Source organism: Pseudomonas sp. JAI115 (assembly GCF_014200835.1).
Lineage (GTDB): Bacteria > Pseudomonadota > Gammaproteobacteria > Pseudomonadales > Pseudomonadaceae > Aquipseudomonas > Aquipseudomonas putida_A.
Genome location: NZ_JACHCY010000003.1, coordinates 1 through 57,671 on the forward strand (window position 1 = coordinate 1; position 57,671 = coordinate 57,671).

41 protein-coding genes are annotated in these 57,671 nt (G+C 61.2%); 21 read left to right on the plus strand and 20 right to left on the minus strand.

All coding sequences use genetic code 11. From position 1 onward, the window contains the following. Positions 1-99: 99 nt before the first annotated feature. The 4 genes from pabB to HDC30_RS08255 all read right to left on the minus strand — a co-directional run bounded on the left by pabB (position 100) and on the right by HDC30_RS08255 (position 4,722). The gene (pabB, locus tag HDC30_RS08240) at positions 100-1,443 is read right to left on the minus strand and encodes an aminodeoxychorismate synthase component I (protein ID WP_183782158.1); all 1,344 of its coding nucleotides are present in this window, start codon (positions 1,441-1,443) and stop codon (positions 100-102) included. Between the two features lie 215 nt (positions 1,444-1,658). After that, positions 1,659-2,645: an alpha-L-glutamate ligase-like protein gene (locus HDC30_RS08245; RefSeq protein WP_183782161.1), complete on the minus strand. Its 987-nt coding sequence runs from the start codon at positions 2,643-2,645 to the stop codon at positions 1,659-1,661. Then, positions 2,645-4,180: an inactive transglutaminase family protein gene (locus tag HDC30_RS08250; RefSeq protein WP_007960894.1), complete on the minus strand. Its 1,536-nt coding sequence runs from the start codon at positions 4,178-4,180 to the stop codon at positions 2,645-2,647. Before HDC30_RS08250 ends, HDC30_RS08245 begins: the two co-directional genes overlap by 1 nt. A 5-nt stretch (positions 4,181-4,185) precedes the next feature. Continuing rightward, on the minus strand, positions 4,186-4,722 hold the full coding sequence (locus HDC30_RS08255; protein WP_025110318.1) for an ATP-dependent zinc protease: 537 nt from the start codon (positions 4,720-4,722) through the stop codon (positions 4,186-4,188). A gap of 404 nt (positions 4,723-5,126) precedes the next feature. Between HDC30_RS08255 and HDC30_RS08260 the strand changes: the two genes are divergently transcribed. The 6 genes from HDC30_RS08260 (at position 5,127) to prpD (ending at position 13,845) form a co-directional block, all read left to right on the plus strand. After that, on the plus strand, positions 5,127-5,849 hold the full coding sequence (locus HDC30_RS08260; protein WP_183782891.1) for a GntR family transcriptional regulator: 723 nt from the start codon (positions 5,127-5,129) through the stop codon (positions 5,847-5,849). Continuing rightward, positions 5,846-6,739, plus strand: coding sequence for a methylisocitrate lyase (prpB, locus tag HDC30_RS08265; protein WP_007960897.1), 894 nt, complete (start codon positions 5,846-5,848; stop codon positions 6,737-6,739). Before HDC30_RS08260 ends, prpB begins: the two co-directional genes overlap by 4 nt. Before the next feature lie 137 nt (positions 6,740-6,876). Beyond that, positions 6,877-8,004: a 2-methylcitrate synthase gene (prpC, locus tag HDC30_RS08270; protein WP_183782164.1), complete on the plus strand. Its 1,128-nt coding sequence runs from the start codon at positions 6,877-6,879 to the stop codon at positions 8,002-8,004. Between the two features lie 199 nt (positions 8,005-8,203). After that, a complete protein-coding gene (acnD, locus tag HDC30_RS08275) occupies positions 8,204-10,798 on the plus strand; it encodes a Fe/S-dependent 2-methylisocitrate dehydratase AcnD (RefSeq protein WP_183782168.1) in 2,595 nt (864 codons plus the stop codon). Between the two features lie 54 nt (positions 10,799-10,852). After that, the gene (prpF, locus tag HDC30_RS08280) at positions 10,853-12,055 is read left to right on the plus strand and encodes a 2-methylaconitate cis-trans isomerase PrpF (RefSeq protein WP_183782171.1); all 1,203 of its coding nucleotides are present in this window, start codon (positions 10,853-10,855) and stop codon (positions 12,053-12,055) included. A gap of 305 nt (positions 12,056-12,360) precedes the next feature. After that, positions 12,361-13,845, plus strand: a complete 1,485-nt coding sequence (gene prpD / locus HDC30_RS08285) for a 2-methylcitrate dehydratase (RefSeq protein ID WP_183782174.1) — start codon at positions 12,361-12,363, stop codon at positions 13,843-13,845. 204 nt (positions 13,846-14,049) lie between these two features. On the opposite strand, the gene HDC30_RS08290 is transcribed toward prpD, so the two are convergent. After that, entirely contained in the window at positions 14,050-14,868 is an 819-nt protein-coding gene (locus tag HDC30_RS08290) for a pyruvate, water dikinase regulatory protein (RefSeq protein ID WP_007960912.1), read from the minus strand. A gap of 174 nt (positions 14,869-15,042) precedes the next feature. On the opposite strand from HDC30_RS08290, the gene ppsA reads away from it, so the two are divergent. The 8 genes from ppsA (at position 15,043) to HDC30_RS08330 (ending at position 23,304) form a co-directional block, all read left to right on the plus strand. After that, positions 15,043-17,418, plus strand: coding sequence for a phosphoenolpyruvate synthase (gene ppsA, locus HDC30_RS08295; RefSeq protein WP_096797095.1), 2,376 nt, complete (start codon positions 15,043-15,045; stop codon positions 17,416-17,418). 187 nt (positions 17,419-17,605) lie between these two features. After that, positions 17,606-18,595 carry an alpha/beta fold hydrolase gene (locus tag HDC30_RS08300; protein ID WP_027613293.1) on the plus strand — a complete coding sequence of 330 codons (990 nt, stop codon included), beginning with the start codon at positions 17,606-17,608 and terminating at the stop codon, positions 18,593-18,595. 225 nt (positions 18,596-18,820) lie between these two features. Further along, positions 18,821-19,312 carry a ribonuclease E activity regulator RraA gene (rraA, locus tag HDC30_RS08305; RefSeq protein WP_183782177.1) on the plus strand — a complete coding sequence of 164 codons (492 nt, stop codon included), beginning with the start codon at positions 18,821-18,823 and terminating at the stop codon, positions 19,310-19,312. 22 nt (positions 19,313-19,334) lie between these two features. After that, on the plus strand, positions 19,335-20,330 hold the full coding sequence (locus HDC30_RS08310) for a zinc transporter ZntB (protein WP_183782180.1): 996 nt from the start codon (positions 19,335-19,337) through the stop codon (positions 20,328-20,330). A gap of 63 nt (positions 20,331-20,393) precedes the next feature. Next, positions 20,394-20,642, plus strand: a complete 249-nt coding sequence (locus HDC30_RS08315; RefSeq protein ID WP_003223293.1) for a hypothetical protein — start codon at positions 20,394-20,396, stop codon at positions 20,640-20,642. 2 nt (positions 20,643-20,644) lie between these two features. Then, on the plus strand, positions 20,645-21,469 hold the full coding sequence (locus tag HDC30_RS08320) for a mechanosensitive ion channel family protein (RefSeq protein WP_007916401.1): 825 nt from the start codon (positions 20,645-20,647) through the stop codon (positions 21,467-21,469). An 87-nt stretch (positions 21,470-21,556) separates the two neighbouring features. Then, on the plus strand, positions 21,557-22,147 hold the full coding sequence (gene sigX / locus HDC30_RS08325; protein ID WP_011333251.1) for an RNA polymerase sigma factor SigX: 591 nt from the start codon (positions 21,557-21,559) through the stop codon (positions 22,145-22,147). Between the two features lie 107 nt (positions 22,148-22,254). Beyond that, complete coding sequence (locus tag HDC30_RS08330; RefSeq protein WP_027613290.1) at positions 22,255-23,304, plus strand: OmpA family protein; 1,050 nt, start codon at positions 22,255-22,257, stop codon at positions 23,302-23,304. A 62-nt stretch (positions 23,305-23,366) separates the two neighbouring features. Here HDC30_RS08330 and cobA read toward each other — a convergent pair whose 3' ends face one another. The 8 genes from cobA to HDC30_RS08370 all read right to left on the minus strand — a co-directional run bounded on the left by cobA (position 23,367) and on the right by HDC30_RS08370 (position 35,063). After that, positions 23,367-24,131: a uroporphyrinogen-III C-methyltransferase gene (cobA, locus tag HDC30_RS08335; protein ID WP_096797092.1), complete on the minus strand. Its 765-nt coding sequence runs from the start codon at positions 24,129-24,131 to the stop codon at positions 23,367-23,369. Between the two features lie 13 nt (positions 24,132-24,144). Continuing rightward, on the minus strand, positions 24,145-26,856 hold the full coding sequence (locus HDC30_RS08340) for a nitrate reductase (RefSeq protein WP_183782183.1): 2,712 nt from the start codon (positions 26,854-26,856) through the stop codon (positions 24,145-24,147). Then, complete coding sequence (nirD, locus tag HDC30_RS08345) at positions 26,856-27,173, minus strand: nitrite reductase small subunit NirD (protein WP_027613287.1); 318 nt, start codon at positions 27,171-27,173, stop codon at positions 26,856-26,858. The genes HDC30_RS08340 and nirD overlap by 1 nt, the downstream gene beginning before the upstream one ends. After that, positions 27,170-29,623: a nitrite reductase large subunit NirB gene (gene nirB / locus HDC30_RS08350; protein ID WP_183782186.1), complete on the minus strand. Its 2,454-nt coding sequence runs from the start codon at positions 29,621-29,623 to the stop codon at positions 27,170-27,172. The genes nirD and nirB overlap by 4 nt, the downstream gene beginning before the upstream one ends. Before the next feature lie 420 nt (positions 29,624-30,043). Further along, positions 30,044-31,714 carry a bifunctional protein-serine/threonine kinase/phosphatase gene (locus tag HDC30_RS08355; protein WP_183782190.1) on the minus strand — a complete coding sequence of 557 codons (1,671 nt, stop codon included), beginning with the start codon at positions 31,712-31,714 and terminating at the stop codon, positions 30,044-30,046. A gap of 7 nt (positions 31,715-31,721) precedes the next feature. Continuing rightward, the gene (locus HDC30_RS08360; RefSeq protein WP_183782193.1) at positions 31,722-32,933 is read right to left on the minus strand and encodes a NarK/NasA family nitrate transporter; all 1,212 of its coding nucleotides are present in this window, start codon (positions 32,931-32,933) and stop codon (positions 31,722-31,724) included. A 327-nt stretch (positions 32,934-33,260) separates the two neighbouring features. Continuing rightward, positions 33,261-33,836, minus strand: coding sequence for an ANTAR domain-containing response regulator (locus tag HDC30_RS08365; protein WP_183782196.1), 576 nt, complete (start codon positions 33,834-33,836; stop codon positions 33,261-33,263). A 15-nt stretch (positions 33,837-33,851) separates the two neighbouring features. Continuing rightward, complete coding sequence (locus HDC30_RS08370; protein ID WP_183782199.1) at positions 33,852-35,063, minus strand: CmpA/NrtA family ABC transporter substrate-binding protein; 1,212 nt, start codon at positions 35,061-35,063, stop codon at positions 33,852-33,854. A gap of 222 nt (positions 35,064-35,285) precedes the next feature. On the opposite strand from HDC30_RS08370, the gene HDC30_RS08375 reads away from it, so the two are divergent. After that, on the plus strand, positions 35,286-36,305 hold the full coding sequence (locus tag HDC30_RS08375; protein WP_115990328.1) for a quinone-dependent dihydroorotate dehydrogenase: 1,020 nt from the start codon (positions 35,286-35,288) through the stop codon (positions 36,303-36,305). Between the two features lie 287 nt (positions 36,306-36,592). Here HDC30_RS08375 and rmf read toward each other — a convergent pair whose 3' ends face one another. Beyond that, positions 36,593-36,808, minus strand: a complete 216-nt coding sequence (gene rmf, locus HDC30_RS08380; protein WP_003223300.1) for a ribosome modulation factor — start codon at positions 36,806-36,808, stop codon at positions 36,593-36,595. 532 nt (positions 36,809-37,340) lie between these two features. Here rmf and rlmKL point away from each other — a divergent pair. Together rlmKL and HDC30_RS08390 are read left to right on the plus strand one after the other, a co-directional pair. Next, positions 37,341-39,611: a bifunctional 23S rRNA (guanine(2069)-N(7))-methyltransferase RlmK/23S rRNA (guanine(2445)-N(2))-methyltransferase RlmL gene (gene rlmKL / locus HDC30_RS08385; protein ID WP_027613280.1), complete on the plus strand. Its 2,271-nt coding sequence runs from the start codon at positions 37,341-37,343 to the stop codon at positions 39,609-39,611. A gap of 148 nt (positions 39,612-39,759) precedes the next feature. Beyond that, positions 39,760-42,147: a diguanylate cyclase gene (locus HDC30_RS08390; protein ID WP_183782218.1), complete on the plus strand. Its 2,388-nt coding sequence runs from the start codon at positions 39,760-39,762 to the stop codon at positions 42,145-42,147. A 125-nt stretch (positions 42,148-42,272) separates the two neighbouring features. Here HDC30_RS08390 and dacB read toward each other — a convergent pair whose 3' ends face one another. Then, entirely contained in the window at positions 42,273-43,733 is a 1,461-nt protein-coding gene (gene dacB, locus HDC30_RS08395) for a D-alanyl-D-alanine carboxypeptidase/D-alanyl-D-alanine-endopeptidase (protein WP_183782220.1), read from the minus strand. Positions 43,734-43,968: 235 nt separating this feature from the next. On the opposite strand from dacB, the gene HDC30_RS08400 reads away from it, so the two are divergent. Next, positions 43,969-44,313, plus strand: coding sequence for a YggL family protein (locus HDC30_RS08400; RefSeq protein ID WP_003223308.1), 345 nt, complete (start codon positions 43,969-43,971; stop codon positions 44,311-44,313). A 121-nt stretch (positions 44,314-44,434) separates the two neighbouring features. Here HDC30_RS08400 and HDC30_RS08405 read toward each other — a convergent pair whose 3' ends face one another. Next, complete coding sequence (locus tag HDC30_RS08405) at positions 44,435-45,625, minus strand: benzoate/H(+) symporter BenE family transporter (RefSeq protein WP_183782223.1); 1,191 nt, start codon at positions 45,623-45,625, stop codon at positions 44,435-44,437. 410 nt (positions 45,626-46,035) lie between these two features. Between HDC30_RS08405 and HDC30_RS08410 the strand changes: the two genes are divergently transcribed. Continuing rightward, on the plus strand, positions 46,036-46,800 hold the full coding sequence (locus HDC30_RS08410) for a GntR family transcriptional regulator (protein WP_007961054.1): 765 nt from the start codon (positions 46,036-46,038) through the stop codon (positions 46,798-46,800). Positions 46,801-46,947: 147 nt separating this feature from the next. Here HDC30_RS08410 and guaD read toward each other — a convergent pair whose 3' ends face one another. From guaD to xdhA, 4 genes are all read right to left on the minus strand, one after another. Next, positions 46,948-48,252 carry a guanine deaminase gene (guaD, locus tag HDC30_RS08415; RefSeq protein ID WP_183782226.1) on the minus strand — a complete coding sequence of 435 codons (1,305 nt, stop codon included), beginning with the start codon at positions 48,250-48,252 and terminating at the stop codon, positions 46,948-46,950. Positions 48,253-48,265: 13 nt separating this feature from the next. Further along, a complete protein-coding gene (gene xdhC / locus HDC30_RS08420; RefSeq protein WP_183782229.1) occupies positions 48,266-49,123 on the minus strand; it encodes a xanthine dehydrogenase accessory protein XdhC in 858 nt (285 codons plus the stop codon). A 118-nt stretch (positions 49,124-49,241) separates the two neighbouring features. Then, positions 49,242-51,641 (minus strand): xanthine dehydrogenase molybdopterin binding subunit, encoded by a 2,400-nt coding sequence (xdhB, locus tag HDC30_RS08425; protein WP_097087625.1) that lies wholly within the window; start codon positions 51,639-51,641, stop codon positions 49,242-49,244. Continuing rightward, positions 51,634-53,088 (minus strand): xanthine dehydrogenase small subunit, encoded by a 1,455-nt coding sequence (gene xdhA, locus HDC30_RS08430; RefSeq protein WP_183782232.1) that lies wholly within the window; start codon positions 53,086-53,088, stop codon positions 51,634-51,636. Before xdhA ends, xdhB begins: the two co-directional genes overlap by 8 nt. A 267-nt stretch (positions 53,089-53,355) precedes the next feature. Between xdhA and HDC30_RS08435 the strand changes: the two genes are divergently transcribed. Both HDC30_RS08435 and smc read left to right on the plus strand, forming a co-directional pair. Then, on the plus strand, positions 53,356-54,015 hold the full coding sequence (locus HDC30_RS08435; RefSeq protein WP_007961062.1) for a GntR family transcriptional regulator: 660 nt from the start codon (positions 53,356-53,358) through the stop codon (positions 54,013-54,015). A 2-nt stretch (positions 54,016-54,017) separates the two neighbouring features. Continuing rightward, positions 54,018-57,506 (plus strand): chromosome segregation protein SMC, encoded by a 3,489-nt coding sequence (smc, locus tag HDC30_RS08440; RefSeq protein WP_115990321.1) that lies wholly within the window; start codon positions 54,018-54,020, stop codon positions 57,504-57,506. Positions 57,507-57,671: the final 165 nt, after the last annotated feature.

Here is a 57,671-nt window from a genome sequence, read left to right on the forward strand (position 1 = left end):
AGTCTCCCACGGTCTGTACTGGTCAGAGTCAGAATCGAGTCTGTAGTCCCGCCCACCCCTTCAAGTCTAAACATACAAGCGAGCCTGCTCGCGAAGCTTTTAAAGGTTTTGCAGGGTTTCGAGGAGGATTCTGACCTTGGTAATCGACTCCTGATACTCCGCCTGCCAGTCCGAATCGGCCACGATCCCGCCGCCACCCCAGCAACACACCTGCCCATCCTTGACCAACAGACTGCGAATCGCGATGGAGCTGTCCATCTCGCCGCGTACGTCCAGGTACAGCAACGAACCGCAATACAAACCGCGCCGGGTCGGTTCCAGTTCGTCGATGATCTGCATCGCGCGAATCTTCGGCGCGCCGGTGATCGAGCCGCCGGGGAAACTGCCGGCAATCAGATCCAGCGCATCGCGATCCTCGGCCAGTTCACCGGTCACGCTGCTGACCAGGTGATGCACGTTGGGATAGCTTTCCAGGCTGAACAGCTCTGGCACTCGCACTGAACCAATCCGGCAGGTGCGGCCGAGGTCGTTGCGCAGCAGGTCGACGATCATCAGGTTTTCTGCGCGATCCTTGGGGCTGGCCAGCAGTTCGGCGGCGTTGGCGGCGTCTTCGGCAGGCGTCAGGCCGCGAGGGCGGGTGCCTTTGATCGGGCGGGTTTCCACCTGGCGCTGGCTGACTTTGACGAAGCGCTCCGGCGACAGGCTCAACACCGCATCGCCGTCGGGCAGGCTCTGAAACCCGGAAAACGGTGTCGGGCAGGCCTCGCGTAATGCGCAATAGGCCAGCCACGGGTCGCCCTGACACGGCGCACGGAAACGCTGGGCGAAGTTGACCTGATAGCAGTCGCCGGCCTGGATGTATTGATGAATGCGTTCCAGCGCCTGGCGATAGTCATCGGCCGACAGATCGGCGGTCATCGGCGTGTCGAGCTTGAACGGGGTCAGCGGCGCCGAGGTCGGTTGGCTGAATAGCGTGATCAGCCGTTGCCGCTCGCTGTCGGCCAGCGACGGGTGAAACACCAATTGACTGGTGGCGGTCTGGTGATCACTGATCAGCGCCCAGTCGTACAGACCGAACCGCGCGTCGGGCAATTGCGGATCGTCCTTGGCCTGGCTCGGCAGATTCTCGAGATGTCGGCCGAAGTCGTAGCTCAGATAGCCGATCAGGCCGCCAGCGAAGGGCAGGTCATATTCGCCAGGCAGCTGCGCTTCGCCCAGGCGGGTCAGGTTATTGCGCAGGCGTTGCAGGAAAACGCTGCCGCTTTCGTCGGGCAACACCGCCAGTTGTTCCAGCGGCCAGGCGCTGAGCAGGTCATAACGGCCACGGTCAGCACTCGGCCGACCGCTGTCGAGCAGCACGGCGCCGGGCGCATGGCGGATGGCCGCGAAGTAATCGGCGGGGTTGGCGCGGTAGGGCAGCGGGTGTACGGAACAGGTCAACATGGGCGGGGCAGATCAGCCATCGAGGCGGGGTGGGGATTGTAGTCCTCTGCGGGAATTGCTCCTAGAGGGGATGTCGGGGATGAGCAGATTGGGGGCAGGGTTGAGTCTTGTAGTGGCGGTAAGTCCGCTATCGCGAGCAGGCTCACTCCTACAATTTGGAATGCGTTCCCCTGTAGGAGTGAGCCTGCTCGCGATAGCCGCGCCTCAGTGCTGGATCAGCCCTCGACCGCCGGAATATGCCCAAACATCTCCTGAGTAAACGCCACCCGTTCTTCAACTGACTCCGTCACCCCACGCGCCTTCAGGTCTTCCAGATGCGCCTCGACCGCATGCGTACGCTGGGTCAGCCCGCAATCGTTGGCAATCTGGATATTCAGACCTGGCCGCGCATTCAGCTCGAGAATCAGCGGACCTTTTTCCTGATCCAGCACCATGTCCACACCGATGTAGCCCAGGCCACACAGCTCATAGCAACCAGCGGCGAGTTTCATGAACCCGTCCCAGTAGGGCAGTTGCACGCCGTCCACCGCGTTGGTGGTGTCGGGGTGTTTGTTGATGATGTTGTTCAGCCAGGTGCCGCGCAGGGTCAGGCCGGTGGCGAGGTCGACGCCGACGCCGATGGCGCCCTGGTGCAGGTTGGCCTTGCCGCCGGACTGACGGGTCGGCAGGCGCAGCATGGCCATCACCGGATAGCCCATCAGCACGATGATGCGGATGTCCGGCACGCCTTCGTAGCTGATGCTCTTGAAGATCTGGTCCGGGGTCACCCGGTATTCGATCAGTGCGCGGTCGCGGTGACCGCCCAGCGAATACAGGCCGGTGAGGATGCTTGAGATGTGGTGTTCGAGTTCTTCATGGGCAAGGATCTTGCCCGAGACCGTGCGATAGCGGCCCTCGAAGCGGTCGGCGATGACGATGATGCCGTCACCGCCAGCGCCCTGGGCCGGCTTGATCACAAAGTCGTTGCGCCCGCCGATGATCTCGTCGAGCTTGTCGATTTCCTTCTCCGTGGAGATCACGCCGTACAGTTCCGACACATGAATGCCGGCCTCGATCGCGCGCTCCTTAGTGATGATCTTGTCATCGACGATCGGGTACAGGCTGCGCTTGTTGTACTTGAGCACGTAGTCGGCGTTACGCCGATTGATGCCCATGATGCCCCGTGCCTCCAGGGCCTTCCAGGTCTTCCAGAAACCGAACATCAGGCGTCAGCCTTCTTCAGGAAAGCCTTGAAGCGCACCAGTTCGGTCAGGCGATAACCGCGATAGCGACCCATCGCCAGCATGAAGCCGACCAGAATCAGCAGGATCGCCGGGAAGGTGAACACGAAGTACACCAGCTCGGGCACGGTCATGATCAGGTGTGCCAGCGAGGCGGCGAACAGGGTGCCGATCGCCACTTTCATGGCATGGCTGGCGCCGCGTTCTTCCCAGGTGATCGACAGGCGTTCGATGGTCATGGTCAGAATCACCATCGGGAACAGCGCCACCGACAAACCGCGCTCCAGGCCGAGTTTATGGCTGAACAGACTGATGGCGGCAATCAGCACCACCACGAAGGTCAACACCACCGACAGGCGCGGCAGCATCTGCAGCTTCAAATGTTCCAGATACGAACGTAACGACAGGCCCAGCGCGGTGATCACGGTAAACAGCAGGATGCCGAAGCCCAGTTGCGTTTCGCGGAAGGCCAGGGCGATCAGCACCGGGGTAAAGGTGCCGAGGGTCTGCAGGCCGATCAGGTTGCGCAGGATCAGGATCACCAGCACGCCGATCGGGATCATCACCATGATCATGAACGTCTGCTGGGTCTGCAGCGGCAGGCCGTACAGCGAGTATTCGAGGAAGTTGGCGTCGGTGTTTTCGTCGGTCAGCTTGGCCAGACGAATCGCGTTCATCTCGCTGTTGTTCAGGCTGAAGGTCACGTTGGCTTTCTTCGCGCCCTCGATGGTGATCAGGTTTTCATCACCGGTCCACCACAGCAGGCGGTCGGTCGGCAGGCCTTGTTCGCCGGTTTCCGGGTTGAAGTACAGCCAGTCGTTGCCGTTGAAACTGCGCAGCCACAGTTCCGGGGTTTGCGGCTGATCGGCGACGAGGCGGATGGTGTGGACTTTTTCTACCGGCACGTGAGCGATCGACAGCAGCAGTTCGACGATCTTCGCCTTGTGCGGCGTCGACGGGTCGCCGGCCAGCAGCAGTTTGACGTTGTCATCGTTGGCGTTGTTGACGCGTTTGATGGCTTCGCCGATGAAGGTTTCGACGTCGGCCGAGTGCTGGCGGATCGGCGCGAGCAAGGCTTCGGCGGCGATTTTTTCCGGGCCTTCGATGGCGATGCTGTCGCGGAAGGTCGGGCCTTTGATCTTGGATTTTTCCGCGGTGTAGCGCTTGGTCAGCACCAGACGGTAATAAAGGGTCTGGTTGCCCTTGGCCCGGCGCGCCGACCAGGTGACCTTGCGGTTGCCGTCGACGCGGTTGACTGCCACGCCGTAGTTATTGGAGATAAAGCTTTCGTTGAGGCTGACGTAATCGCGGCTCAGGGGCGGCACGAACATCTGGACCTTCACCGGATCCTTGGTGCTGGCGACGAACTCGACTTTGGCGTCGATGTTCCACAGGTCGTCGGTGGCATCTTCGGTCACCGGGATGCCGAGCACGAAAATCTGATAGGCCGTAACCGAAACGCCCAGGAGCACCAGAATGGTGATCAGGATTTTCAGGTGGAAGGTTAGAGAACGCATGGAAATTACTCGGCGGTATGAGCGGCGATGGTGCAGGCAGGTTTGCCGGCAGCGTATTTAAGACTGGGGTCGACCAGCGCGTCGAAGCGTTTCAAGGCTTCGGAGCCGATCAAAAGCGGGTATTGGAACGCACTTCGGTCGGTCAGGTTCACTTCGATGCTGCGCAACGCCGTGCCCATGCAGATATCCAGCTCGATCACCGGGCGCGCGGTGTACTTTTTACCTTCTTCCGGGTCGTAGTCGCCGGCGCGGCGCTTGATCTTGCTGACCCGGGCCAGCGGCCGCTCGATCGGGTGCGAATGCGCCGCGTCGATCGCCAGGTAGAAACGCACCCAGGACTCGCCGTTGCGTTTGAAGCGTTTGATGTCGCGGGCACTCAGTGAGGCGGTCTTGGCGCCAGTGTCGAGTTTGGCCGCGACTTGCAGATTGATGCCGTCAAGCGATGCGTATTCGTTGAGGCCGTACACGGTTTTTTCCCCCGCCGCGGCGAGGCCGGGCAGGCAAAACAGCGCAAAAAATGTGGGGAAGGGCTTGAGTCTCATAAATCCTGGTGCGCAGCGTTCCGTTTTCGGTTCAGGTTCCTGGCAATACTGCGCAAGCTCCTTCGTGTGCCTATCAGCTTTTTATGACAAGCCGTACAAATGGCCAGCAAATGCGGGCGGCATTCTAGCACGGTGGTTTTATGGCGCCAGCGCTCGCGCCGGTCTATACCCCTTGGGTAATCCTGTGGGAGCGAGCCTGCTCGCGAAGGCGGTGCTTCATCCAGGCAGATGCTGGCTGACACTACGCTTTCGCGAGCAGGCTCGCTCCCACAGGGATTAAGTGATCAGCGGGAGATTGCCTAGGGCTATTAGACGATTGTCGACAATATCCATTTATCCTTTGACTGATGCCGGCTAATTGGCTAGTTTTTGCCGCATTGGATTTTAAGGTGTCGACAATCATGCTGGATCAACTCGATCCCCCGGTCATCAGCGGCGACGATTCCGAGACGCTCTCGGAAAACGTCTTCCGGCGCATCCAGGCGGCCATCGTCAAAGGCGAGATCGCCCCAGGCAGCAAGATCTCCGAACCCGAGCTGGCGCGCACCTACGGCATCAGTCGCGGGCCGCTGCGCGAGGCCATCCATCGGCTCGAAGGCCAGCGTCTGCTGGTGCGCGTACCGCATGTCGGCGCGCGGGTGGTGTCGCTCAGCCACGCCGAATTGCTCGAACTCTACGAAATCCGCGAATCCCTTGAAGGCATGGCCTGTCGGCTGGCGGCCGAACGCATGAGCGTCGAAGAAATCGACGAACTGCGCCGGGTGCTGGAAACCCACGAGCGCGACGCGGCGTTCCAGGCCGGGGTCGGCTATTACCAGCAGGAAGGCGATTTCGACTTTCACTACCGGATCATCCAGGGCAGCGGCAACCGCACGCTGACCCAGATGCTCTGCGGCGAGCTCTATCAACTGGTGCGCATGTACCGCATCCAGTTTTCCACCACGCCCAACCGCCCGCGTCAGGCCTTCGCCGAACACCACCGGATTCTCGATGCCATCGCCGACCGTGACGGCGAGCTCGCGGAATTGTTGATGCGCCGCCACATCGGCGCCTCGAAACGCAACATCGCCCGTCATTACCAGGACGGCGCCGACAGTAAGACAGCCACTGAACGAGGTGAGTCATGAGTTCCAAGCAGAACACTCCAGGCCAGCGTTTCCGCGATGCGGTCGCCAGCGAGCACCCATTGCAGGTGGTCGGCGCGATCAACGCCAACCACGCGCTGCTGGCCAAGCGCGCCGGTTTCAAAGCGATCTACCTGTCCGGTGGCGGGGTGGCCGCAGGCTCGCTCGGCGTGCCGGACCTGGGTATCACCGGCCTGGATGACGTGCTCACCGACGTGCGGCGCATCACCGACGTCTGCGACCTGCCGCTGCTGGTGGACGTCGACACCGGTTTCGGTTCGTCGGCGTTCAACGTGGCGCGCACCGTGAAGTCGATGATCAAGTTCGGCGCCGCGGCGATTCACATCGAAGACCAGGTCGGCGCCAAGCGTTGCGGCCACCGTCCGAACAAGGAAATCGTCAGCCAGCAGGAAATGGTCGACCGCATCAAAGCCGCCGTCGATGCCCGTACCGACGACAGCTTCGTGATCATGGCGCGTACTGACGCGCTGGCGGTGGAAGGTCTGGAGTCGGCACTGGATCGCGCCGCGGCGTGCATCGAGGCCGGCGCCGACATGATTTTCCCGGAAGCCATCACCGAGCTGGAGATGTACAAGCTGTTCGCCAACCGCGTGAAGGCGCCGATCCTCGCCAACATCACCGAGTTCGGCTCGACGCCGCTGTACACCACCGAGCAACTGGCCGGCGCCGACGTGTCGCTGGTGCTGTACCCGCTTTCGGCGTTCCGCGCGATGAACAAGGCAGCGGAAAACGTCTACACCGCGATCCGCCGCGACGGCACCCAGCAGAATGTCATCGACACCATGCAGACGCGCATGGAGCTTTACGATCGCATCGATTACCACACGTTCGAGCAGAAGCTTGATGCGTTGTTTGCACAAAAGAAAGGCTGAACAAGATCCCCTGTGGGAGCGAGCCTGCTCGCGAAAGCGGTGAGTCAGGCAATAAAAAAGTGACTGACACGACGCTTTCGCGAGCAAGCCCGCTCCCACACGTTTCCCCTACAAATTCAAGAAGATTGGAGACAGCAATGGCCGAAGCAAAAGTACTCAGTGGCGCCGGGCTCCGTGGCCAGGTTGCCGGGCAAACCGCACTGTCCACCGTGGGCCAGGCCGGTGCCGGGCTGACCTATCGCGGCTACGACGTGCGTGAACTGGCAGCAGACGCGCAGTTCGAAGAAGTGGCTTACCTGCTGCTGTACGGCGAACTGCCGACCCGCGCACAACTCGATGCCTACCAGCAAAAGCTGAGCAAGCTGCGCGACCTGCCGCAAGCACTGAAAGAAGTGCTCGAACGCATCCCCGCCGACGCCCATCCGATGGACGTGATGCGCACCGGTTGCTCGTTCCTCGGCAACCTGGAGCCGGAGAAAGACTTCTCCGAACAACGCGACAAGACCGACCGTCTGCTCGCCGCGTTCCCGGCGATCATGTGCTACTGGTATCGCTTCAGCCACGACGGCAAACGCATCAACTGCGTCAGCGACGAGCCGACTATCGGCGGCCACTTCCTGCACTTGTTGCACGACAAGAAGCCGAGCGAACTGCACGTCAAAGTGATGAACGTGTCGCTGATCCTTTACGCCGAGCACGAATTCAACGCCTCGACGTTTACCGCTCGCGTTTGCGCATCGACCCTGTCCGACCTGTATTCCTGCGTCACGGCGGCTATCGGTTCGCTGCGTGGCCCGCTGCATGGCGGCGCCAACGAGGCGGCAATGGAAATGATCGAGCGCTTCTCGTCGCCGGAAGAGGCGATCAAAGGCACCCTCGGCATGCTCGAGCGCAAGGACAAGATCATGGGCTTCGGCCACGCGATCTATAAGGACAGCGATCCGCGTAACGAGGTGATCAAGGGCTGGTCGAAAAAACTCGCCGACGAAGTCGGTGACAAGGTGCTGTTCCCGGTCTCCGAAGCCATCGACAAGACCATGTGGGAGCAGAAAAAACTGTTCCCCAACGCCGACTTCTACCATGCCTCGGCGTACCACTTCATGGGCATCCCGACCAAGCTGTTCACGCCGATCTTCGTCTGCTCGCGCCTGACCGGCTGGGCCGCGCACGTGTTCGAACAGCGCGCCAACAACCGCATCATCCGTCCAAGCGCCGAGTACGTCGGCGTCGAACAGCGCAAGTTCGTGCCAATCGAACGTCGCTGAATGGTGGGCTGACCCGGAACCAGAGAACACCGCTAGACCCTGTGGGAGCGAGCCTGCTCGCGAAGACGGACTGACATTCACCATGGATGTCGACTGATCTACCGCTTTCGCGAGCAGGCTCGCTCCCACAGTGGATGGCGTGTAACTCAGGTTTGTGTCAGCCACCCTTTGAAACTACCGTGACCCGAGTCCTGACCCGATGAACACAGAATTCCGCAAAAACCTGCCCGGCAGTTCCCTGGATTATTTCGACGTCCGCGCGGCGGTCGAAGCGATTCAGCCCGGCAGCTACGACACCTTGCCGTACACCTCCCGCGTGCTGGCGGAAAACCTCGTGCGTCGCTGCGACCCGGCCACGCTCACCGATTCGCTGAAACAACTGATCGAACGCAAACGCGACCTCGACTTCCCGTGGTTCCCGGCGCGTGTGGTGTGCCACGATATTCTCGGCCAGACCGCACTGGTCGACCTCGCCGGCCTGCGTGACGCGATCGCCCTGCAGGGTGGTGACCCGGCGCAGGTCAACCCGGTGGTGCCGACGCAACTGATCGTTGACCACTCGCTGGCGGTAGAAGCGGGCGGTTTCGACAAGCAGGCGTTCGAGAAGAACCGCGCCATCGAAGACCGGCGCAACGAAGACCGTTTCCACTTCATCAACTGGACCAAAAAGGCCTTCAAGAACGTCGACGTGATCCCGCCGGGCAACGGCATCATGCACCAGATCAACCTGGAGAAAATGTCCCCGGTGATTCAGGTGCGCGACGGCGTGGCGTTCCCCGACACCTGCGTCGGCACCGACAGCCACACCCCGCACGTCGATGCGCTGGGCGTGATCGCCATCGGCGTCGGTGGCCTCGAAGCCGAGAGCGTGATGCTCGGCCGCGCCTCGTGGATGCGCCTGCCGGAGAGCGTCGGCGTCGAACTGACCGGCAAGCTGCAACCCGGCATCACCGCCACCGACATGGTGCTGGCGCTGACCGAATACCTGCGCAAACAGAAAGTCGTCGGCGCCTGGCTGGAGTTCTTCGGCGAAGGCGCGTCCGCGCTGACCCTCGGCGACCGCGCGACCATCTCCAACATGGCCCCGGAATACGGTGCCACCGCAGCGATGTTTTACATCGACCAGCAGACCATCGACTACCTGAAACTCACTGGCCGCGAAGACCAGCAAGTGCAGCTCGTCGAGCAGTACGCCAGGCTCAACGGCCTGTGGGCAGACAGCCTGAAAGGCGCGCAATACGAGCGTGGCCTGACCTTCGATCTGTCGTCGGTGGTGCGCAACATGGCCGGCCCGAGCAATCCGCACGCCCGTGTGGCGGTAGCGGATCTGGCGGCCAAAGGCATCTCCGGGCAGTGGGATGACGTGCCGGGGCAAATGCCCGACGGCGCGGTGATCATCGCTGCCATCACCAGCTGCACCAACACCAGCAACCCGCGCAACGTGATCGCCGCCGGTCTGCTGGCGCGCAACGCCAACAAGCTCGGCCTGACCCGCAAGCCGTGGGTCAAATCCTCGCTGGCACCGGGGTCGAAAACCGTGGCGCTGTATCTCGATGAGGCGGGGCTGACCACGGAGCTGGAGCAACTCGGTTTCGGCGTCGTCGCGTTTGCCTGCACCACTTGCAACGGCATGTCCGGCGCACTCGATCCGGTGATTCAACAAGAGATCATTGACCGCGATCTGTATGCGACGGCCGTGCTCTCCGGCAACCGCAACTTCGACGGCCGCATTCACCCGTACGCCAAACAGGCGTTCCTCGCGTCGCCGCCGCTGGTGGTCGCGTACGCCATCGCCGGAACCATCCGTTTCGACATCGAGAAAGATGTGCTGGGCGTGGTCGACGGCAAGGAAATCCGCCTGAAAGACATCTGGCCGAGCGACGAAGAAATCGACGCCGTGGTGAAGTCGTCGGTCAAGCCGGAGCAGTTCCGTCAGGTCTACATTCCGATGTTCGCCGTCCACGAAGACACCGGCCCGAAAGTCACGCCCCTGTACGACTGGCGCGAGATGAGTACCTACATCCGCCGTCCGCCGTATTGGGAAGGCGCGCTGGCCGGCGCGCGGCCGCTGAAGGGCATGCGCCCGCTGGCAGTGCTGCCGGACAACATCACCACCGATCACCTGTCGCCCTCCAACGCGATCATGCTCGACAGCGCCGCCGGCGAATACCTGGCGAAAATGGGCCTGCCGGAAGAGGACTTCAACTCGTACGCCACGCACCGTGGCGACCACTTGACCGCGCAGCGTGCAACCTTCGCCAACCCGAAACTGTTCAACGAAATGGTTCAGGAAAACGGCAAGGTCAAACAGGGCTCGCTGGCGCGGGTCGAGCCGGAAGGCCAGGTGATGCGCATGTGGGAAGCCATCGAAACCTACATGGAGCGCAAGCAGCCGCTGATCATCATCGCCGGTGCCGACTACGGTCAGGGTTCGTCCCGCGACTGGGCGGCGAAGGGCGTGCGACTGGCAGGCGTGGAAGCGATCGTCGCCGAAGGTTTCGAGCGCATTCACCGCACCAACCTGGTGGGCATGGGCGTGTTGCCGCTGGAGTTCAAACCGGGCACCGACCGCCACACCTTGGCCATCGACGGCAGCGAAACCTACGACGTGATCGGCGCCCGCACCCCGCGCGCCGACCTGACGCTGGTGATCCATCGCAAGTCCGGCGAACGTGTTGAGGTGCCGGTGACCTGCCGTCTGGATACCGCTGAAGAAGTGTCGATCTACGAGGCCGGCGGCGTGTTGCAGCGCTTCGCCCAGGACTTCCTCGAAGAGTCGGCGGTTGCCGTTTAAATCACGTAGTGCGAGCGCGGGTCGGTTGACCCGCGTTTGCGGATAAGGAGCACCATGGCTCACGCAGCTCATTTCGCACCGCAGATCAAAATCCCCGCCACCTACATGCGCGGCGGCACCAGCAAAGGCGTGTTCTTCAGCCTCGAGGATCTGCCCGAAGCCGCGCAGGTTCCCGGCCCCGCCCGCGATGCCTTGCTGCTGCGGGTGATCGGCAGCCCCGACCCGTACGACAAGCAGATCGACGGCATGGGTGGTGCTACGTCGAGCACCAGCAAAACCGTGATCCTGTCGAAAAGCATCAAGGCTGATCACGACGTCGATTACCTGTTCGGTCAGGTCTCCATCGACAAGCCGTTCGTGGACTGGAGCGGCAACTGTGGCAACCTCTCGGCAGCGGTCGGTTCGTTCGCCATCAGCAACGGTCTGGTGGAGGCCAGCCGCATTCCGCACAACGGTGTGGCGGTGGTGCGCGTGTGGCAGGCCAACATCGGCAAGACCATCATCGCCCACGTGCCGATCACCAACGGCGAAGTGCAGGAAACCGGTGATTTCGAGCTCGACGGCGTGACCTTTCCGGCCGCCGAAGTGCAGGTCGAATTCATGGACCCGGCGGCGGAAGAAGAGGGCGGCGGCGGTTCGATGTTCCCCACCGGTAACCTGATCGACGAGCTGGAAGTGCCGGGTGTCGGCACGTTCCAGGCGACCATGATCAACGCCGGGATCCCGACGATTTTCGTCAACGCCGCAGACATCGGCTACACCGGCACCGAACTGCAAAGCGCGATCAACAGCGACCCGCAAGCCTTGCAGATGTTCGAAACCATCCGCGCCTACGGTGCGTTGCGCATGGGCCTGATTTCCAGTCTGGATGAAGCGGCCAAGCGACAGCACACGCCGAAAGTCGCGTTTGTCGCCAAGCCTGCGGATTACGTGGCGTCCAGCGGCAAGGCGATTGCCGCCGCTGATGTGGATTTGCTGGTGCGTGCGTTGTCGATGGGCAAGTTGCACCACGCGATGATGGGTACGGCGGCGGTGGCAATCGGCACGGCGGCGGCGATTTCCGGGACTTTGGTGAATCTCGCTGCGGGCGGTGTCGAACGCAACGCGGTGCGCTTCGGCCATCCGTCCGGGACGCTGCGCGTAGGCGCCGAGGCCAGTCTGGAAAACGGTGAGTGGGTAGTGAAAAAGGCCATCATGAGCCGCAGTGCCCGCGTCCTCATGGAAGGTTTCGTCCGTATCCCTGGCGACTCTTTCTGATCCAGTATCGATGCCCTCACCCCAGCCCTCTCCCGGAGGGAGAGGGAGCAGACCGAGTTGTAATTGGATGTCCTGCGACCTTAAGCATCTTGGCGATTAAGGATTCACGGAAGAGCTTTCAGGTCGACGTAAGTGTTGAATATCACCCGGTCGGTTCCCTCTCCCTCCGGGAGAGGGTTAGGGTGAGGGAAACAATCCACTGACGAAACATCACAAAGCAGACACCACGATCTGCTCTAAACAATAAACCAACCAGCCCCTGAGGAAGACCATCCCACTCATCATTCCCCACCAGGAGAACCGCAATGAGCGCCAACGTCGACCAGAACAACCGTCCCGACTACGACCGTGTCCTGCAGGACATCGCCGATTACGTCCTCACCTTCAACGTCGAATCTGCCGAAGCCCTCGACACCGCCCGCAACTGCCTGATGGATACCCTCGGCTGTGGCCTGCTGGCGTTGCGTTTTCCCGAATGCACCAAGCACCTTGGCCCCATCGTCGAGGGCACCGTGGTGCCGTTCGGGGCGCGGGTGCCGGGCACTTCCTATCGCCTCGACCCGGTGAAAGCCGCGTGGGACATCGGCTGCATCGTGCGTTGGCTCGACTACAACGACACCTGGCTCGCCGCCGAGTGGGGGCATCCGTCGGACAACCTCGGCGGAATTCTCGCGGTGGCCGATCACCTGTCGCAAAAACGCGTTGCCAATGGTGAGAAGCCGCTGACGATTCGCGATGTACTTGAAGCGATGATCATGGCCCACGAGATCCAAGGCGTTATCGCTCTGGAAAACTCGTTCAACCGCGTCGGCCTCGACCACGTTCTACTGGTGAAAGTCGCTTCTACCGCCGTCACCGCCAAACTGATGGGGGCCAATCGCGAACAACTGCTGTCGGCGTTGTCCCATGCCTTCGCCGATGGTCAGGCGCTGCGCACCTATCGCCATGCGCCGAACGCCGGCTCGCGTAAATCCTGGGCGGCGGGGGATGCCACCAGTCGCGGTGTGCGTCTGGCCGACATCGCCCTGCGTGGCGAGATGGGCATTCCCGGAGTGTTGACGGCCAGGCAGTGGGGCTTCTACGACGTATCGTTCAGCCATACCAATAACGATCTGGCGCTCAAGCCAGAAGGCAAACGTGCATTCAGTTTCTCGCGGCCCTACGGCAGTTACGTCATGGAAAACGTGCTGTTCAAGATCAGCTTCCCCGCCGAATTCCATGCGCAAACGGCCTGCGAAGCAGCGGTGACCTTGCATCCGTTGGTGCGCAACCGCTTGCATGAAATCGACCGCATCGTCATCACCACCCATGAGTCGGCGATTCGCATCATTTCCAAGGTCGGACCGCTGGCCAATGCGGCGGATCGCGACCACTGCATTCAGTACATGACCGCCGTGCCGCTGGCGTTCGGCAATCTGCTGGCCGAGCAATACGAGGACGATTTCCACGCTGCGCATCCGATCATCGATGTGTTGCGCGAGAAGATGGTCATCGTCGAAGACCCGCGTTTCACCCGCGAATACCTGGAGGCCGACAAGCGTTCGATTGCCAACGCGGTGCAGGTGTTTTTCAAGGACGGATCGAGCACCGAGAACGTGGTGGTCGAATACCCGATCGGCCACCGTCGCCGCCGCGCCGATGGCATTCCGTTGCTGGAGGACAAGTTTAAGGCCAATCTGCTGACACGATTCACCGGGCAGCGCAGCGGCGAGATCTTCGCGTTGTGCAAGGATCAGGCGCAGCTGGAGGCCACCCCCGTGAATCGTTTTATCGACCTGTTTGTCATCTGACAAAGCGAGCATTGAAGACCCATTGCGGGCGTGAGCCTGCTCACGCTAGCGGTGTGTCAGGCAACATCAATGCTGGATGTGCCGCCGCCTTCGCGGGCAAGCCCGCTCCCACAAGGTTTTGTGCCTGGCACAACATGCATCAACACTCTGAAACCCTGTGGGAGCGAGCTTGCTCGCGAAGGCGCCAAAGCAGACGCCGCCAATCTATTTGAAACGCCGCTCCACACCTTTCTCCACCAGAATCTTCGCCGAAATCTCTTCCACCGAAAAATGCGTGGAGTTGATGTGCGGGATGTTCTCGCGGCGGAACAGGTTTTCCACTTCGCGCACTTCGAATTCGCACTGGGCGTAGCTCGAATAGCGGCTGTTGGGCTTGCGCTCGTTGCGGATCGCGGTGAGGCGGTCGGGGTCGATGGTCAGGCCGAACAGCTTGTGCTGATGGGCGCGCAGGGCGGTCGGCAGGGTCAGACGCTCCATGTCGTCTTCGGTCAGCGGATAGTTGGCCGCGCGGATACCGAATTGCATTGCCATGTACAGACACGTCGGCGTCTTACCACAACGCGACACGCCCACTAGTATCAGGTCGGCCTTGTCGTAATAGTGGGTGCGCGCGCCGTCGTCGTTGTCGAGGGCGAAGTTCACCGCCTCGATGCGCTCCATGTAATTGGAGTTATGCCCGATCGAGTGCGATTTGCCGACGGTGTAGGAAGAATGCTCGGTCAGTTCCTGTTCGAGCGGGGCGAGGAAGGTCGAGAAAATGTCGATCATGAAACCATTGGACGTTGCGAGAATCTCACGGATGTCCTGATTGACGATGGTGTCGAAGATGATCGGACGGAAGCCGTCGGTTTCGGCGGCTTTGTTGATTTGTTGTACCATGGCCCGCGCTTTGTCCGCGTTGTCGATATACGGCCGCGTGAGCTTGGTGAAGGTAATGTTTTCGAACTGCGCCAGAAGGCTTTGACCCAGGGTTTCGGCGGTAATGCCGGTGCCATCGGAGATAAAGAAAGCAGATCGTTTCATTTGCACCTTGGGCCTTAAGCTAAAGAGTATTTCTGGATATGATAGGCGCGATTTGCCGGCCGCCATTGGCCCGCATTCTCACTTATTTTCCAGGTCCAGGCCATACAGCCGGCCAACGCTCCCCCGAGCCGCCGGTTTCTGAGCTTTTCCAACACAGTTAGTGGAGAGATCACCTTGGTAGAGTACGTAGTTTCCCTCGATAAGCTCGGCAAACACGATGTTGAGCATGTGGGGGGCAAGAACGCATCCCTGGGCGAGATGATCAGCAACCTGGCGGGTGCCGGTGTGTCGGTCCCCGGCGGCTTTGCCACCACCGCGCAGGCCTATCGCGACTTTCTCGAGCTGAGCGGCCTCAACGATCAGATCCACAAGGCTCTCGACGCCCTGGACGTCGATGACGTCAATGCACTGGCCAAGACCGGTGCGCAGATCCGTCAATGGATCATGGACGCCGAATTCCCTGAAAAACTCAATACCGAGATCCGCACCGCGTTCGCCGCGCTGTCGGCCGGCAACCCTGACGTGGCCGTGGCCGTGCGTTCTTCCGCCACCGCCGAAGACTTGCCGGATGCTTCGTTCGCCGGCCAGCAGGAAACCTTCCTGAACATCCGTGGTGTGGAAAACGTTATCCGCGCCGCCAAAGAGGTGTTCGCTTCGCTGTTCAACGACCGTGCGATTTCCTACCGCGTGCACCAGGGCTTCGACCACAAACTGGTCGCCCTGTCGGCTGGCGTGCAGCGCATGGTGCGTTCGGAAACCGGTACCGCCGGCGTGATGTTCACCCTCGATACCGAATCCGGTTTCCGTGACGTGGTGTTCATCACCGGCGCCTACGGTCTGGGCGAAACCGTTGTTCAAGGCGCGGTGAACCCGGATGAGTTCTATGTGCACAAAGGCACCCTGGAAGCCGGTCGCCCGGCGATCCTGCGCCGCAACCTCGGCAGCAAAGCGATCAAGATGATCTACGGCGACGAGGCCAAGGCCGGTCGTTCGGTGAAGACCGTCGATGTCGACAAGGCCGAACGCGCGCGTTTCTGCCTGACCGACGCCGAAGTCAGCGAGCTGGCCAAGCAGGCGATGATCATCGAGAAGCACTACGGCTGCCCGATGGACATCGAGTGGGCCAAGGACGGTGACGACGGCAAGCTGTACATCGTGCAGGCCCGCCCGGAAACCGTGAAAAGCCGCACCCAGGCCAACGTCATGGAACGTTACCTGTTGAAAGAAACCGGCACCGTGCTGGTGGAAGGTCGTGCCATTGGCCAGCGCATCGGCGCCGGTAAAGTGCGGATCATCAAGGACGTCTCGGAAATGGACAAAGTCCAGGCCGGCGACGTGCTGGTCTCCGACATGACCGACCCGGACTGGGAGCCGGTGATGAAACGCGCCAGCGCCATCGTCACCAACCGTGGCGGCCGTACCTGCCACGCGGCGATCATCGCCCGTGAACTGGGGATTCCAGCGGTCGTGGGCTGCGGCAACGCCACCCAACTGCTGAAGGATGGTCAGGGTGTGACCGTGTCCTGCGCCGAAGGCGACACCGGTTACATCTTCGAAGGCGAGCTGGGCTTCGACGTCAAGAAGAACTCCGTCGACGCCATGCCGGAGTTGCCGTTCAAGATCATGATGAACGTCGGCAACCCGGACCGCGCCTTCGATTTCGCGCAGTTGCCGAACGCCGGTGTGGGCCTGGCCCGTCTGGAATTCATCATCAACCGCATGATCGGCGTCCACCCGAAAGCGCTGTTGAACTACGACGGCCTGCCGCAGGAAATCAAGGACAGCGTCGACAAGCGCATCGCCGGTTACAACGATCCGGTCGGTTTCTACGTCGAAAAACTGGTGGAGGGCATCAGCACCCTCGCTGCTGCGTTCTGGCCGAAGAAGGTCATCGTGCGTCTGTCGGACTTCAAGTCCAACGAATACGCCAACCTGATCGGCGGGAAGCTGTACGAGCCGGAAGAAGAAAACCCGATGCTCGGCTTCCGTGGTGCTTCGCGTTACATCAGCGAATCGTTCCGTGACTGCTTCGAACTCGAATGCCGCGCGCTGAAACGCGTGCGCAACGAGATGGGCCTGACCAACGTCGAAATCATGGTGCCGTTCGTCCGTACCCTCGGCGAAGCCAGTCAGGTAGTCGATCTGCTCGCCGAAAACGGCCTGGCCCGTGGCGACAACGGCCTGCGCGTGATCATGATGTGCGAACTGCCATCCAACGCGATCCTGGCTGAAGAATTCCTCGAGTTCTTTGACGGTTTCTCCATCGGTTCCAACGACCTGACCCAGTTGACCCTGGGCCTGGACCGTGACTCCGGGATCATCGCGCACCTGTTCGACGAGCGTAATCCGGCGGTCAAGAAGCTGTTGGCCAACGCGATTGCCGCGTGCAACAAGGCCGGCAAATACATCGGTATCTGCGGTCAGGGCCCTTCGGACCACCCGGATCTGGCCAAGTGGCTGATGGAGCAGGGCATCGAAAGCGTGTCGCTGAACCCGGATTCCGTACTGGAAACCTGGTTCTTCCTCGCCGAAGGTCAGGCCCAGGCTTGATCCATATGTGAACGGCCATCCTCCCCTGTGGGAGCGGGCTTGCTCGCGAAGACGGAATAAGATCCGCCTAAAATTTTGGCTGATACACCGCTTTCGCGAGCAAGCCCGCTCCCACAAAGGTTGGGGGCTTTGAGATTGAAGTAGGGCGGGCTCCTGTAGATGCCGCCCTTTTTTGTGCAAGAGCATTATGCAAAGCAGCAGCAACCTGTTTCCTGTCGCCCTGATCAGCGCCGAACGACGCGGTGATCTGAGCGAAGACGTGTATCGACTCAAACCCGGCAACAGTCCCGACTGGTCCGTGGAAATCGCCGTTACCCGTTTGGGCATGGCCGACGATACGACACCGCGCGGCGTGCCGGTGATTTTGTTGCACGGCAGTTTTTCCAATCGGCGCTTCTGGTTTTCCCCCAAGGGCCTCGGGTTGGGTGCGTACCTGACGCGCCTGGGCTTCGACGTGTGGATCCCGGAGATGCGCGGTCACGGCCTGTCGCAGCGCAACGAGGACTACCGGCGCAACCGCGTGGCTGACTACGCCCGTTACGATCTGCCGGCGATTGCCGCGTTCGTCCGCGAGCAGAGCGGGCAGGTGCCGCACTGGATCGGCCATTCGCTGGGCGGCATCACGCTGGCGGCGGCGCTGGGTGGCGAATACCTCGGCGAGCCGGCCGTGGCCTCGGCGGCGTTTTTCGGCACGCAGGTCAGCCGCACGTACTGGCCGCTGAAAATTCCACCGGTGGAGTGGAGCGGGCGCTTCATTCTCAAGCGTTTCGCGCAATTGTCCGGCTCGCGCCTCAAGCGCGGCCCGGAAGACGAGCCGATCGGTCTTGCGCTGGAAAGCATGCGCTGGTACGGCTTGTTCGGGCGTTTTGGCGACAAGGACAAGGACTGGTGGGCCGGCCTGGCCGAGGTTCAGGTGCCGGTGCTGGCAGTGACCGCGGCGGGCGATCATCAGGATCCGGCATGGGCCTGTCGCAAACTGTTCGAGCAGATCGGCTCCGAGCACAAACAGTTCGTCAATCTGGGGCGCGAGCAGGGTTTCAGCGACAACTTCGGGCATGTCGAGATGCTGGTGAGCAAGGCGGCGCAGGCCGAGGTCTGGCCGCTGGTGGCGCGCTGGCTTAATGATCAGCAGACGCCGTTGCTCGGCGACAAGCCGGATCTTGCCGCTGCGGTCTGAGTCCGGGGCTCTGAAAGGGCATTTCGTTCAGGTCGGCTTGCGGCTAAGATATGACGCATTGTGCGGTTCTGGTCATATTTGGTGGCTGTTTAGCTATTACGTTTCAGCGTTTGTTCAGGTTCGTTCAGCGACCATTGCATGAACTAAGGTAAACAGCGACCGCCGGGACTCGTTTCAAAAGAGTGCGACATCCTTGATCGTCTTCCTTTTTACAGGAGTTTTTCGATGAACCATTACCTCACGCCTGACCTGTGCGACGCCTATCCGGAGCTGGTGCAGGTGCTGGAACCGATGTTCAGCAATTTCGGCGGCCGTGATTCCTTCGGCGGCGAAATCGTGACCATCAAATGTTTCGAAGACAACTCGCTGGTCAGAGAGCAAGCCGAACTCAAGGGTAACGGCAAGGTGCTGGTGGTCGATGGCGGCGGTTCGCTGCGTCGCGCGCTGCTGGGCGACATGATCGCCGAGAAAGCCGCGAAAAACGGCTGGGAAGGGATGGTCATCTATGGTTGTATCCGTGACGTCGACGTTATTGCCCAGACCGATCTCGGCGTTCAGGCGTTGGCCAGCCATCCGATGAAAACCGAAAAGCGCGGTATCGGCGATCTCAACGTACCGGTGACTTTCGCCGGCGTGACGTTCCATCCGGGCCACTACATCTATGCGGACAACAACGGCGTGATCGTTTCGCCAAGTCCGCTGCAGATGCCTGAATAAGTTTTTCGACAAAGGGATGCGGATGTTCGAGGAAGAAAACGCGCAGTGGGGGCTGGTGCATGCCCTGGTGCTGGACGGTAAAGGCGGCGCGCGCGCGATTGCCCGGACTGACCTCGACGATCTGCAGCTGCAGGCCCATGAGAGTCTGTGGCTGCATTGGGATCGCAGCCATCCGCAAACCCAGACCTGGCTGCGCAAATCCAGCGGCCTGAATGAATTTGCCTGCGACCTGCTGCTGGAAGAGAACACCCGGCCACGCCTGTTGCCGTTGCCGGATGCCGAACTTCTGCTGTTTCTGCGCGGGGTCAACCTCAACCCCGGCGCCGAGCCGGAAGACATGGTCTCGGTGCGGATTTTCGCGTCGGCGCAACGGGTCATCTCGCTGCGTTTGCGTCCGCTGCGTGCCACCGACGAGCTGCTGGCGCTGCTAAGCGAAGGCAAAGGCCCGAAAACCTCATCTGAACTGATCCTGTATCTGGCGCAATTCCTCACCAACAAGGTGCAGGATCTGGTCACCTGCCTGTCGGAACTGGTCGATGAAGAGGAAGAAAAACTGGATGCCGACGAACGGTATACCCCCGAGCATGGCTCGATTTTGCACATCCGCCGCCGGGCGGCCGGACTGAAGCGTTTTCTGGCACCGCAGCGGGATATTTTCGGACAACTGACCCGGATAAAACTGCCGTGGTTTGTCGACGATGACGCTGACTACTGGAACGAATTGAACAACAGCCTGACGCGCTATCTCGAAGAGCTGGAATTGACCCGAGAGCGCATGGGGCTTGTGCTGGAGGCCGAAGACCGGCGTTTGAACGTGCGCATGAATCGCACGATGTACCGCTTCGGCATCATCACCTGCATCTTTTTGCCGATGAGTTTTCTCACCGGCCTGTTGGGCATAAACGTGGGCGGTATTCCGTTCTCGAGCAGCCCTTATGGTTTCCTGATTGCCTGTCTGACGGTGCTGGCGATGGCCTTCGGTCAATGGTGGTTATTCCGCCGTTTGCGCTGGGTGTGAAGATGCAACATGTGACCCGACCAAATTTGCCCGCGTCTTTCACAGACATCACGAGAGGTGCGTATGCACGATCCGTTTGAACAGTCTTTGCGCGATATGCTCAACGCCTCGCCGTCCAGCCGTGACGACGACGCATGCCTGGGTCGCGTACTCAAAACCGCCAACCGCCAGGTGGGCGCCGGTGATCTGTTCAGCCTGCTGGGCCGCTGGCTGCCCGCGCTGATGATCGCCCTGAATAACGGATCGGCCCACGTCTCGCCGGTTTCCCGTCTTCGTAAAACTACTGCACGCACTGCTGATAAGGCTGATTGAATATGGAACTTGATCTCTGGACTCAGAGCCTCGTCACTGCAATGACTGCGTTGTGGACCAAAGTCGCCAACTTCATCCCGAACCTGTTCGGCGCACTGGTGGTGCTGCTGTTGGGTTTCGTCGTGGCCAAGCTGCTCGATACCTTGCTGTCCAAATTGCTCGCCAAACTGGGCCTTGATCGCCTGATGGGCGGCACCGGTCTGACCAAGTTGATGTCGCGGGCCGGCCTGCAAGTGCCGATCTCAACCTTGATCGGGAAGATTGTTTACTGGTTCGTTCTGCTGATTTTCCTGGTTTCTGCAGCAGAGTCCCTTGGACTTGAGCGAGTTTCAGCTACGCTGGACATGCTGGCGTTGTATTTGCCGAAAGTTTTCGGCGCCGCGCTGGTGTTGCTGGTCGGTGTTTTGCTCGCGCAATTGGCCAACGGCCTGGTGCGCGGAGCGGCAGAAGGCGTAGGGCTGGACTACGCTTCGGGTTTGGGCCGAATCGCCCAGGGGCTGGTGATCATCATCAGTATCTCGGTCGCGATCAGTCAGCTCGAGGTCAAGACTGACCTGCTGAACCATGTGATTGTCATCGTATTGATTACCGTTGGTCTGGCCGTTGCGCTGGCCATGGGTTTGGGAAGCCGGGAAATTGCCGGTCAGATTCTTGCGGGAATCTATGTGCGTGAGTTGTATCAGGTTGGGCAACAAGTGCGTGTTGGCGAGGTCGAAGGCCAGATCGAAGAGATCGGCACGGTTAAAACCACATTGCTGACCGATGAGGGTGAGCTAGTCTCACTCTCCAATCGGATCCTGCTGGAACAGCATGTGAGTAGCCGCTAACCCGGCAAACCCTGCTAATGTATGCCGCCGCAAAATGCCCTGAGAGGGGTGCGGCGGACATTGACCTGACTGTCGGCACGACTTGTTTTGAATAAAGCCCAAACGCTATCCACGCGCTATGACCCCCGTGAGCTCTCTGATGAGGAGTTGGTCGCGCGCTCGCATACCGAGCTGTTTCACGTGACGCGCGCCTATGAAGAGCTGATGCGGCGTTACCAGCGAACATTATTTAACGTTTGTGCGAGATATCTTGGGAACGATCGCGACGCAGACGATGTCTGTCAGGAAGTGATGCTTAAGGTGTTGTACGGCCTGAAGAACTTCGAGGGGAAATCGAAGTTCAAAACCTGGCTCTACAGCATCACGTATAACGAATGCATCACGCAGTATCGGAAGGAACGGCGAAAGCGTCGCTTGATGGACGCCTTGAGTCTGGACCCGCTGGAAGAAGCGTCGGAAGAAAAGGCGCCGAAACCCGAGGAGAAGGGCGGACTCGATCGCTGGCTGGTGTATGTGAACCCGATTGACCGTGAAATTCTGGTGCTACGATTTGTCGCAGAGCTGGAGTTTCAGGAGATCGCAGACATCATGCACATGGGTTTGAGTGCGACAAAAATGCGGTACAAACGTGCTCTAGACAAATTGCGTGAGAAATTTGCAGGCATTGCTGAAACTTAGTTCAGCGCAAATATCTCTTACGTGTAGGCAAGTTCTGATAGACTTGCCGCCGAGTTGTCCCCCGGTTTGCGGGACTGCTTCACAATCACCAGATGGGGATTTAACGGATGAAACTGAAAAACACCTTGGGCTTGGCCATTGGTTCTCTTATTGCCGCTACTTCGTTCGGCGCACTGGCACAAGGCCAAGGCGCAGTTGAAGGCGAGATCAACTACAAGAAGCAGTACAACGACAGCATTGATCATGTCGAAGACGGCTTCAACCCAGGCGCCAAAATCGGTTACTTCCTGACCGACGACGTCTCGATCAACTTCGGCTGGGATCGTAACAACCACACCCGTTCGAACGACGGTACCGGTAGCCAGAAACTGCGCGGTGACAACTTCGGTCTGACCGCTCAGTACCACTTCAACAACGCTGGCGACGCTCTGCGTCCTTACGTTGAAGGTGGTGTTAAGCACGGCAACCTGACCAACGTAGCTGCTGACGGCCACACCGGTCGCGACCAGTCGACTTTCCTGACTGCTGGCGCTGGCGTTAAGTACTACTTCGCTGAAAACTTCTTCGCCCGTGCTGGCGTAGAAGCTGACTACAAACTGGACAACGGCCGTTGGGACTACGCTCCATCGGTTGGTCTGGGTGTGAACTTCGGTGGCGGCGGCAAGCCAGCTGCTGCTCCAGTTCCAGCTCCGGCTGAAGTCTGCTCCGACAGCGACAACGATGGCGTTTGCGACAACGTTGACAAGTGCCCGGACACCCCAGCCAACGTAACTGTTGACGCTGATGGCTGCCCAGCAGTTGCTGAAGTTGTTCGTGTAGAGCTGGACGTGAAGTTCGACTTCGACAAGTCGGTCGTCAAGCCAAACAGCTACGCTGACATCAAGAACCTGGCTGACTTCATGAAGCAGTACCCAGCCACTCACACCACTGTTGAAGGTCACACTGACTCCGTCGGTCCTGACGCTTACAACCAGAAACTGTCCGAGCGTCGTGCAAACGCCGTTAAGCAGGTTCTGACCCAGCAGTACGGTGTTGAGTCGTCCCGCGTTCAGTCGATCGGCTACGGCGAATCCCGCCCAGTTGCTGACAACAAAACTGAAGCTGGCCGTGCTGTTAACCGTCGCGTAGAAGCGCAGGTTGAAGCTCAAGCTAAGTAATTAGCTGCCGCTACGAGAAAAGCCCGGCTCAGGCCGGGCTTTTCTTTGCCTGCGATTTGGCTTTACAGGGCGTACACAGTTCCCATGGGGGAGCTGCCGGAGACTGCGATCCTTTGCTCTGCAATGGCAGCCACTGCGCCGATGACGAGTATGGCCGGGCTCTTGAGCTCAAACCGGCAGGCGTCGTCACTCATGCTCATCAGATCAGTGCGGCACTCACGCTGTTCTGGCAGAGAGGCATTCTCGATCATCGCCACCGGCGTATCTGCCGCCATCCCGCCGGCCAATAGCTGATCGCGAATCTCGCCAAGCTTGGCCACCCCCATGTAAATCACCAGTGTCGTCCCACCTCGCGCCAACGCCTGCCAGTTCAATTGACTGTCGTCCTGGGTGTGCGCGGTCACCAGCGTCACCCCGCGCGCCACACCGCGCAACGTCAGCGGAATATCGCATTGCGTCGCGCCGGCGAGTCCGGCGGTAATACCGTTGACCAACTCGACCTCAATCCCACGTTCGCGTAACCACTGCGCCTCTTCGCCGCCACGACCGAAAATGCACGGGTCACCGCCCTTGAGCCGCACCACGCAGTTGCCTTGGCGCGCATAACGCAACATCAGCCGATGGATGAACGCCTGCGGTGTCGAGCGACAGCCGCCGCGTTTGCCCACGGCAATGATTCGCGCGGTGGGGCAATGCTCCAGCACCGCGGCATTGACCAGATCGTCAATCAACACCACCTGCGCTTCACGCAATGCGCGCACCGCTTTGAGCGTCAGCAGTTCGGGATCACCGGGACCTGCACCCACCAGCCAGACTTTTGCATTCATGGTGTTTTCCTTATCAGCTGGATACCGGCTGCAGATCGGCCGCCAGCAATCGTTTGATTTCCGGGACGCACGAACCGCATTGCGTGCCGCATCCCAGTTGTTGTTTGAGGCCTTGCAGATCGAGACCCTGGCGAATCCCGGCACACACCGCGCGGTGGCTGACGTTTTGGCAGTTGCATAGGGTTTTTCCCGGATTGGCCTGCAAACTGGCACTGCCCGGCGGCGCACTCATCGGCGCCAGCAGCCAGCGTCGCAGTTGTTCATCGGCGCGGCCCTCCAGCCATAGCCCCTGCAGCCAATGCTGGGCCAGGGTTTCGCCGGCCAGGCGGATCGCGGTGATGCGGCCGTTTTCGATGCGTACCCGTTTGCCGATGGCGCGACGCGCGTCGTCGTAGGCCAGTACCGGCCCGTCGAGCAGCGCCAGACACTGATCGATATCGCGCAGCAGTTGCGGCTCCGGCGCCGTGACGCTGGCAGCGCGTATCAGCAGCGCGGGCCGTTCACGTCCGGCAAGGCTGAGGCTGACGTAGGAAAACGCCTCACACAGGGGTCGTAGTGTCTCGAAATGCCGTTGAACATCGCCCTCGATGAGTGCGAAGAGCTGCCATGGCAGATTCACCGGTTCCAGACGCACGCCGCTGTGCTTGAGTTCGGGCTGCTTCGACAGCGAGTCGAAGGCCGTTAGGGTCAGGCTGTTTACTCCGCCCTTGAGAAAGCGCTCGCCCCAGTGCATCGGCAAAAAAGCCTGACCCGGACGCACGCCGTCGTCGCTGCCGACAGCCACAATCACCGCACCGCGTCGACTCTTCAGATTGACCAGATCTCCCGGCTGCAAACGATGACGGCGCATTTCGTCCGGATGCAGGCTCAACAGCGCTTCGCTGACATGCCCGAACAATTGCGCTGCGGTGCCGGTGCGGCTCATGCCGTGCCATTGATCGCGCAGACGCCCGGTGATCAGGGTCAGCGGAAACCGTGCATCGCGTTGTTCTTTGGCCGCACGATAAGGATCGGCAACAAACTGCGCACGACCGTTGGCCGTGGGAAAAATCCCGTCGCCATACAAACGCGCGGTGCCTTGTCGGGCGCCGGTGGGGAAGGGCCACTGCTGCGGTCCCAGTTCATCGATCAATTGATGGCTGATGCCCGACAGGTCCAGATCGCGTCCACGGGTCAGTTGCTTGTATTCGTCGAACAACTGCGCCGGATGCTCGAAAGCAAACAGGCTTGGTTGTTGCGGACGCAGACGTTGCTCCAGCCGTTGTGCGAAATCCACGGTGATCGCCCAGTCCGGCCGCGCTTCACCGGGTGGGAGAATGGCCTGGCGCACGTGGGAAATGCGCCGTTCGGAGTTGGTCACCGAGCCTTCCTTTTCGCCCCAGCTGGCAGCGGGTAACAACAGGTCGGCGAAGGCGGCGGTTTCGGTGGTGCGGAAGGCTTCTTGCAACACCACGAACGGGCAGGCCTGCAGCGCCTCGCGAACCGCGTTTTGATCGGGCATGGACTGTGCGGGGTTGGTGCAGGCAATCCACAGCGCCTTGATCTGGCCGCTGCGCATCCGCTCGAACAGCTCGATGGCGCTCAGTCCAATGTTTTCAGGCAGTTGATCGACGCCCCAATAGGCTGCCACTTCGGCGCGGTGTTCGGGGTTGGCTGCCTCCCGGTGACCGGGCAGCAAATTGGACAGGCTGCCGGTTTCCCGCCCGCCCATGGCATTTGGCTGACCGGTCAGCGAGAAAGGTCCTGCGCCTGGCCGGCCGATCTGCCCGGTGGCCAGGTGCAGATTGATCAGCGCGCTGTTTTTCGCGCTGCCAGCGGTGGACTGATTCAGGCCCATGCACCAAAGCGACAGGAAACTTGGCGCCGTGCCCACCCATTCCGCGCACTGCTGCAATTGCTCGACACTGATCCCGCACAGTTGCGCGACCATTTGCGGGGTGTAATCGCGCACCCGATTTTTCAGTTCAGGCAAACCGTCGGTGTGCGCCTTGATGAAGTCGCGGTCGATCCAGTCTTCCCACAGCAGCAGATGCAAAATCCCATGGAACAGAGCGACATCGGTGCCGGGCAAAATCGCCAGATGCAGGTCCGCCAACTCACAGGTGTCGGTGCGTCGGGGATCGATGACGATGACCTTCATCTGCGGTCGGCGCGATTTTGCCTCTTCAAGGCGTCGGAAAAGAACCGGGTGGGCGTAGGCCATGTTACTGCCGGCGATCATCACGCAATCGCTGAGCTCCAGATCTTCATAGCTGCACGGCGGCGCATCGGCGCCGAGGCTGCGCTTGTAACCGACCACCGCTGACGACATGCACAGCCGGGAATTGCTGTCGATGTTGTTGGTCCCGACCAGCGCTCGCGCCAATTTGTTGAAGGCGTAATAGTCCTCGGTCAGCAACTGTCCGGAGATGTAAAACGCCACGCTGTCCGGGCCGTGTTCGGCGATGGTCTCGGCAAAGACCTGGGTCGCGTGATCCAGCGCCGTATTCCAGTCGCAGCGACTGCGCGCCAGGCCTTTGCCCAGACGCAGCTCCGGGTACAGCGCCCGGGCGGCCAGATCGCCGGTCAGGTGCAGGGTCGAGCCTTTGCTGCACAATTTGCCGAAGTTGGCCGGGTGCGCCGGATCGCCGCTGACGCCGAGAATGCGCTCGCCGTCATGCTCGATCAGCACGCCGCAGCCGACGCCGCAATAACAGCAGGTCGAGGCGGTCGTCTGGCGGTTCATCAGACCGCATCCCGCAGTGCCAGCTGCACGCGGCCGTTTTCGACCCGCGCCGGATGATGGTGCGCGCAGCCGATGTCCGGCGCCTGGGCTTCACCGGTTTGCAGGTCGATCTGCCAGTTGTGCAGCGGGCACGCCACACGTTTGCCGTAGATCAAACCCTGTGACAACGGCCCGCCCTTGTGCGGGCAGCGATCGTCTAGGGCGAAAACTTCGTCGTCGCTTGTACGAAAAATCGCGATGTCGCCTTTCGGCCCGGCAATGATCCGCGAACCGAGGGCATTGATCTCTTCCAGGGCACAGATATCGAGCCAATTCATGCCGGCACCTCCAGGTTTTTCACGGGGATCACCTCGAATTCTTTCTTGAGTTGCGGCTGCGCCAGACGCTCTTTCCACGGGTCCTGTTCGAACGACAGGGAGAATTGCAGGCGCTCATTCAGGGCCTTGCGCCGCTCCGGATCTTCAAGCACGGCCTGCTTGATGTGCTCCATGCCGACCCGTTGCAGGTAGTGCACGGTGCGTTCGAGGTAAAAGGCTTCTTCGCGATACAGCTGCAGGAACGCGCCGTTGTATTCACGAACTTCCTCGGCGGTTTTCAGCTTGACGAAGAACTCGGCGACTTCGGTCTTGATCCCGCCGTTGCCGCCGATGTACATCTCCCAGCCGGAGTCGACACCGATGATTCCTACGTCCTTGATCCCCGCTTCCGAGCAGTTGCGTGGGCATCCGGAGACAGCGAGTTTCACTTTGTGCGGCGACCACATGTTGAAAAGGTCGTGCTCAAGCTCAATGCCCAACTGCGTCGAGTTCTGCGTGCCGAAGCGGCAGAACTCGCTGCCGACGCAGGTTTTCACGGTGCGAATGGATTTGCCGTAGGCGTGGCCGGACGGCATGTCGAGGTCTTTCCAGACGCCCGGCAAGTCCTGCTTCTTGATCCCCAGCAGGTCGATGCGCTGACCGCCGGTGACCTTGACCATCGGTACGTTGTACTTGTCAGCCACGTCGGCAATCCGGCGCAATTCCGAGGGGTTGGTCACGCCGCCCCACATCCGTGGCACCACCGAATAGGTGCCGTCCTTCTGTATGTTGGCGTGGGCGCGTTCGTTGATCAGGCGCGATTGCGGATCGTCCCTGGCTTCGCCGGGCCAGGTGGAAATCAGGTAGTAGTTCAGTGCCGGCCGGCAGGTGGCACAGCCGTTCGGGGTGCGCCAGTTGAGGTAGCTCATGGTGCCGGCGATGGTCAGCAGATGCTGTTCGCGGATCGCCTGGCGGATCTGCCCGTGGTTGAGGTCGCTGCAACCGCAGATGGCTTTTTCGCTTTTCGGTTTGACGTCCGCCGCGCCGCCGACGGTGTTGATCAGGATCTGCTCGACCAGCCCGGCGCAGGAGCCGCAGGAACTGGCAGCCTTGGTGTGCTTCTTCACGTCATCGACGCTGAACAGGCCGTGTTCCTGAATCGCCTTGACGATGGTGCCTTTGCACACGCCGTTGCAGCCGCAGACTTCGGCAGTGTCAGCCATGCTCATGGCTTTGTCCTGGCCCTGATGTCCTACGTCGCCAAGTGCGTTTTCTCCGAACATGAGGTGATCGCGGATCTCGCCGATGGCGTGATTCTCACGAATCTGCCGGAAATACCAACCGCCATCTGCCGTATCGCCGTACAGACAGGCGCCGACCAGCACGTCATCCTTGATCACCAGTTTTTTGTACACGCCGCCGATCGGGTCGGAGAGGGTGATGGTTTCGGTGCCTTCGCCGCCCATGAAATCACCGGCGGAAAACAGGTCGATGCCGGTGACTTTCAATTTGGTCGAGGTCACCGAGCCCTGATAGCGGGCGAAACCCAGTTGTGCGAGGTGATTGGCGCAGACCTTGGCCTGTTCGAACAGCGGCGCCACCAGGCCATAAGCGATGCCGCGATGGCTGGCGCACTCGCCGATGGCATAGATGCGCGGATCGTAGGTTTGCAGGGTGTCGTTGACCAGAATCCCGCGATTGCAGGGGATGCCGGCGCGTTCCGCCAGTTCGGTATTGGGGCGGATGCCGGCGGCCATCACCACCAGATCGGCGGGGATGATCTCGCCGTTCTTGAATTGCACCGAGCCGACCCGGCCGTTGCCTGCGTCGTGCAGGGCCTGCGTCTGTTCGCACAGGCGAAAATGCAGGCCACGGGCTTCGAGCGCCGTTTGCAGCAGTTGGCCGCTGGTCTTGTCCAGTTGTCGCTCCAGCAGCCATTCGCCGATGTGCACCACGGTGACGTGCATGCCGCGCAGCATCAGGCCGTTGGCGGCTTCGAGGCCGAGCAGGCCGCCGCCGATGACCACCGCGTGCTTGTGGGTTTTGGCGGTGTCGATCATCGTTTGGGTGTCGGCGATGTCGCGGTAGCCGATCACACCCTGCAAGTCATTGCCCGGAATCGGCAGGATGAACGGCGTCGAGCCGGTGGCGATCAGCAGGCGATCATATTCAGCCTCGGTGCCGTCCTCGGCGATCACCCGGCGTTTGACTCGGTCGATCTGCACCACCTTGCGGTTGAGCAGCAACTTGATGTGGTTTTCCAGGTACCAGTCGAGGTCGTTGAGCACGATCTCTTCGAAGGTCTGTTCACCGGCCAGCACCGGCGACAGCAGGATGCGGTTGTAGTTGGTGTGCGGTTCGGCACCGAAGACCGTGATGTCGTACAGCTCGTTGCTCAACTTGAGCAGTTCTTCCAGGGTGCGAACCCCGGCCATGCCATTGCCGATCATCACCAGTTTGAGTTTTTTCATCAGGTTCTCCGGGGAGCGGTGGCTGGCCTCTTGTGGGCAGTCAGGCCGTGCTCGACAAATGTTGCGCAAACAAAAAAAGGCGTCCCGCTAGTTGCCTAGCGAGGACGCCTTTGTCCTGGTCCCGTTCTCTCGGGAAGCGCAGCCTTCGTCGTTGAAGGTTGGGCTTTATGTATGGTGAAACGGGTAATGCAGTGGTTGTGCCAAGTGGGAGAATGGCGTGTTTATTAGGCGGAAGCGGTTATAGACGGGGATTTTTTGCACCGAATCGACGCGGGTTGCTCGTTCGCGGGGCATTCAGGCAGACAGAATTGTTGTGATTGAGCTGGCCTCTTCGCGAGCAGGCTCGCTCCCACAGTGGAACCGAGTCGTTCACAAATCCCCTGTGGGAGCGGGCTTGCTCGCGAAGGGCGCGACGCGGTATCAACGATGAAACAACACCACCAGCAGCACCAGATTCCCCAGCAAAGCCAGCAATGCTACCGTCCGCCAGACCGTCAACGGCTCACGCTCCAGCAAAGGCCTGGGTCGCACACTCAAACTGCGCCGCTCGCCTTTTTCCAGCACCAGCAACCATTCCTCAGCCGTTTCAAAGCGCTGTTGCGGATCCGCCGCCACGCCACGCTCCAGGCTCTGCGCAATCCATTCCGGCATGTCCGGGCGGTAGCGACCAGCACTCACCGGCAGGCCAAATCGCGGCCGCTGGAACGCTTCGACCTCGCCATAGGGAAAATGCCCGGTCAGCAGGAAAAACAGGGTCACGCCCACCGCGTACAGATCCTGTTGCGCACTCGGTGGCTCGCCGCGAAAGGCTTCCGGGGCGATATAGCTGGGCGTTCCCGGCAGCGTTGACGGGGTGTCTTCGGACAGACCGGGGCAGTACGCCAGACCAAAATCCAGCAGGCGCAACTCGCCATCGTCACCCAGATGCAGGTTTTCCGGCTTGATGTCGCGGTGCAGAATCTGCCGCCGATGCAGCAGACCCACCGCCCGCAGCAAACGCTCGGCAATGTCCTGCCACTGCGCCAGCGGCAATGCAGGGTGGTGTTGAAACAGCTGCGCCAACGTCATCCCGGAATATTCGCGCATCACGTAGTACAAATGCTGACGCTGAGTGCCGGCATGGACTTCAGGAAAATGCCGACTGGCGACACGCTTGAGGAACCATTCTTCCGACAGCAAGGCTTGCCCGGCATGAGGATCATCGGCCAGCCGTGGCGGCAGGGTTTTCAACAACCAGCCCCGACCTTGGCCATCCAGCACTCGATACAACAGCGATTGCTGGCTCTGAGCGACAACGCCCTGCACCTGCCAGCCTTCGAACATCTGCCCGGTTTTCAGCGCTGGCGGCAGCGGCCATTGCTGTAAGTGAATCAGTGCATCGCCGATGTTCGCTTCGCCGAGCGCGTCGACCCGCACCAGCAGCGCACTGGCATTGTCCTGGCTGCCGGCCAGATGCGCGGCATTGACCAGCGTGTGTGCGGCGCTGTCGAGATCCGGTTGATCGCGCAGAATCGCGGCAATCGCGGTATCGCCCAGAGTCGACCACACGCCATCGCTGAGCAGCACGAAACATTCGCCCTCGCGTAATTCACCGTCGAGAAAATCCAGCACCAAATGCTGATCCAGCCCCAGCGCGCGTTTGAGCACGTGCTGCATGCCTGGCTGCTCCCAGACATGATCCTGCGAGATCCGCTGCAAAGCGTCGGCCTGCCAGCGATAGACCCGGCAATCGCCGACGTGGGCCAGGGTGAAACGCCGACCGCGCAGGACCAGCGCGCTGACCGTGGTCAGCAACGGTTGCCCGCCGCCATTGGCCTGTAACCAGCGATTTTGCGCGAGCAGCAGGCGATCCAGCGCCTGCGCCACGCTCCAGGTTTGCGGTGTGGCGTAGTAATCCAGCGCCAGTGCCTGCAGGGTCGAGCGGGCGGCCAAGCCGCCGTCGACGCATTGGCTGACACCGTCGGCGATGGCGACCAGATAGCCTTTGCTGGCGGCCAGCGCCGGGGCGGGCGTCACCAGACGCAGGGCGTCCTGATTTTCCGCGCGCGGGCCGGTGGCGCTGGCCTGGGCGAAGCTCAGTTGCAGGGGCATCGACGCCTCAGACTCGCGCAGCGGTCACTGCGGCCGAACCCCAGGTGGTTCTCCAGCGACGCTTGACCCCGTGCAGACCGAACCACGCCAACACGCCGAGGCTGGCGAACAACCACAGCGCCAGTTGATAGCTGCCGGTACTTTGCTTGATCGCGCCCATGCCGGCCGCCAGGGCAAAACCGCCAATGCCGCCGGCCATGCCGATCAGCCCGGTCATCACCCCGATCTCCAGGCGAAAACGTTGCGGCACCAACTGGAACACCGCGCCGTTGCCGGCGCCGAGACCGAGCATGGTGCAGACGAACAACGCCAGTGCGGCGTAGGAACTGGGCAGGTTGAAACCGACAGCGGCGATGCAGATTGCCGCTACGGTGTACATCGCCAACAAGGTGCGGATGCCACCGAAGCGATCCGCCAACGCGCCGCCCAGTGGACGCATCAGGCTGCCACCGAACACGCAGGCAGCGGTGTAGTAACCGGCGGTCACCGGGCTCAGGCCGTATTGGTCGTTGAAGTAGCCGGGCAGGGCGCTGGCCAGACCGATAAAGCCGCCGAAGGTGACGCTGTAGAAAAACATGAACCACCAACTGTCGCGGTCGCCGAGGGCCTTGAAGTAGTCGGCCATGGCTTTGGCCTTGGGCCGCTGCGGGGCGTTTTTTGCCAGCCAGGCGAACAGCACCAGCGTCAGGATCAACGGAATCAGGGCGAAACCGAATACGTTGCTCCAGCCGAACGCCGCAGCCAGCACCGGGGCGATCAGCGCGGCGAACACGGTACCGGAGTTACCGGCGCCGGCGATGCCCATCGCCTTACCCTGATGCTGCGGTGGATACCACTGCGAAGCCAGCGGCAGGGCCACGGCAAACGAAGCACCGGCCATGCCGAGGAACAGTCCCAGAATCAGCGCCTGTTCAAAACTGTGGATGCCGAGTTTCCAGGCGCCAAACAGCGCGCAGATCACGATCACCTGACCGATCAGACCAGCGGTTTTCGGCGACAGACGATCCGCCAGCATACCCATCACAAAGCGCAGCACCGCACCCGCCAGAATCGGTGTCGCCACCACCAGACCACGTTGTTGCGTAGTCAGGTGCAGGTCGGCGGCGATCTGCACCGCCAGCGGGCCGAGCAGGTACCAGACCATGAAACTCAGGTCGAAATACAGAAAGGCTGCGAACAGGGTCGGGGTGTGGCCGGATTTCCAGAAGCTTGAATTCATCGCGCACCTCAGCTGAAAAGAGTCTCGAAAGGAGTCACAGCAGGTGGAGCGCCGCCACGGCCGCACCACCGGCCCCGGGCTGTGGGGCCAAAACGCAAAAACGCCGCTACCTGGTTCGCCGGTGGGGCGAACGGGTGAGCGACGTCTTTGTCGTGGGTGGGCAACCGCCGTTGGTTACCTGTGCGGAATACTTAGCGAGATTTGTGCCAACAGTTCTTGACGGGGGGGGGGCGGCGATTCGCGAGCAGGCTCGCTCCCACAGGGGAATGCATTTCCAATGTGGGAGCGAGCCTGCTCGCGAAGAGGGCTTACGGGCCCTGATAGAATTCAGCCAAGCAACTCACTCATGGCAATGATCTGCTCCGCCACCTGAATCAGTTTCTGCTGGCGGCTCATGGCCTGGCGGCGCATCAGGGTGTAGGCCTCTTCTTCGTTGCAGTCTTTCATCTTCATCAGCAGCCCTTTGGCCAGTTCGATGCGTTTGCGCTCGGCCAGTTGCTGATCGCGGGCCAGCAGTTGCGCGCGCAAGGCCTGATCGCTTTCGAAGCGGGCCATCGCCACATCGAGAATCGGCTGCAAGCGCTGGGCGTGAATGCCCTCGACGATGTAGGCACTGACCCCGGACTTGATCGCCTGGCGCATCACCTCCGGGTCGTGTTCGTCGGTGAACATCACGATCGGCCGGGGCTGGTCGCGGCTGACCAGCACCACTTGCTCCATGACATCGCGGCTCGGTGACTCGGTATCGATCAGAATCACGTCCGGGCGCACCGTTTCGACGCGGGCCGGCAGGTCGATGGTCAGGCCGGACTCATCGATGACCTCGAAACCGGCCTCGGTCAGCGCGGCCTTCAGGCGGCCGACTTTTTTCGCGGTATCGTTGATCAGCAGAATGCGGAGCATGTTGGCGGCCTCCTGTCAGCGGCGAGCGAGCAGAGGAGCGGCGTCGCTCAGGGCGTGCAGCTTGAAACTGCGGGCGTAACCAGCCGGATCGCTGCCGTCCCAGACTTTGCCATCGAGCAACTGGCTGCTGCGCATTTCCTTGCCCCACGCGGCGACACCGACGGCGGTGGCCGCTTCGCGATAGATATCCAATTGTTGGACCTGGCGGGCCACCGCGAGGTAGTCGGGATCCTCGCGCAACAGGCCCCAGCGGCGAAATTGGGTCATGAACCACATGCCATCGGACAGGTACGGCAGATTCACCTCGCCGTTGCCGTGAAAGCGCAAGGCGTGCGGGTCCTGCCAGCGATTGCCGAGGCCATCGGCGTAATCACCGAGAAAACGCGGCTCGATGCAGGACAGCGGGGCGTCGAGATACTCCGGGGCGCTCAGCAACTGCGCGGTGCTGCGGCGGTTTTCCGGGTTTTGCTCGATGAAGCGGCTGGCCTCGAGGATCGCCATCACCAGCGCCCGGGCGGTGTTGGGGTATTGCTCGACGAAGGAGCGGGTGCAACCGAGGACTTTTTCCGGATGATCGGGCCAGATGCTCTGGCTGGTGGCCAGGGTGAACCCCAGATCCTGCTGCACGGCGGCGGCCGCCCACGGTTCACCGACGCAGAAGCCATCGATGCGCCCGGCTTGCAGGTGAGCGACCATTTGCGGCGGCGGCACCACCACGCTGTCGACGTCCTGCAACGGATGAATGCCCTGACTCGCCAGCCAGTAATACAGCCACATCGCATGGGTGCCGGTGGGAAAGGTCTGGGCGAAGGTCAGTTTTGCGCGGGTTTGGTGCGCCTGCCGATCGAGTGCTTCAGGACTGGTCACGCCCAGTTGCTGCAAACCGTGGGACAGGTTGAGGCTCTGGCCGTTCTGGTTCAGCCCCATCAGCACCGCCATGTCGCTCGGCGCCACGCCACCGATGCCCAGATGCACGGCGTAAATCAGCCCATACAGGCTGTGGGCCACATCCAGTTCGCCGCTGACCAGTTTGTCGCGCAAGGTCGCCCAGGACGCCTGGCGCTTGAGGTTGATCGTCAGGCCGTAGGGCTGGGCGAAGCCCTGTGTTGCGGCCACGACCACCGAGGCGCAATCGCTCAGGGCCATGAAGCCGAGGTTGATCGCGCTTTTTTCCGGGGCATCACTGCCGTTGACCCAGGCCAACGGCCCGACGGACGAATCACTCATATAAAGCCACCCTCAAAAAAAACGCCGTCCCAGGCTTTGCTAAGGCAAAACCTGCGAACGACGCCATTGTCCGTGCCCGCACGCCGCCATTGGCCTGTGGGCTGATACCCTGAAAGTGCAAGGCATATGCCAGTCAGGCTGATTTACCTGTGTGCCTCGCGCCGGGGGACGTTGCCCGGCTATAATCGCCGCCTCTTTTCGCCGCCCGAGTCATCGCCGCCCATGTACACCCTGGCCCGTCAGCTGTTGTTCAAACTTTCCCCGGAAACCTCCCACGATCTGTCGCTGGATCTGATCGGCGCGGGTGGGCGTTTGGGCCTCAACGGCATGCTGTGCAAGAAGCCGGCGAATGTGCCGGTGACGGTCATGGGCCTGGACTTCCCGAACCCGGTGGGTCTGGCGGCCGGTCTGGACAAGAACGGCGCGGCCATCGACGGTTTCTCGCAACTGGGTTTCGGTTTTGTAGAAATCGGCACCGTGACCCCGCGTCCGCAGCCGGGCAACCCGAAACCACGGATCTTCCGTCTGCCGGAAGCCGAGGCGATCATCAATCGCATGGGCTTCAACAACCTCGGTGTGGATAACCTGCTGGCGCGGGTCGCGGCGGCCAAATACAAGGGCGTGCTGGGGATCAACATCGGCAAGAACTTCGACACCCCGGTCGAGCGCGCGGTGGATGACTACCTGATTTGCCTGGACAAGGTGTATGCCCACGCCAGCTATGTCACGGTCAACGTCAGCTCGCCGAACACCCCGGGCCTGCGCAGCCTGCAGTTCGGTGATTCGCTCAAGCAGTTGCTGGCGGATCTGGCCACGCGCCGCGCCGAACTGGCCCTGCGCCACGGCAAACATGTGCCGCTGGCGATCAAGATCGCCCCGGACATGACTGACGAAGAAACGGCGCAGGTGGCTCAGGCACTGATCGAAACCGGGATGGACGCAGTGATTGCCACCAACACCACCCTGAGTCGCGTTGGCGTCGAAGGCATGGAGCACGGTGACGAGGCCGGTGGTCTGTCCGGCGCCCCGGTGCGTGACAAGAGCACGAATACCGTGAAGGTGTTGGCGGCGGAGCTGGGTGGTCGGTTGCCGATCATTGCGGCCGGTGGCATCACCGAAGGCAAGCATGCGGCGGAGAAGATCACGGCGGGTGCGAGTCTGGTGCAGATTTACTCGGGCTTCATCTATAAGGGCCCGGCGCTGATTCGTGAATCCGTCGACGCGATCGCCGCGCTGCGCTGAGGTTTTCTGAGGGCTCTGTGGCGAGGGGATTTATCCCCGATCGGCTGCGCAGCAGTCGTAAAATTTGCTTCCGCCGTTCGCCTGGCACACTTGGGTGGATGGATTCGGGGCCGCTTCGCAGCCCATCGGGGATGAATCCCCTCGCCACAGGGAGTCTGTATCGTCCGGGGCAGGCATAAAAAAGGGCTCCTCGAAGGAGCCCCTGGGCCGAAGCCCGCCGTCCGGGAAGGACGTGCATGGTAAGTCGCTAGAAATTCAGATTGTCGTGTTGCAATAAGTGCCCTGTGTCAGCCGACGGCGTGAAGTTCGTTGAGTCTGTGGATTCCCGCAGTGCCGGTCATACCGTCCCAGTTGTCGCCGCGTCCTTCTCGCCAGCCGTTGATCCAGGCTTGGCGTACCGACGGTAGAGTAAATGGGCAAAGCTCGCGGGATTTGCCACCAACGCCATATTGATATCCGCGCAAAAATGCTCTTTCCAACGGATCACGCTTAAGTCTTCTCATAGGGTGTTTCCCTCACTTGTTGACTGTTTTCGTCGCGTTGACCTCAACCGAGGTCTGGCAGAAAAAACTCTGCCGTTGGGCGGCTCGCTGCCGGCGTGGCGAGCCAAGGTGTTGACGCCGTTGCGACGTCAACCTGTGGTCAGTTCTAACCAATGAGTCACACCGAGGGAATGATCGTTTTGTCATAAGGACGTAACGAAAATAGTGCTACAGCCATAAGTAACGACGGGTTTCATGAACGTTTTTTCAGCAAACCCCGGTATGATCGGCCCCGCACTGGATGATGGGGTTAATCCTTTAGTGAGAATGACCCACGTTTACGCTGGGGTAATATTCGACGAAGGGTTGCTTTGAGTCATTTTGTTTCATCAACTTTAATACCTGTCCTTGCATCTAAGCTCTTTTAACCCGAGCAGCGGGGATGGAACGGCACACCTTCGTGCCACGCGGGCGCTCTTTTAGAAAAGCGCCTGATTGAAAACCGGATCGGCAATGCGTTGCCGGTTCACTAGCCAAAGGCTCTGGAAATACCATGTCCGACCGTTTCGAACTCTTCCTCACTTGCCCCAAAGGCCTTGAAGGCCTGCTCATCGAGGAAGCCGTCGGGCTTGGCCTTGAAGACGCCCGCGAGCACACCTCCGCCGTGCGTGGCATGGCGACCATGGAAACCGCTTATCGCCTGTGCCTGTGGTCGCGTCTGGCCAACCGGGTGTTGCTGGTGCTCAAGCGCTTCCCGATGAAAGATGCTGAAGACTTGTACCACGGCGTGCTTGACGTCGAGTGGCAGGATCACATGCTCGCCGACGGCACCCTGGCCGTTGAATTCAGCGGCCACGGCTCGGGCATCGACAACACCCACTTCGGTGCGCTGAAAGTCAAAGACGCCATCGTCGACAAACTGCGTACCCCGCAAGGCGACCGTCCGTCGATCGACAAGCTCAACCCGGATCTGCGTATTCACCTGCGCCTGGATCGCGGCGAAGCGATCCTGTCCCTCGACCTTTCCGGCCACAGCCTGCATCAGCGCGGTTACCGCCTGCAGCAGGGCGCGGCGCCGCTGAAGGAAAACCTCGCGGCAGCGATCCTGATCCGTTCCGGCTGGCCGCGCATTGCGGCCGAAGGCGGCGCGCTGGCTGACCCGATGTGCGGTGTCGGTACGTTCCTCGTCGAAGCCGGGATGATCGCCGCCGACATGGCGCCGAACCTGCGCCGCGAGCAGTGGGGCTTTACCGCATGGCTCGGCCACGTTCCGGCGCTGTGGAAAAAACTCCATGAAGAAGCGGTCGAACGCGCCGCTGCCGGTCTGGCCAAGCCGCCGCTGTGGATTCGCGGTTACGAAGCCGACCCGCGGCTGATTCAGCCGGGCCGCAATAACGTCGAGCGCGCCGGTCTGAGCGAGTGGATCAAGATCTATCAGGGCGAAGTCGCGACCTTCGAGCCGCGTCCGGATCAGAACCAGAAAGGTCTGGTGATCTGCAACCCGCCGTACGGCGAGCGTCTGGGTGACGAAGCCAGCCTGCTCTATCTCTACCAGAACCTCGGCGAGCGCCTGCGACAGGCCTGCTTGAACTGGGAAGCGGCGGTATTCACCGGCGCCCCGGATCTGGGCAAGCGCATGGGCATTCGCAGCCACAAACAGTATTCGTTCTGGAACGGCGCGCTGCCGTGCAAGCTGTTGTTGATCAAGGTGCTGCCGGACCAGTTCGTCACCGGCGAGCGGCGGACTCCGGAACAGCGTCAGGCCGAGCGCGAGCAAGCAGCCTACGATCAGACCCCGAACGAGCCGCAAGAGCGCAAGTTCAACAAGAACGGCAACCCGATCAAGCCAACGCCAGCCCCGGCGCCGGTGATCGAGCAGCCGCGCCTGAGCGAAGGCGGGCAGATGTTTGCCAACCGCCTGCAGAAAAACCTCAAGGCGATGAGCAAGTGGGTCAAGCGCGAAGGCATCGACTGCTACCGCGTCTACGATGCCGACATGCCGGAATACGCAATGGCCATCGACCTGTACCACGACTGGGTGCACGTGCAGGAATACGCCGCGCCGAAGTCGATCGATCCGGAAAAGGCCTCGGCGCGCATGTTCGATGCCCTGGCGGCGATCCCGCAGGCGCTGAACGTCGACAAGAGCCGCGTGGTGGTCAAACGCCGCGAGCGGCAGAGCGGCACCAAGCAATACGAGCGTCAGGCGGCGCAGGGCAAGTTCAATGAGGTCAGCGAAGGCGGCGTCAAGCTGCTGGTGAACCTCACTGACTATCTCGACACCGGGCTGTTCCTCGATCACCGGCCAATGCGCATGCGCATTCAGAAAGAGGCCGCCGGCAAGCGCTTCCTCAATCTGTTCTGCTACACCGCGACCGCCAGTGTGCATGCGGCCAAGGGCGGTGCGCGCAGCACCACCAGCGTCGACCTGTCGAAGACTTACCTCGACTGGGCGCGGCGCAACCTGTCGCTGAACGGCTTCTCCGACAAGAACCGTCTGGAGCAGGGCGACGTGATGGCGTGGCTGGAAAGCAGCCGCGACGAGTACGACCTGATCTTCATCGACCCGCCGACCTTCTCCAACTCCAAGCGCATGGAAGGCATCTTCGACGTGCAGCGTGATCAGGTGCAGTTGATCGACTTGGCCATGGCACGTCTGGCGCCGGGTGGCGTGCTGTATTTCTCCAACAACTTCCGCAAGTTCCAGCTGGAGGAGAACCTGGCCGAACGTTACGCGGTCGAGGAAATCAGCGCGCAGACCATCGATCCGGATTTTGCGCGTAACACCAAGATCCACCGCGCCTGGAAAATCACGGCTCGTTGACGCTTGGGCGGGTTGGATCCACAGAGCCTTGATTTTTAAAGGCTCTTGGATCCGATCAGCGCTAGCCAAATTAATGGCTAATAGCTATAACTCAACTCATGGCCAATGGGGTTTTCCCCCCGAAACAATGGCGTCGTGAGTTGCCCCTATGTCGTTGCACCCCGTGCGCCCAAAGATTCTGGGTTTTATCAGCGAAGACGTCTCGGCCTGGCTGGTCGCGCTGCTGGTATTGCTCGCCGGCGGGATTCTCACGGGGCTGCTCGCCTGGGCCACCCTCAATCAGTTTCACCATCAACTGCGCCAACGCTTCCAGTTGCTGGCCAATGAGCGTTACAGCCGTATCGAAGAGCGTTTCCAGGATCAGGAACAGCGTCTCGACGGCCTGCGCCGTTTCTTCGCCAACTCCGATTCGGTCTCACGTAATGAATTCGACGGCTATGCCAAACCGCTTCTATTACGCACCCAGGCCTATTCCTATGCGCCGCGAGTCAGCCGTGCCGAACGCCCGGCGGTCGAACAGGCCGTGCGTAACGAAGGCTTCAGCACTTTTACCTTTCGTGAACTGAACGCTGACGATCAGTTGCAGACCGCCGCTGATCGCCCCGAATACGTACCGGTGATCTACACCCAGAGCCTCAGCCGCTTGCCCACACCGCTGGGTTACGACTTGCTGGCGCAGCCGCTGCGCCGGGCGACGCTGGAACGCGCCGACCGCACCGGGCACATGGTGGTGTCGCAACCATTGCATCTAGTGGGGATTGATCCGGCGTATGCCCGGGGCGTCTTGCTGCTGGCGCCGGTCACTCGTGAAGGGGCGCCGAAAGGGCCGCCGCAAGGCTATGTGATGGCGGTGATCAGCATGCAGCAGTTGCTGGCCGACGGACTGCCGGAGGAGCACCAGGATTTCCTCAATGTACGCATTCTCGACCTGTCCACCGATGAACAGCATGAAGTGCTCTACGAGTCCGCCAACCAGGCTGGGGCCAGTGATCTGTCCGCCACACGTCTGTTGCGCATGGCCGACCATGACTATCAAGTGGATATGCAGCCCAGCGAAGCGTTTCTGCAGGCCAACCATTCGTCGATCAGCAGCCTGGTGGTGCTGGGGGCGCTGCTGAGTCTGTTGCTCAGCGCACTGCTTTACGTGCTGGTCAGTCAACGCCAGCGCGCATTGCGCATGGTCGAACTGCGCACCCAGGAACTGCACGCCCGCGAGCAGGAATTGCGCGGCACCCACGGTCAGTTGCGCGGGGTACTGAATGCCGCGACCCAGGTGGCAATCATCGCCACCGACCTGCGCGGGGTGATCAACACCTTCAACCCTGGCGCCGAACAGATGCTCGGCTACAGCAGCGCCGACGTCGTCGGGCACATGACCCTGGAAAACCTGCATCTGCCGCGAGAACTGGTCGCGCGTTCGGCGGAGTTGAGCGCGCGTTACGGCAAGAGCATTCCGACCTGCCACGCGATGTTGGTCGAGGGCGGCGAGGTCGGCGGTCATGAGGCGCGTGAATGGACGCTGGTGCGCAGCGACGGCAGTTATCTGCCGGTGAACATGCTCGCCACCCCGGTGCTCGATGAGCAGGGTTTGTGGGTCGGGCATCTGGCGATCTGCATCGACATCACCGAGCGCAAGCGCGTGCACGAGGCGCTGGCGGCGCGGGATGTATTGCTGAAAAAGCTCAGCGCCCACGTGCCCGGCGGCATCTACCAATTCAAGATGGAGTTCGACGGGCGCTTCAGCGTGATCTACGCCAGCGATGGCATCCGCGAGATCTACGAGCTGGAGCCGGACGTGCTGCTGCTCAATGCCGAGGCGATTTTCACCCGCATCCATCCACAAGACGTCTCGCGAGTGCGCAGCTCGATCCGTGCTTCGGCAGACAGCCTCAGCCCATGGCGCGAGGAATACCGTGTGCAGTTGCCCGAGCGCGGCCTGCGCTGGGTGCGCGGCGAGGCGACGCCGGAAGAGCTGCCGGGCGGCGGCGTGCTGTGGCACGGCTACATCTCGGACATTTCCGATTTGAAACGGGTGGAGGAGGAATTGCGGGCGCTATCGGTCACCGACTCGCTGACCGGTATCCACAACCGCCGCTACTTCCAGGAACGCCTGACTACCGAAATGGCCCGGGTCGAGCGCGGCGGCGGTGAGCTGTCGGTGATCATGCTCGACATCGACCACTTCAAACGCATCAACGACCAGTACGGCCATGCCGTGGGCGACCGGGTGCTGCAAGCGGTGTGCGAGCGCATCGGCCATCGTTTGCGGCGTACCGATGTGTTCTGTCGTCTCGGCGGCGAAGAGTTCATGGTGCTGTGCCCGGACATCGACGGCGAGCATGCGTACATGCTGGCGGTGGAGTTGTGGCAAGGCCTGCGCAGTGCGCCGGTGGATGTGGTTGGGGTGGTGACGGCCAGTTTCGGCATCGCCAGTTGGCGCCCGGGGGAGGGCGCGGATGCGCTGTTGCTGCGGGCAGATTCGGGGGTGTATGCGGCGAAGCAGGGCGGGCGCGATCGGGTCGAGCAGATGAGCTGAGCCTTGGCACGATCTACCTGTGGGAGCGGGCTTGCTCGCGAAAGCGGTGTGTCATCCAGCAAAAATACTGACTGATCTGACGCCTTCGCGAGCAAGCCCGCTCCCACATGAGAGCGGCTGTGTTTTTACAGGGCCGAAGCCGTCTGCGGCAGGCGCGGCTGCTTGTACAGGTCCAGCAGCACCTGATCCAGCACCGACGACGCGCCGAACGGCGCCTTGTCGTTGAGGATCGCCACCACCGCCCAGGTGTTGCCGTTGACGTCGCGGCTGAAGCCGGCGATCGCGCGCACGGTGTTCAGGGTGCCGGTCTTGACGTGGGCTTCGCCGCGCATCGCGGTGGTCTTCAGGCGTTTGCGCATGGTGCCGTCGGTGCCGGCAATCGGCAGCGAGCTGATGTACTCGGCGGCGTACGGGCTGTGCCAGGCGGCTTGCAGCATGTTGGCCATCTCGCGGGCGCTGACGCGTTCGGCGCGCGACAGCCCGGAGCCGTTCTCCATCACCAGGTGCGGCGCGGTGATGCCTTTCTTCGCCAGCCACTGGCGGACTACGCGTTGTGCGGCCTTGGCGTCGTCACCGTCGGCTTCGTTGCGATATTTCTGGCCAAGGCTCAGGAACAGCTGCTGCGCCATGGTGTTGTTACTGTATTTGTTGATGTCGCGGATGATTTCCGCCAGATCCGGCGAGTAGGCGCGGGCCAGCAGCTTGGCGCTGCTCGGGGTCGCGGCGAGGCGATCCTTGCCCTGGATGCTGCCGCCCAGTTCTTTCCAGATCGCACGCACGGCGCCAGCGGTGTAAGTCGCGTGGTCGAGCAGCGACAGGTAAGTCTGCGAGCTGCAGCCATCGCCCAACTGGCCGGCGACGGTCACGGTCACGCTGCCGTCAGCCTGGGTTACCGGGTTGTAGCGCACGCCACCGGTGCACTGCTTGGAGTTGAGCGCCTTGACCGTGTTTTCGATACGCACGCTGGCAATCGGCGGCTCCACCGAGATCAGTACTCGGCCCCCGTCATTGCGCGCGACGAAGCGCAGGGCCTTGAGGTTGACCAGCAGCGAGTCGGGTTTGACCAGGAACGGCTTGTTCTCGTCGTTGCCGTCGTCGTTGAACTCGGGCAGTTGCGGCTGGATGAAGAAGCCGCGGTCGAGGATCAGGTCGCCGGTGACCTGGGTCACGCCGTTGGCGCGCAGGTCGCGCATCAGCAGCCAGAGTTTCTCCATGTTCAGCTTCGGATCGCCGCCGCCCTTGAGGTACAGGTTGCCGTTGAGGATGCCGCCACTCAGGTCGCCGTCGGTGTAGAACTCGGTTTTCCATTGATGGTTAGGGCCGAGCATTTCCAGCGAGGCGTAGGTGGTGACCAGTTTCATGGTCGAGGCCGGGTTGACCGAGACGTCGGCGTTGTACACGGTCGGGTTACCCGGGCCGTCGAGCGGAATCATCACCAGCGACAGCGCAGTCGGCTGCAGCTTGCTGGCCTTGAGGGCTTTTTCGACGTTAGGGGTGAGGGCGGTATTGATAGTGGCCGCAGAAACCGGCAGGGCCAGAGGCAGAAGAAGGCCGGCGAGAAATAGTGGACGCAACGATTTGATCATCTGAAATAAAACCCTGCACAAGAGGGGGAAAATAACGAGGACATGGATGAAAAAGCCCTCAGTGGTCATGAAAGTGTCGGCATTATGCCCCAAGGTGTAACAGCTTGTGCCTTGCCCGGGGCGGCCATTTCGTTATTTTTTTTACAGGCGGTCGGCCACCGTACCCAGAGAGTCGGGCAATTGACCGCTTAAACTGGTAAAGTGCCGGCCGTTATTACTTAAGAGGATTGTTCCAATGGCGACTAACCGTTCCCAGCGTCTGCGCAAAAAACTGTGCGTTGATGAATTCCAAGAGCTGGGTTTCGAACTGAACCTGGACTTCAAAGAAGACTTGTCCGAAGAAGCCATTGACGCTTTCCTCGAAGCATTCATCAAAGAAGCCATGGAAGCCAACGGTCTGGGTTATGTTGGCGGCGATGACTTCGGTCTGGTTTGCCTGCAGAAGCGTGGCTCGGTCAACGAAGAGCAGCGCGCTGCCGTTGAAGCCTGGCTGAAAAACCGTAGCGAACTGACCGGCATGACCGTCAGCCCGCTGCTGGACGTCTGGTATCCGGAAAAGCCGATCAACGCGGCCAAGTGATACTGAAAAAAACGGCGACCTGAGGGTCGCCGTTTTTTTTGGGAAGATCAAAAGATCGCAGCCTGCGGCAGCTCCTACACTGATCTCTGTAGGAGCTGCCGCAGGCTGCGATCTTTTGCTTCTAGGCTTTACGCCAATTCAAAATCAATAACGTCAAAACCCCTGCGACAATCCCCCAGAACGCCGAGCCGATGGAAAACAGCGTCAACCCCGACGCCGTGACCATAAAGGTAATCAACGCCGCCTCGCGTTCCTTCACTTCGGTCATGGCAATGCTCAAGCCATTGATGATCGAGCCGAACAGTGCCAGCGCGGCAATCGACAGCACCAATTCCTTTGGCAGCGCGGCAAACAACGCCGCCAGTGTGGCGCCGAACACCCCGGCAATCCCGTAGAAAATCCCGCACCAGACCGCAGCGGTGTAGCGCTTGTTGCGATCTTCATGGGCGTGCGGTCCGGTGCAGATGGCTGCGCTGATGGCCGCGAGGTTGATGCCGTGGGAGCCGAATGGCGCCAGCAGCAGCGAGGCGATGCCGGTGGTGGTGATCAGCGGCGAGGCCGGTACGCTGTAGCCGTCGGCACGCAGCACGGCGACGCCAGGCATGTTTTGCGAGGTCATCGCCACCACGAACAGCGGAATGCCGATGCTGATGGTCGCCGCGAGGGAGAAGTGCGGCGTGGTCCAGACTGGCGTCGCCAGTTCCAGATGGAAACCGCTGAAGTCCAGCAGGCCCATGAAGCCCGACAGCGCGGTGCCGATCAGCAACGCGGCAAGTACCGCATAACGCGGCGACAGGCGCTTGACCAGCAGATAGGTGAAAAACATGCCCAGCACCAGCCCGGTGCGGTGTTGCGCGGCGACGAAGATTTCGCTGCCGATCTTGAACAGAATCCCCGCCAGCAACGCTGCCGCCAGCGACGCCGGGATCTTTTTCACCAGGCGTTCGAAGCTGCCGGTCAGTCCGCAAATCGTCACCAGCACCGCGCAGGTGATGTAGGCGCCGATGGCCTCGCCGTAGCTGACGCCACCGAGACTGGTGATCAACAACGCCGCGCCGGGCGTCGACCAGGCGATGGTGATTGGCGTGCGATAGCGCAGCGACAGGCCGATCGAGCACACCGCCATGCCGATCGAGATCGCCCAGATCCACGAGGAAATCTGCCCGCTGCTCAAACCCGCCGCTTGCCCGGCCTGGAACATCAGCACCAGCGAACTGGTGTAGCCGGTCATCATCGCAATGAAACCGGCGACGATCGCCGAAGGCGAAGTGTCGGCGAGAGGGCGCAGGCGGGTGTAGGTGGCGTCGTTCATGACGGCGGTGTTCCTTCTTATGGAAAGCAGTGAATCCAGCAGGTCTGTGTGCGTGCCCGGTTTTTTGTGGCGAGGGAGCTTGCTCCCGCTGGGCAGCGAAGCTGTCCCAATATGGGCGACGCGGTATTTCAATCCACTTGCGTCGCCTGGGTTTACGACTGCTGCGCAGCCGAGCGGGAGCAAGCTCCCTCGCCACAATGTTGGGTACGGCGGCGGTTTTGGTGTTTAAGCCTAAACTCAATCGTAACGGATCGTTGCAATACAGCCGTGGTCACAAACAGCCATACAGTCGTGTTGCCACCATCCATTGTGTACAATCGCGCTGTTTTTTACGCGATACTTGCCAGCGACCTACTGTGCCGTATTACAGTCACGGTCTATTCGCCGCAGTTCTCCCGACTCGAGTGCCCATGAACGAACAGTTGCAACCCCTCAAGAAACAACCGCGAGCAGGCAAAGCCGGCCGCAGCGGAACCCAGGACGATATTGTCTACGCGCATATCTTCGAGGCGATCCTCGAACAGCGTCTGGCGCCCGGCACCAAGTTGAGCGAAGAAGCGCTGGGGGAAATCTTCGGGGTCAGCCGCACCATCATTCGCCGTGCGCTGTCGCGTCTGGCCCATGAAGGCGTGGTGCTGTTGCGGCCGAATCGTGGCGCCGTGGTCGCCAGCCCGAGCGTTGAAGAAGCGCGTCAGGTGTTCATGGCCCGGCGTCTGGTGGAGCGCGCGATCACTGAATTGGCTGTGCAGCACGCCACCGCCGAGCAGATTGCCGAACTGCGGCAGATGGTCAACGACGAGCGCGACAGCTTCTCCCGTGGCGATCGCGGTGCCGGTATCCGTCTGTCGGGCGAATTTCACCTGAAACTGGCGGAAGCGGCGAAGAATGCACCACTGATCAGCTTCCAGCGCAGCCTGGTGTCGCAGACTTCGCTGATCATCGCCCAGTACGAAAGCGGCAACCGCTCGCATTGCTCGTATGACGAGCACACCCAGTTGATCGACGCCATCGAAGCGCGCAACGGTGAACTGGCGGTGGACCTGATGATGCATCACATGGATCACATCGACAGCAAGCTCAACCTCGATGAGGAAAGTGCGTCGGATGATCTGCATGCGGTGTTCTCGCATTTGTTGCAGACCAAGAAGCCTGGGCGCCCTGCGGCCAAGCTTTAAAAGATCGCAGCCTTCGGCAGCTCCTACAGGGGAGTGCGATCCAATGTAGGAGCTGCCGCAGGCTGCGATCTTTTGATCTTCCTGACAGGCAACAAAAAATCCCCCGGGGTGAACACCACCGGGGGATTTTTTATGCCTTGAGAAAACTCAGCGCTGATGCACCAAAGCCCCCGCCGCATACGTCTGCTGCACCGTGCGGTCATCGCCCAGCGTCATCAGCACAAACAACGTTTCGGCAATGTTGTTGGCCTGTTTCAGGCGGTAGCTGAGCAACGGTGTAGCGTTGTAATCCAGCACCAGGAAGTCCGCATCGGAACCCGGTTGCAGGTTGCCGATCCTGTCTTCCAGACGCAGCGCCCGCGCACCGCCGAGGGTCGCCAGGTACAGCGACTTGAACGGACTCAGCCGCGCGCCCTGCAACTGCATCACTTTGTAGGCTTCGTTCAGGGTTTGCAGCAGCGAGAAACTGGTGCCGCCACCGACGTCAGTGCCGAGACCGACGTTGAGCTTGTGCTTCTCGGCCATCGGCAGGTTGAACAGACCGCTGCCGAGAAAGAAGTTCGAGGTCGGGCAGAACGAGATCGCCGAACCGGTTTCTGCCAGTCGCGCGCATTCGTCGTCACACAGGTGCACGCCGTGGGCGAACACCGAGCGCTCGCCGAGCAACTGGTAGTGATCGTAAACGTCCAGATAGCCTTTGCGCTCAGGGAACAGTTCCTTGACCCACTCGATTTCCTTGAGGTTTTCGCTGATGTGGGTCTGCATGTACAGATCCGGGTATTCGGTCAGCAGTTGGCCGGCGAGGGTCAGTTGCTCCGGGGTGCTGGTCGGGGCGAAGCGCGGGGTGACCGCGTAATGCAGGCGGCCCTTGCCGTGCCAGCGCTCGATCAGCGCCTTGCTCTCGACATAGCTCGATTCCGCGGTGTCAGTCAGGTAGTCCGGCGCGTTGCGGTCCATCATCACCTTGCCGGCGATCATTCGCAGGTCGAGCTTCTCGGCGGCCTCGAAGAACGAGTTCACCGATTGCGGGTGCACGCTGCCGAACACCAGCGCGGTGGTGGTGCCGTTGCGCAGCAGTTCCTTGATGAAAATGTCCGCCACTTCATCAGCGTGGGCCTTGTCACCGAACTGGCTTTCGCACGGGAAGGTGTAGGTGTTGAGCCAGTCCAGCAGTTGCTCGCCGTAGGCCCCGACCATGCCGGTTTGCGGCAGGTGGATGTGGGTGTCGATGAAGCCCGGGGTGATCAGCGCGTCCTGGTAGTGGGTGATCTCGATGTCCGCCGGCAGGGTCGGCAGCAGTTCGCTGGCGTGGCCGAGGGCGCTGATCTTTCCGTCATCGACCACCAGCAGGCCATCTTCGAAATACTCGTAAGAGGCTTCGATCCCGACTTCGGCGGGGTCGGCGATGCTGTGCAGGATGGCGGCGCGGTAGGCTTTGCGAGTCAGAGGCATGAGGGTTCTCTAATCAGTTTGAGGCTTTGAGTTTGGCGGCCTGACTGCGCCGGGAAACCGGCAGCAGTCTGGCAATCGGTTCGGCGCTGGCGCTGTGCTGGCCGAAATTGGCGTTATAGGTGGCGATGATTTCGCCGGCGATGGAGATGGCGATTTCCACAGGCAGTTTGCCTTTGACTTCGCCGATGCCCATCGGGCAGCGCATGCGTTGCACGACGCCGCTGTCGAAACCGCGATCACGCAGGCGATGTTTGAACTTGGCCCGTTTGGTCTTCGAACCGATCAGGCCGAAGTAGGCGAAGTCGTTGCGCTTGAGGATCGCGGCAGTGAGTTCCAGGTCGAGCTGATGGTTATGGGTCATGACGATGCAGTAGCTGCCGGCGGGCAGGTCGTCGATTTCATCCACAGGCTCTTCGGCGACGATTTTACGCACGCCGTGGGGAATCTGGTCGGGGAATTCCTCGTCTCGCGAATCGATCCAGCGCACCCGGCAGGGCAGGCTGGCGAGCAGCGGCACCAACGCGCGACCGACATGCCCGGCGCCGAACACGGCGATCTGCGCCTGCACCTGGCCCATCGGTTCGAACAGCAACACCGTGGCGCCACCGCAGCACTGGCCGAGGCTGGCGCCGAGGCTGAAGCGCTCCAGATGGGTGTCCTGCTTGCCGCTGGCAAGCATTTCGCGGGCGATCTGCATGGCTTTGTATTCCAGATGCCCGCCACCGATGGTGTCGAAGGTCTGTTTCGCGCTGACGACCATTTTCGAGCCGGCATTGCGCGGAGTCGAGCCGAGTTCTTCGATGATCGTCACCAGAACACAGGGTTCGCCCTGGTTCTGCAGGTCGGCGAGGGCGTCGATCCAGTTGTACATGTTCACCTCGACATCTGTCGTTGTCTGTTCGGGCCTCTTCGCGAGCAAGCCCGCTCCCACATTTGGAATGCATTCTCCCTGTGGGAGCGAGCCTGCTCGCGAAGGTCGCACCTCGGTCCTAGAGCGGAGCCAACTCGGTTTCAGCTTCGACCGCTTTCACAGTCTTGAGCTGGCGCATCTGCTCACAGCCCCACAACACCCGCTCCGGGGTCGCCGGCGCATCGATCTGCGGTTGATGCTTGTAATCACCGAGGCTCGCCACCGCGTCCTTGATCGCGCACCACGCGGCAATCCCGAGCATGAACGGCGGCTCACCCACAGCCTTGGAATGGAACACCGTGTCTTCCGGGTTCTTGCGGTTCTCCACCAGTTTCACCCGCAGGTCCAGCGGCATGTCCGCCACGGCCGGGATCTTGTAGCTGGCCGGGCCGTTGGTCATCAGCTTGCCCTTGTTGTTCCAGACCAGCTCTTCCATGGTCAGCCAGCCCATGCCCTGGACGAAACCGCCCTCGACCTGACCGATGTCGATCGCCGGGTTCAGCGAGGCGCCGACGTCGTGGAGGATGTCGGTACGGAGCATCTTGTACTCGCCGGTCAGGGTGTCGACGATCACTTCGCAGCACGCCGCACCGAAGGCGAAGTAGTAGAACGGCCGACCACGGGCCTGGCTGCGGTCGTAGTAGATTTTCGGGGTCTTGTAGAAGCCGGTGCTCGACAGCGAGACCTGATTGAAATACGCCAATTGAATCAGCGCCTCGAAGGTCATGATGTGGTCACGCACGCGCACATGGCCGTTGTGGAATTCCACGTCTTCTTCGCTGACCTTGTAGTGCCGCGCGGCGAATTCCACCAGACGCTGCTTGATGATCTCGGCAGCGTTCTGCGCGGCCTTGCCGTTGAGGTCAGCGCCGCTGGAAGCCGCAGTCGGCGAGGTGTTCGGCACTTTGTCGGTGTTGGTCGCGGTGATCTGCACCCGATCCATTTCCACCTGGAACACTTCGGCCACCACCTGCGCGACCTTGGTGTTGAGGCCCTGGCCCATTTCCGTGCCGCCGTGGTTCAGGTGGATGCTGCCGTCGGTGTAGACGTGGATCAGCGCGCCGGCCTGGTTCAAGAAGCTGGCGGTGAAGGAGATGCCGAATTTCACCGGGGTCAGCGCCAGGCCTTTTTTCAGGATCGGGCTGTTGGCGTTGTAGCGACGGATCGCTTCGCGGCGCTCGGCGTACTGGCTGCTTTCTTCCAGTTCGGCGGTCATTTCCTCGAGCATGTTGTGCTCGACGGTCTGGTAGTAGTGGGTGACGTTGCGCTCGGTCTTGCCGTAGTAGTTGGCCTTGCGCACCGCCAGCGGATCGAGGTTGAGGTGACGGGCAATCGCGTCCATCACTTCTTCGATGGCGACCATCCCTTGCGGGCCGCCGAAACCACGGTAGGCAGTGTTCGACGCGGTGTTGGTCTTGCAGCGGTGACCATTGATGGTCGCGTCCCCAAGGTAGTACGAGTTGTCCGAGTGGAACATCGCCCGGTCAACGATCGACGCCGACAGGTCCGGCGAACAGCCGCAGTTGCCGGCCAGGTCCATGTTGATCCCGTGCAGGCGCCCGGTGCTGTCGAAGCCAACGTCGTACTCGACATAGAATGGGTGGCGCTTGCCGGTCATCAGCATGTCTTCGACCCGTGGCAGGCGCATCTTGGTCGGCTGCCCGGTGAGGTGCGCGATCACCGCGCACAGGCACGCCGGGCTGGCGGCCTGGGTTTCCTTGCCGCCGAAACCACCGCCCATGCGGCGCATGTCGACGACGATCTTGTTCATCGACACGTCGAGCACTTCGGCCACCAGTTTCTGCACTTCGGTGGGGTTCTGCGTCGAGCAGTAGACGATCATGCCGCCGTCTTCGGTGGGCATGACCGAGGAGATCTGGGTTTCCAGATAAAAGTGTTCCTGGCCGCCGATGTGCAGCGTGCCTTGAATGCGGTGTTCGGCGGTGGCCAATGCCGAGGCCGAATCGCCGCGCTGATGGGTGTGGCTGTCGAGCACGAAGTGGCGTTTGCGCAAGGCTTCGACCACGTCCAGCACCGGCTCGAGATCTTCGTATTCGATGATCGCCGCCATCGCCGCTTTGCGTGCGGTTTCCAGGTCTTTCGCGGCCACGGCCAGCACCGGTTGCCCGACGAACTGCACGTCATCGATGGCCAGCAGCGGATCGCCCGGCAGCAACGGGCCGATGTCTTTGAGGCCCGGCACGTCTTCGTGGGTGATCGCAATGCGCACGCCTTCGAAGGCGTAGCAGGGCTTGGTGTCGATGCTGATGATTTTCGCGTGGGCGCGGTCCGACAGCCGTGCGTACACGTGCAGTTGATTGGGAAATTCCAGACGATCATCGATGTACTGCGCTTCACCGGACACATGCTTGGCGGCGCTGTCGTGCTTGACGCTGCGGCCGACACCGGTGGTCAGGTCCCTGGCGAACAGTTCCGCCAGTTCGGCTTGAGTCTTCTCTACGGCGTGATGGTTAGACATAAGCGGTCACCCGAGTCTCGATGTGCGGTGTTTGCAGTTCGATGAAGTATTTGCGCAGCAGGTTCTGCGCGCTGAGCAGGCGATATTCCTTGCTGGCGCGGAAGTCCGAGAGCGGCGTGAAGTCTTCGGCCAGCGCAGCGCAGGCGCGTTCGATCACAGCGTTGTTGAACGGCTGGCCGAGCAGCACGGCTTCGCAATGGGCGGCGCGTTTCGGAATCGCGGCCATGCCGCCGAACGCCATGCGCGCGTCGGTGATCACGCCGTTTTCCACGCGCAGATTGAATGCGGCGCAGACGGCGGAGATGTCATCGTCCAGACGCTTGGAGACCTTGTAGGCGCGGAAACGCTGTTCGGCGGTGGCGCGCGGGACGACGATTTTCTCGATGAACTCGCTTTCCTGACGGGCGGTGACCTTGTAGTCGATGAAGTAATCTTCCAGGTTCAGCGTGCGCCGGGTTTCGCCTTTGCACAGCACCACTTGCGCGCCGAGGGCGATCAGCAGCGGTGGCGAGTCACCGATCGGCGAGGCGTTGCCGATGTTGCCGCCGAGGGTGCCCTGGTTGCGGATCTGCAGCGAGGCGAAGCGGTGCAGCAGTTCGCCGAAGTCCGGGTACTCGGCAGTCAGCGCTTCGTAGCAGTCGGAGAGGGCGGTGGCGGCGCCGATTTCGATGCGGTCATCGAAGGTTTCGATGCGCTTCATTTCGGCGACGTTGCCGACGTAGATCATCACCGGCAGGGTGCGGTGGAACTGGGTGACTTCCAGCGCCAGATCGGTGCCGCCGGCCAGCAGCCGGGCTTGTGGGTAAGCATCGTAGAGGTCGGCCAGATCGGCGACGGTCAGCGGCACCAGGCAGCGCTTGTCGCCACTGTTGAGTTCACCGATATCAGTCGGGGCAATGGCTTTGAGGCGGGCGATGGTCTCGGCTTCGCGGGCATCGAACTGGTCCGGTTGCTTGCCACAGCAGGATTGCTCGGCGGCGGCGAGGATCGGCCGGTAGCCGGTGCAGCGGCAGAGGTTGCCGGCCAGCGCTTCGTGCGCCTTGGCCTGATCCGGTGCATCGCTGTTCTTTTGCAGGGCGAACAACGACATGACGAAGCCGGGGGTGCAGAAGCCGCATTGCGAGCCGTGGCACTCGACCATGGCTTTCTGCACGCTGTGCAGTTCGCCCTGGTGCTTGAGGTCTTCGACGCTGATCAGTTGTTTGCCATGCAGCGACGACACAAAGGTCAGGCACGAGTTGAGGCTGCGATAGCGAATGTGTTCGCGGCCGGCGTCATCCGTTTGCAACTCGCCGACCACCACGGTGCAGGCGCCACAGTCGCCGCTGGCGCAGCCTTCTTTGGTGCCGGATTTGCCCACGTGTTCGCGCAGGTAATTGAGCACGGTCAGATTCGGGTCCAGGGCGTGCTCGCTACGGAGTTCCTGGTTAAGTAAAAACTGGATCACAGAAGGCCTCGCAGACTCATTATTGTTGTTAACCGACTTGAGCCGAATTTAGCAGGTCTGACTTTTCGGTCAATGGTTTTCTGACTTAAAAGTCAGGAAAAACGGTTTTGTCGATTAACGCGTGCTCTATTGAGTATTGACCCTGAGCGGATCCACTGCCTTTTTGCTTGAATCGTGCCAAAAAGCGCCGTGCGGGCACTCCGCCATGCACCTGCATTTGCGCTACACTGCGCCGCTTGTGCAGATCGAAGAGTTTGAAGGACAACCATGACGTTCAAGGCGCCGGACAGCCTCGCCGAGCAAATCGCTCACCACCTCGCCGAACGCATCATTCGCGGCGAAATGAAGCCGGGAGAGCGCATTCAGGAACAGAAGGTCACGCTGGCCCTCAATGTCAGCCGCGGATCGGTCCGCGAAGCCCTGCTGATCCTCGAACGCCGCCACCTGATCGCGATCCTGCCGCGGCGTGGCGCCCATGTCACCGAACTCACCGCACACAAGGTGCAGAGCCTGTGCACGCTGATGAGCGAGCTGTACATCCTGCTCGGCAATGCGGTCGCCAATGGCTGGCAGACCCAGGCCGACATGGCGCCGTTCGTGCAGATCCAGCAGCGCCTGACCGCCAGCTACGAGCGTCAGGACATCCGCACCTTCGTCGACGACAGCTTCGCCGTGATGCGCGCTGCGTACCCGTTTGCCAACAACCCGTACCTGCAAGAGACCGTCGAGAACCTGCAGCCGGCCATGAGCCGTGCGTATTTCCTCGCCCTCGAACAGCGCAAGGCCGAAATGAGCGAGTTCCTCGAACTGTTCGAACGCCTGCTGGCCGCTGTGCTCGCCCGTGATTTGCCGCAGATCCGCATCGTGCTGACGGCTTACGCCCAGCGCAGCTGCGATCTGGTGGTCTCCGCCCTGACGGTTGCCTGAGCGTGCGGCTGAAGTGCATCAAACTGGCGGGGTTCAAGTCCTTCGTCGACCCGACCACGGTGAACTTCCCCAGTAACATGGCGGCGGTCGTCGGGCCGAACGGTTGCGGCAAGTCGAACATCATCGACGCCGTACGCTGGGTGATGGGCGAAAGTTCGGCGAAGAACCTGCGCGGCGAGTCGATGACCGACGTCATCTTCAACGGCTCGACCAGCCGCAAACCGGTGAGCCAGGCGAGCATCGAACTGGTGTTCGACAACTCCGACGGCACCCTGGTCGGCGAGTACGCGGCTTACGCCGAGATCTCCATTCGCCGCAAAGTCACCCGCGACAGCCAGAACAGCTATTTCCTCAACGGCGCCAAGTGCCGTCGTCGCGACATTACCGACATCTTCCTCGGCACCGGCCTCGGCCCGCGCAGCTACTCGATCATCGAGCAGGGGATGATCTCCAAGCTGATCGAAGCCAAACCGGAAGACCTGCGCAACTTCATCGAAGAGGCGGCGGGGATCTCCAAGTACAAGGAGCGTCGGCGCGAGACCGAAAACCGCATCCGCCGCACCCACGAAAACCTGGCGCGTCTGACCGACCTGCGCGAAGAGCTTGAGCGTCAGCTCGAACGTTTGCACCGTCAGGCCGAGTCCGCGAAGAAGTATCAGGAATACAAATCCGAAGAGCGTCAGCTCAAGGCGCAACTGTCGGCCCTGCGCTGGCAGGATCTGAACGATCAAGTCGGCCAACGCGAATCGATCATCGGCAACCAGGAAGTCAGTTTCGAAGCGCTGGTCGCCGAGCAGCGCAATGCCGATGCGGCTATCGAGCGGCTGCGCGACGGGCACCATGAACTGTCCGAGCGCTTCAATCTGGTGCAGGGACGCTTCTATTCGGTCGGCGGCGACATCGCCCGGGTCGAGCAGAGCATCCAGCACGGCCAGCAGCGCTTGCGCCAGTTGCAGGACGACCTGAAAGAAGCCGAGCGCGCGCGTCTGGAAACCGAATCGCACTTGGGCCACGACCGCACGCTGCTGCTGACCCTTGGCGAAGAGCTGGACATGCTCACCCCCGAGCAGGAAGTCACCAGCGCCGCTGCCGAAGAAGCCGCCGCTGCGCTGGAAGATTCCGAAAGCGTCATGCACGGCTGGCAGGAGCAGTGGGACACTTTCAACCTGACCGCTGCCGAACCACGGCGCCAGGCCGAAGTGCAGCAGTCGCGGATCCAGCAGCTGGAAACCAGCATGGAGCGTCTGGCTGATCGGCAGAAGCGTCTGGCCGAGGAGCGCGATCTGCTTTCCGCCGACCCGGAAGACGCGGCGATCATGGCGCTCAACGAGCAACTCGCCGAATCCGAAGCGACCCTCGAAGATTTGCAGACCAGCGAAGAAGCGCAGGTCGAAAAACTTGAACAACTGCGTCAGGAATTGCAGCAGGCACTGACCGCGCAGCAGCAGGCGCAGGGCGATTTGCAGCGCCTCAACGGGCGACTGGCCTCGCTGGAAGCCTTGCAGCAAGCCGCGCTCGACCCGGGCACCGGCACCGCCGAATGGCTGAAGGAACACAACCTCGCCGAACGGCCGCGTCTCGCCGAAGGGCTGAAGGTCGAGGCCGGTTGGGAACTGGCGGTGGAAACCGTGCTCGGCGCCGATCTGCAAGCGGTGCTGGTGGACGACTTCAACGGTTTCGATCTGTCCGGTTTCACCCAAGGCGATCTGCGCCTGCTCAGCCCCGCCAGCGATGGCGTGCGAGTGGCGGGCAGTTTGCTGGACAAGGTCGAGGCGCAGATCGATCTGTCGCCGTGGCTCGGCCAGGTCAAACCGGTCGACAGCCTTGAGCAGGCGTTGGCCCTGCGCGGCCAGTTGAGTGCCGGGCAGAGCCTGATCAGTCGCGACGGTTACTGGGTTGGCCGACACTTCCTGCGGGTGCGTCGCGCCAGTGAAGCCGAGAGCGGCATGCTCGCCCGGGGCCAGGAAATCGAGACGCTGCAGGTCGAACGCGAAGAGCGCGAAGCCACGGTCGAAGCCATGGAAACCCGTCTGCAAACCCTGCGGGCGCAACAGCGGCAGCAGGAAAACGGCCGTGAGCATTTGCGTCGTTTGCTGCAGGACGAAGCGCGTTCCCAAGGTGAATTGAAAGCCCAGTTGTCCGCCGGTAAAGCCAAGGCTGAACAGCTGACGCTGCGCCGCACCCGCCTCGATGAGGAGCTGATCGAACTCGGCGAGCAGCGCGAACTGGAACACGAACAGATCGGCGAAGCGCGCATGCAATTGCAGGAAGCGCTCGACGCCATGGCGCTGGATACCGAGCAGCGCGAATTGCTGCTGGCTCAGCGTGACAGCCTGCGCGAACGCCTTGATCGCGTGCGCCAGGAAGCCCGTCAGCACAAGGATCACGCCCATCAACTGGCGGTGCGTCTCGGTTCGTTGCGCGCGCAGCACGATTCTACGCGCCAGGCATTGGAACGTCTGGAGATGCAGGCCGAGCGCCTGACCGAAAAGCGTGAGCAGTTGAGTCTGAATCTGGAGGAGGGCGAGGCACCGCTGGAAGAGCTGCGCCTGAAACTCGAAGAGCTGCTCGACAAACGCATGACCGTCGACGAAGAACTGAAGACTGCGCAGATTGCGCTGGAAGACGCCGACCGCGAACTGCGCGAGGCGGAAAAGCGCCGGACCCAGGCCGAGCAGCAATCGCAACTGATCCGTGGCCAGCTCGAACAGCAGCGCATGGAATGGCAAGCGCTGACCGTGCGGCGCAAGGCGTTGCAGGATCAATTGCTCGAAGACGGCTACGATCTCAATGGCGTGCTCGCGACCTTGACCCCCGAGGCCAGTGAACGCGCCGCCGAAGAAGAACTCGAACGGATCAATGCGCGGATTCAGCGCCTGGGTGCGATCAACCTCGCGGCCATCGACGAATACACGCAACAATCCGAGCGTAAACGTTATCTGGATGCGCAGGACGCCGATCTGGTCGAAGCATTGGAGACCCTGGAAAACGTCATTCGCAAGATCGACAAGGAAACCCGTAATCGCTTCAAGGATACCTTTGATCAGATCAATGGCGGTTTACAGGCACTTTTCCCGAAAGTTTTCGGTGGCGGCAGCGCGTATTTGGAACTGACGGGCGAAGATCTACTCGATACAGGGGTGACGATCATGGCGCGGCCGCCAGGAAAGAAGAACAGCACCATCCATTTGCTCTCCGGCGGGGAAAAAGCCCTGACTGCGCTGGCACTGGTTTTTGCGATCTTCAAATTGAATCCGGCGCCGTTCTGCATGCTCGATGAAGTTGACGCGCCACTGGATGACGCTAACGTTGGACGCTACGCACGATTGGTTAAAGAAATGTCGCAGACCGTGCAGTTCATCTATATCACCCACAACAAGATCGCCATGGAAATGGCCGATCAACTGATGGGCGTGACGATGCACGAGCCGGGTTGTTCGCGACTGGTTGCAGTGGATGTCGAGGAGGCGATGGCGATGGTGGACGCCTGAGTCAGCGTGGTGTCGGAAGGGTATGAGTAGTCTGTAGGACTTTTTTACCGACTTCGACTTGCTGGCCAATCGACATATTCGCGCAAGCCAATGTGACAGACGGTGTAAAGTTGTCTTTGGTCGTGCTAGTTTAATGTCAATTTTTCGTATACGTGGGCAAAACGC

Excerpts from the sequence above, each read along its gene's own strand:
- HDC30_RS08290 (WP_007960912.1), bottom strand. The coding sequence starts at position 14,868 with ATGAAACGATCTGCTTTCTTTATCTCCGATGGCACCGGCATTACCGCC.
- xdhC (WP_183782229.1), bottom strand. The coding sequence starts at position 49,123 with ATGTACAACTGGATCGACGCCCTCGCCGACCTGCAGAACCAGGGCGAA.
- guaD (WP_183782226.1), bottom strand. The coding sequence starts at position 48,252 with ATGCCTCTGACTCGCAAAGCCTACCGCGCCGCCATCCTGCACAGCATC.
- nirB (WP_183782186.1), bottom strand. The coding sequence starts at position 29,623 with ATGAAAAAACTCAAACTGGTGATGATCGGCAATGGCATGGCCGGGGTT.
- HDC30_RS08360 (WP_183782193.1), bottom strand. The coding sequence starts at position 32,933 with ATGAATTCAAGCTTCTGGAAATCCGGCCACACCCCGACCCTGTTCGCA.
- HDC30_RS08405 (WP_183782223.1), bottom strand. The coding sequence starts at position 45,625 with ATGAACGACGCCACCTACACCCGCCTGCGCCCTCTCGCCGACACTTCG.
- nirD (WP_027613287.1), bottom strand. The coding sequence starts at position 27,173 with ATGAATTGGCTCGATATCTGTGCCCTGGAAGAGATCAATGCCCTCGGT.
- pabB (WP_183782158.1), bottom strand. The coding sequence starts at position 1,443 with ATGTTGACCTGTTCCGTACACCCGCTGCCCTACCGCGCCAACCCCGCC.
- HDC30_RS08300 (WP_027613293.1), top strand. The coding sequence starts at position 17,606 with ATGCAAAGCAGCAGCAACCTGTTTCCTGTCGCCCTGATCAGCGCCGAA.
- HDC30_RS08310 (WP_183782180.1), top strand. The coding sequence starts at position 19,335 with ATGTTCGAGGAAGAAAACGCGCAGTGGGGGCTGGTGCATGCCCTGGTG.
- HDC30_RS08400 (WP_003223308.1), top strand. The coding sequence starts at position 43,969 with ATGGCGACTAACCGTTCCCAGCGTCTGCGCAAAAAACTGTGCGTTGAT.
- xdhB (WP_097087625.1), bottom strand. The coding sequence starts at position 51,641 with ATGTCTAACCATCACGCCGTAGAGAAGACTCAAGCCGAACTGGCGGAA.
- prpD (WP_183782174.1), top strand. The coding sequence starts at position 12,361 with ATGAGCGCCAACGTCGACCAGAACAACCGTCCCGACTACGACCGTGTC.
- HDC30_RS08375 (WP_115990328.1), top strand. The coding sequence starts at position 35,286 with ATGTACACCCTGGCCCGTCAGCTGTTGTTCAAACTTTCCCCGGAAACC.
- HDC30_RS08355 (WP_183782190.1), bottom strand. The coding sequence starts at position 31,714 with ATGCCCCTGCAACTGAGCTTCGCCCAGGCCAGCGCCACCGGCCCGCGC.
- HDC30_RS08250 (WP_007960894.1), bottom strand. The coding sequence starts at position 4,180 with ATGCGTTCTCTAACCTTCCACCTGAAAATCCTGATCACCATTCTGGTG.
- HDC30_RS08365 (WP_183782196.1), bottom strand. The coding sequence starts at position 33,836 with ATGCTCCGCATTCTGCTGATCAACGATACCGCGAAAAAAGTCGGCCGC.
- prpB (WP_007960897.1), top strand. The coding sequence starts at position 5,846 with ATGAGTTCCAAGCAGAACACTCCAGGCCAGCGTTTCCGCGATGCGGTC.
- HDC30_RS08320 (WP_007916401.1), top strand. The coding sequence starts at position 20,645 with ATGGAACTTGATCTCTGGACTCAGAGCCTCGTCACTGCAATGACTGCG.
- HDC30_RS08330 (WP_027613290.1), top strand. The coding sequence starts at position 22,255 with ATGAAACTGAAAAACACCTTGGGCTTGGCCATTGGTTCTCTTATTGCC.
- HDC30_RS08255 (WP_025110318.1), bottom strand. The coding sequence starts at position 4,722 with ATGAGACTCAAGCCCTTCCCCACATTTTTTGCGCTGTTTTGCCTGCCC.
- HDC30_RS08410 (WP_007961054.1), top strand. The coding sequence starts at position 46,036 with ATGAACGAACAGTTGCAACCCCTCAAGAAACAACCGCGAGCAGGCAAA.
- HDC30_RS08245 (WP_183782161.1), bottom strand. The coding sequence starts at position 2,645 with ATGTTCGGTTTCTGGAAGACCTGGAAGGCCCTGGAGGCACGGGGCATC.
- HDC30_RS08340 (WP_183782183.1), bottom strand. The coding sequence starts at position 26,856 with ATGAACCGCCAGACGACCGCCTCGACCTGCTGTTATTGCGGCGTCGGC.
- prpF (WP_183782171.1), top strand. The coding sequence starts at position 10,853 with ATGGCTCACGCAGCTCATTTCGCACCGCAGATCAAAATCCCCGCCACC.
- rraA (WP_183782177.1), top strand. The coding sequence starts at position 18,821 with ATGAACCATTACCTCACGCCTGACCTGTGCGACGCCTATCCGGAGCTG.
- HDC30_RS08315 (WP_003223293.1), top strand. The coding sequence starts at position 20,394 with ATGCACGATCCGTTTGAACAGTCTTTGCGCGATATGCTCAACGCCTCG.
- acnD (WP_183782168.1), top strand. The coding sequence starts at position 8,204 with ATGAACACAGAATTCCGCAAAAACCTGCCCGGCAGTTCCCTGGATTAT.
- prpC (WP_183782164.1), top strand. The coding sequence starts at position 6,877 with ATGGCCGAAGCAAAAGTACTCAGTGGCGCCGGGCTCCGTGGCCAGGTT.
- rlmKL (WP_027613280.1), top strand. The coding sequence starts at position 37,341 with ATGTCCGACCGTTTCGAACTCTTCCTCACTTGCCCCAAAGGCCTTGAA.
- HDC30_RS08370 (WP_183782199.1), bottom strand. The coding sequence starts at position 35,063 with ATGAGTGATTCGTCCGTCGGGCCGTTGGCCTGGGTCAACGGCAGTGAT.
- rmf (WP_003223300.1), bottom strand. The coding sequence starts at position 36,808 with ATGAGAAGACTTAAGCGTGATCCGTTGGAAAGAGCATTTTTGCGCGGA.
- cobA (WP_096797092.1), bottom strand. The coding sequence starts at position 24,131 with ATGAATGCAAAAGTCTGGCTGGTGGGTGCAGGTCCCGGTGATCCCGAA.
- dacB (WP_183782220.1), bottom strand. The coding sequence starts at position 43,733 with ATGATCAAATCGTTGCGTCCACTATTTCTCGCCGGCCTTCTTCTGCCT.
- HDC30_RS08435 (WP_007961062.1), top strand. The coding sequence starts at position 53,356 with ATGACGTTCAAGGCGCCGGACAGCCTCGCCGAGCAAATCGCTCACCAC.
- HDC30_RS08390 (WP_183782218.1), top strand. The coding sequence starts at position 39,760 with ATGTCGTTGCACCCCGTGCGCCCAAAGATTCTGGGTTTTATCAGCGAA.